Origin of the sequence: Actinopolyspora lacussalsi subsp. righensis, assembly GCF_900116555.1 — a bacterium.
GTDB classification, from domain to species: domain Bacteria; phylum Actinomycetota; class Actinomycetes; order Mycobacteriales; family Pseudonocardiaceae; genus Actinopolyspora; species Actinopolyspora lacussalsi.
On record NZ_FPAT01000010.1, the window covers coordinates 57,672 to 115,342 of the forward strand.

General features: G+C 67.7%; 39 protein-coding genes (2 of these 39 cut by a window edge). 25 read left to right on the forward strand and 14 right to left on the reverse strand.

Annotation, left to right across the window (positions count from 1 at the left end):
• Nucleotides 1–1,776, forward strand: partial view of a thioredoxin domain-containing protein gene (locus BM394_RS17075; RefSeq protein ID WP_092979644.1) — the 3' portion only. It extends 270 nt beyond the left edge of the window; the window shows 1,776 of its 2,046 coding nt (coding positions 271–2,046); its start codon lies beyond the left edge, outside the window; it ends in the stop codon at nucleotides 1,774–1,776.
• Between the two features lie 109 nt (nucleotides 1,777–1,885).
• Here the strand turns inward: BM394_RS17075 and trhA are convergent, their stop codons facing one another.
• Nucleotides 1,886–2,572, reverse strand: a complete 687-nt coding sequence (gene trhA, locus BM394_RS17080) for a PAQR family membrane homeostasis protein TrhA (RefSeq protein ID WP_092979645.1) — start codon at nucleotides 2,570–2,572, stop codon at nucleotides 1,886–1,888.
• Between the two features lie 174 nt (nucleotides 2,573–2,746).
• On the opposite strand from trhA, the gene BM394_RS17085 reads away from it, so the two are divergent.
• Complete coding sequence (locus BM394_RS17085) at nucleotides 2,747–3,523, forward strand: isoprenyl transferase (protein ID WP_092979811.1); 777 nt, start codon at nucleotides 2,747–2,749, stop codon at nucleotides 3,521–3,523.
• 167 nt (nucleotides 3,524–3,690) lie between these two features.
• Here the strand turns inward: BM394_RS17085 and BM394_RS17090 are convergent, their stop codons facing one another.
• Together BM394_RS17090 and BM394_RS17095 are read right to left on the reverse strand one after the other, a co-directional pair.
• On the reverse strand, nucleotides 3,691–3,951 hold the full coding sequence (locus tag BM394_RS17090) for a hypothetical protein (protein WP_092922503.1): 261 nt from the start codon (nucleotides 3,949–3,951) through the stop codon (nucleotides 3,691–3,693).
• Between the two features lie 297 nt (nucleotides 3,952–4,248).
• Entirely contained in the window at nucleotides 4,249–4,500 is a 252-nt protein-coding gene (locus BM394_RS17095; RefSeq protein WP_175530145.1) for a hypothetical protein, read from the reverse strand.
• A gap of 316 nt (nucleotides 4,501–4,816) precedes the next feature.
• Here BM394_RS17095 and BM394_RS17100 point away from each other — a divergent pair, with 316 nt between their 5' ends.
• From BM394_RS17100 to phoH2, 3 genes are all read left to right on the forward strand, one after another.
• The gene (locus BM394_RS17100) at nucleotides 4,817–6,007 is read left to right on the forward strand and encodes a DUF2268 domain-containing putative Zn-dependent protease (protein ID WP_092979646.1); all 1,191 of its coding nucleotides are present in this window, start codon (nucleotides 4,817–4,819) and stop codon (nucleotides 6,005–6,007) included.
• 46 nt (nucleotides 6,008–6,053) lie between these two features.
• Nucleotides 6,054–6,932 (forward strand): PfkB family carbohydrate kinase, encoded by an 879-nt coding sequence (locus tag BM394_RS17105; protein WP_092979647.1) that lies wholly within the window; start codon nucleotides 6,054–6,056, stop codon nucleotides 6,930–6,932.
• A 364-nt stretch (nucleotides 6,933–7,296) separates the two neighbouring features.
• A complete protein-coding gene (gene phoH2, locus BM394_RS17110) occupies nucleotides 7,297–8,688 on the forward strand; it encodes an RNA 5'-3' helicase PhoH2 (RefSeq protein WP_092979816.1) in 1,392 nt (463 codons plus the stop codon).
• Between the two features lie 122 nt (nucleotides 8,689–8,810).
• Here phoH2 and BM394_RS17115 read toward each other — a convergent pair whose 3' ends face one another.
• Both BM394_RS17115 and BM394_RS17120 read right to left on the reverse strand, forming a co-directional pair.
• Entirely contained in the window at nucleotides 8,811–9,020 is a 210-nt protein-coding gene (locus BM394_RS17115; protein ID WP_092979648.1) for a DUF397 domain-containing protein, read from the reverse strand.
• A 4-nt stretch (nucleotides 9,021–9,024) separates the two neighbouring features.
• Complete coding sequence (locus BM394_RS17120) at nucleotides 9,025–9,888, reverse strand: helix-turn-helix domain-containing protein (RefSeq protein ID WP_092979649.1); 864 nt, start codon at nucleotides 9,886–9,888, stop codon at nucleotides 9,025–9,027.
• A 149-nt stretch (nucleotides 9,889–10,037) separates the two neighbouring features.
• On the opposite strand from BM394_RS17120, the gene BM394_RS17125 reads away from it, so the two are divergent.
• Nucleotides 10,038–10,271: a hypothetical protein gene (locus BM394_RS17125; RefSeq protein ID WP_092922489.1), complete on the forward strand. Its 234-nt coding sequence runs from the start codon at nucleotides 10,038–10,040 to the stop codon at nucleotides 10,269–10,271.
• 126 nt (nucleotides 10,272–10,397) lie between these two features.
• Here BM394_RS17125 and BM394_RS17130 read toward each other — a convergent pair whose 3' ends face one another.
• The 4 genes from BM394_RS17130 to kdgD form a co-directional block, all read right to left on the reverse strand.
• Nucleotides 10,398–10,877: a MarR family winged helix-turn-helix transcriptional regulator gene (locus BM394_RS17130; protein WP_092979822.1), complete on the reverse strand. Its 480-nt coding sequence runs from the start codon at nucleotides 10,875–10,877 to the stop codon at nucleotides 10,398–10,400.
• Nucleotides 10,878–11,291: 414 nt separating this feature from the next.
• Nucleotides 11,292–12,584, reverse strand: a complete 1,293-nt coding sequence (locus BM394_RS17135; RefSeq protein ID WP_092979826.1) for an Nramp family divalent metal transporter — start codon at nucleotides 12,582–12,584, stop codon at nucleotides 11,292–11,294.
• Between the two features lie 222 nt (nucleotides 12,585–12,806).
• On the reverse strand, nucleotides 12,807–14,390 hold the full coding sequence (locus tag BM394_RS17140) for an aldehyde dehydrogenase (NADP(+)) (protein WP_092979650.1): 1,584 nt from the start codon (nucleotides 14,388–14,390) through the stop codon (nucleotides 12,807–12,809).
• Between the two features lie 5 nt (nucleotides 14,391–14,395).
• Nucleotides 14,396–15,316: a 5-dehydro-4-deoxyglucarate dehydratase gene (kdgD, locus tag BM394_RS17145; RefSeq protein ID WP_092979651.1), complete on the reverse strand. Its 921-nt coding sequence runs from the start codon at nucleotides 15,314–15,316 to the stop codon at nucleotides 14,396–14,398.
• A gap of 108 nt (nucleotides 15,317–15,424) precedes the next feature.
• On the opposite strand from kdgD, the gene BM394_RS17150 reads away from it, so the two are divergent.
• The 5 genes from BM394_RS17150 to BM394_RS17170 all read left to right on the forward strand — a co-directional run bounded on the left by BM394_RS17150 (nucleotide 15,425) and on the right by BM394_RS17170 (nucleotide 21,913).
• Nucleotides 15,425–16,297 carry a LysR substrate-binding domain-containing protein gene (locus tag BM394_RS17150; RefSeq protein ID WP_092979652.1) on the forward strand — a complete coding sequence of 291 codons (873 nt, stop codon included), beginning with the start codon at nucleotides 15,425–15,427 and terminating at the stop codon, nucleotides 16,295–16,297.
• Nucleotides 16,298–16,676: 379 nt separating this feature from the next.
• Nucleotides 16,677–17,723: a beta-ketoacyl synthase N-terminal-like domain-containing protein gene (locus BM394_RS17155; RefSeq protein ID WP_139235251.1), complete on the forward strand. Its 1,047-nt coding sequence runs from the start codon at nucleotides 16,677–16,679 to the stop codon at nucleotides 17,721–17,723.
• Between the two features lie 52 nt (nucleotides 17,724–17,775).
• Nucleotides 17,776–19,389, forward strand: a complete 1,614-nt coding sequence (locus BM394_RS17160) for an HAL/PAL/TAL family ammonia-lyase (protein WP_092979654.1) — start codon at nucleotides 17,776–17,778, stop codon at nucleotides 19,387–19,389.
• A complete protein-coding gene (locus BM394_RS17165; RefSeq protein ID WP_092979655.1) occupies nucleotides 19,389–21,203 on the forward strand; it encodes an AMP-binding protein in 1,815 nt (604 codons plus the stop codon). Before BM394_RS17160 ends, BM394_RS17165 begins: the two co-directional genes overlap by 1 nt.
• Before the next feature lie 8 nt (nucleotides 21,204–21,211).
• Complete coding sequence (locus BM394_RS17170) at nucleotides 21,212–21,913, forward strand: 2-hydroxychromene-2-carboxylate isomerase (RefSeq protein WP_092979656.1); 702 nt, start codon at nucleotides 21,212–21,214, stop codon at nucleotides 21,911–21,913.
• A gap of 88 nt (nucleotides 21,914–22,001) precedes the next feature.
• Here the strand turns inward: BM394_RS17170 and BM394_RS17175 are convergent, their stop codons facing one another.
• Nucleotides 22,002–22,250, reverse strand: a complete 249-nt coding sequence (locus BM394_RS17175; protein ID WP_043571568.1) for an acyl carrier protein — start codon at nucleotides 22,248–22,250, stop codon at nucleotides 22,002–22,004.
• A 483-nt stretch (nucleotides 22,251–22,733) separates the two neighbouring features.
• Between BM394_RS17175 and BM394_RS17180 the strand changes: the two genes are divergently transcribed.
• The 12 genes from BM394_RS17180 to BM394_RS17235 all read left to right on the forward strand — a co-directional run bounded on the left by BM394_RS17180 (nucleotide 22,734) and on the right by BM394_RS17235 (nucleotide 36,502).
• Nucleotides 22,734–23,888, forward strand: coding sequence for a beta-ketoacyl synthase N-terminal-like domain-containing protein (locus tag BM394_RS17180; RefSeq protein ID WP_092979657.1), 1,155 nt, complete (start codon nucleotides 22,734–22,736; stop codon nucleotides 23,886–23,888).
• Nucleotides 23,885–24,823 carry a beta-ketoacyl synthase N-terminal-like domain-containing protein gene (locus tag BM394_RS17185; protein ID WP_092979658.1) on the forward strand — a complete coding sequence of 313 codons (939 nt, stop codon included), beginning with the start codon at nucleotides 23,885–23,887 and terminating at the stop codon, nucleotides 24,821–24,823. The genes BM394_RS17180 and BM394_RS17185 overlap by 4 nt, the downstream gene beginning before the upstream one ends.
• Entirely contained in the window at nucleotides 24,820–25,734 is a 915-nt protein-coding gene (locus tag BM394_RS17190; RefSeq protein WP_092979659.1) for an alpha/beta fold hydrolase, read from the forward strand. The genes BM394_RS17185 and BM394_RS17190 overlap by 4 nt, the downstream gene beginning before the upstream one ends.
• Nucleotides 25,731–26,795, forward strand: coding sequence for a thioesterase family protein (locus BM394_RS17195; RefSeq protein ID WP_217643562.1), 1,065 nt, complete (start codon nucleotides 25,731–25,733; stop codon nucleotides 26,793–26,795). The genes BM394_RS17190 and BM394_RS17195 overlap by 4 nt, the downstream gene beginning before the upstream one ends.
• Nucleotides 26,796–26,838: 43 nt before the next feature.
• Entirely contained in the window at nucleotides 26,839–27,240 is a 402-nt protein-coding gene (locus BM394_RS17200; RefSeq protein ID WP_092979660.1) for a 3-hydroxyacyl-ACP dehydratase FabZ family protein, read from the forward strand.
• A 2-nt stretch (nucleotides 27,241–27,242) separates the two neighbouring features.
• On the forward strand, nucleotides 27,243–27,704 hold the full coding sequence (locus tag BM394_RS17205) for a 3-hydroxyacyl-ACP dehydratase FabZ family protein (RefSeq protein ID WP_217643563.1): 462 nt from the start codon (nucleotides 27,243–27,245) through the stop codon (nucleotides 27,702–27,704).
• A gap of 29 nt (nucleotides 27,705–27,733) precedes the next feature.
• Nucleotides 27,734–28,348 carry a 2-hydroxychromene-2-carboxylate isomerase gene (locus BM394_RS17210; RefSeq protein ID WP_175530146.1) on the forward strand — a complete coding sequence of 205 codons (615 nt, stop codon included), beginning with the start codon at nucleotides 27,734–27,736 and terminating at the stop codon, nucleotides 28,346–28,348.
• 188 nt (nucleotides 28,349–28,536) lie between these two features.
• Entirely contained in the window at nucleotides 28,537–29,778 is a 1,242-nt protein-coding gene (locus BM394_RS17215) for a beta-ketoacyl-[acyl-carrier-protein] synthase family protein (protein ID WP_092979662.1), read from the forward strand.
• Nucleotides 29,775–30,911 carry a beta-ketoacyl synthase N-terminal-like domain-containing protein gene (locus BM394_RS17220; RefSeq protein WP_092979663.1) on the forward strand — a complete coding sequence of 379 codons (1,137 nt, stop codon included), beginning with the start codon at nucleotides 29,775–29,777 and terminating at the stop codon, nucleotides 30,909–30,911. Before BM394_RS17215 ends, BM394_RS17220 begins: the two co-directional genes overlap by 4 nt.
• Complete coding sequence (locus BM394_RS17225; RefSeq protein ID WP_092979664.1) at nucleotides 30,908–32,167, forward strand: beta-ketoacyl-[acyl-carrier-protein] synthase family protein; 1,260 nt, start codon at nucleotides 30,908–30,910, stop codon at nucleotides 32,165–32,167. The genes BM394_RS17220 and BM394_RS17225 overlap by 4 nt, the downstream gene beginning before the upstream one ends.
• Nucleotides 32,168–32,415: 248 nt before the next feature.
• On the forward strand, nucleotides 32,416–35,025 hold the full coding sequence (locus BM394_RS17230; protein WP_092979665.1) for a helix-turn-helix transcriptional regulator: 2,610 nt from the start codon (nucleotides 32,416–32,418) through the stop codon (nucleotides 35,023–35,025).
• Nucleotides 35,026–35,500: 475 nt separating this feature from the next.
• The gene (locus BM394_RS17235) at nucleotides 35,501–36,502 is read left to right on the forward strand and encodes a helix-turn-helix transcriptional regulator (RefSeq protein ID WP_139235252.1); all 1,002 of its coding nucleotides are present in this window, start codon (nucleotides 35,501–35,503) and stop codon (nucleotides 36,500–36,502) included.
• Between the two features lie 65 nt (nucleotides 36,503–36,567).
• Here the strand turns inward: BM394_RS17235 and sbnB are convergent, their stop codons facing one another.
• The 4 genes from sbnB to BM394_RS17255 form a co-directional block, all read right to left on the reverse strand.
• Entirely contained in the window at nucleotides 36,568–37,584 is a 1,017-nt protein-coding gene (gene sbnB / locus BM394_RS17240) for a 2,3-diaminopropionate biosynthesis protein SbnB (RefSeq protein ID WP_092979672.1), read from the reverse strand.
• Between the two features lie 22 nt (nucleotides 37,585–37,606).
• Nucleotides 37,607–38,620, reverse strand: coding sequence for a 2,3-diaminopropionate biosynthesis protein SbnA (sbnA, locus tag BM394_RS17245; RefSeq protein ID WP_092979673.1), 1,014 nt, complete (start codon nucleotides 38,618–38,620; stop codon nucleotides 37,607–37,609).
• Between the two features lie 154 nt (nucleotides 38,621–38,774).
• Nucleotides 38,775–39,566: an ABC transporter permease gene (locus tag BM394_RS17250; RefSeq protein ID WP_092979675.1), complete on the reverse strand. Its 792-nt coding sequence runs from the start codon at nucleotides 39,564–39,566 to the stop codon at nucleotides 38,775–38,777.
• Entirely contained in the window at nucleotides 39,563–40,537 is a 975-nt protein-coding gene (locus tag BM394_RS17255) for an ATP-binding cassette domain-containing protein (protein WP_217643564.1), read from the reverse strand. Before BM394_RS17255 ends, BM394_RS17250 begins: the two co-directional genes overlap by 4 nt.
• 229 nt (nucleotides 40,538–40,766) lie before the next feature.
• On the opposite strand from BM394_RS17255, the gene BM394_RS17260 reads away from it, so the two are divergent.
• Entirely contained in the window at nucleotides 40,767–49,943 is a 9,177-nt protein-coding gene (locus tag BM394_RS17260) for a non-ribosomal peptide synthetase (RefSeq protein ID WP_092979679.1), read from the forward strand.
• A protein-coding gene (locus tag BM394_RS17265; protein WP_175530147.1) for a non-ribosomal peptide synthetase crosses the window boundary here: on the forward strand, nucleotides 49,940–57,671 show its 5' portion. 7,145 nt of this gene lie beyond the right edge of the window; 7,732 of the gene's 14,877 nt are visible here — the first part of the coding sequence; the start codon lies at nucleotides 49,940–49,942; the stop codon falls past the right edge of the window. Before BM394_RS17260 ends, BM394_RS17265 begins: the two co-directional genes overlap by 4 nt.

Below are 57,671 nucleotides of genomic sequence, written 5' to 3' on the forward strand. Positions count from 1 at the left end.
TACATCCAGGCCACCCAGGCCATGACCGGCCAGGCGGGCTGGCCGCTGACCTGCTTCCTGACACCGGACGGCGAGCCGTTCCACTGCGGCACCTACTACCCGGCCGCGCCGATGCACGGCATGCCGTCCTTCCGGCAGCTGCTCGACGCGGTGATCAGCGCCTGGCAGGAACGCACCGAGGAGGTGCGGCAGAGCGCGAGCAAGATCGTCGAGCAGCTGGCGAGCCAGCGCGCGGCGCTGCCGGAGTCCGCCGTGGACGACGAGGCGCTGACCGCGGCCGTGACCGGGCTGGCCGAGGAGTTCGACGCCGACAACGGCGGATTCGGCAACGCCCCCAAGTTCCCGCCGTCGATGGTGCTGGAGTTCCTGCTGCGCCACCACGAACGCGCGGGCGACACCGGCACCGGCGCGCGGGCGTGGCAGCTCGCCGAGAGCGTGGCCGTGGCTATGGCACGCGGCGGCATCAACGACCAGCTGGCGGGCGGCTTCGCCCGCTACAGTGTGGACGCGTCCTGGATCGTGCCGCACTTCGAGAAGATGCTCTACGACAACGCGTTGCTGCTGCGGGCCTACACCCACCTGGCGCGGCGGCACGCCGCCGGGGTGTCCGGCACTGATCCCGAACTGCTGCGACGGGTCGCGGGGGAGACGGCGGAATTCCTGGTGCGCGATCTCGGCACCCCGGAGGGTGGCTTCGCGGCCTCGCTGGACGCCGACACCGAGCAGGGCGAGGGCGTCACCTACGTGTGGAGCCCGGAACAGCTGCGTCAGGCGCTCGGTGAGGAAGACGGCACGTGGGCCGCGGAGATCTTCGGGGTGACCTCGGAGGGCACCTTCGAGCACGGCACCTCCACACTGCGCCTGCTCCGTGATCCGGACGACCCCGAGCGGTGGCGGGACGTGCGGGAGCGGCTGCTGCGGGAACGCGCGGGACGCCCGCAGCCCGCCAGGGACGACAAGGTGGTCACCGCCTGGAACGGGCTCGCGATCACCGCGCTGACCGAGGCCGCCACCGCGCTGGACCGTCCCGACTGGCTCCAGGCGGCGGAGACGGCCGCGCGGCTGCTGCTGGACACCCAGCTCCGGAACGGCAGGCTGCTGCGCACCTCCCGCGCCGGTGTGCCGGGCACCGCCGAAGGCGTGCTGGAGGACTACGGCTGCCTCGCCGAGGGGCTGCTGAGCCTGCACCAGGCCACCGGTTCGGCGCACTGGCTGGACACGGCGTGCGAGCTGCTGGACACCGCGCTGGAGCTGTTCGCCGACCCCGAGAACCCGGGGGCGTTCCACGACACCGCTTCGGACGCCGAAGCTCTGGTCAACCGCCCCTCGGACCCCACGGACAACTCGAGCCCCTCCGGGGCGTCCTCGGTCACCTCGGCGCTGGTGACGGCGGGGTCGCTCGCGGGCTCCGAGCGATCCGGGCGCTACCGCGAGGCGGCCGAGCTGGCGTTGAACCGCGCTGGGCTGCTCGCTCGGCGCGCCCCGAGATTCGCGGGGCACTGGCTGGCCGCCGCGGAGGCGAGCAGGCACGGGCCGCTGCAGATCGCCGTGGCCGGCCCCGCCGACAGCGGTCGGGCCGAGCTGATCGCCACCGCCCGGCGCCACGCGCCGGGTGGCGCGGTGACCGTGGCGGGGGAGCCCGAGGACGCCGAGGTTCCGCTACTGGCCGACCGGGGACTGCTGGAGGGTTCGGCCGCTGCCTACGTCTGCAGGGGCTACGTGTGTGATCGGCCCGTCGGCAGCGCGGCGGAGCTGCTGGCGACGCTGCGCGGCTGAGCGCGCCCACTCGACGGCCCCCGAGGCGGGAGCGTCCGGGAAGTTCCCGCCCATCTCCGGACGGGGCCGTCGTTCTCTCCCGGACGGGGGCCGACCGGAAGGGCCCGATTCAGGAATACAGCGCCAGCCAGATGGCGATGTGGTGGCAGATCGCGGCCGCCGAGACCGCCGCGTGGAAGAACTCGTGATAGCCGAACACCCTCGGCCACGGGTCGGGGCGGCGCAGCGCGTAGCAGATCGCACCCCCGGTGTAGAGCACGCCGCCGACCACCAGCAGCACCAACGCCGTGACCCCGGCGTTGGCCAGCAGGTCGGGCAGCACGAAGACCGCGACCCACCCGAGGGCGATGTAGACGGGCACCCCGACCCAGCGCGGGCCGTTCGGCCAGGCCAGCTTGAGCACCACGCCGCCGAGTGCGCCGCCCCACACCACCGCCAACACCACCGTCGCCGTGGTCGGCCGCATCGCCAGCATCGCCAGCGGCGTGTAGGTGCCCGCGATGAACAGGAAGATCATGGAGTGGTCGAGGCGTCGCATCGTGGTCCGCGCACCTTCCGTGCGCCACGTTCTGCGGTGGTACAGCGCGCTTACGCCGAACAGGCCCAGCACCGTGGCGACGTAGATGGAGGTCCCCAGCGCGGCACGACCGGACACCGTGGCTCCGGCCAGCGCGATCAGCGCGGCGCCCGAGACCAGCGCCCCGAGCGCGGACCACAGGTGGATCCAGCCCCGCAGCTTGGGTTTGACCGACTGAGCGGCCGAGGGCTCGCGCGTGTTGCGGCTCGCTGTTGGCACGTTTCGAGCTTACGGGAGGGAGGCCGCCCCGCTCCGCTCGACATGATGACGTTCACCCGCCCGATGCGGGACGAGCCACGGATCACCCGCCTCGGTGAGCTGCGCGCGGAGCGGCCGTGTCGATCCTGCGGTCGCTTGCCGTGCTCGTCGAGCCTCCGAGTAGTCTCGTGGAACGTGGCGCTGAGACTTCGGCTACGAGAGCTTGTCTACGATCTCTACGAACGGCGGTTGCGCCGTCAGCTAAAGGGGGCACAACCCCCCAGACACGTCGGTGTGATTCTGGACGGCAATCGCCGCTGGGCGAAGGAGGCCGGGTTCGACGCCGACTACGGTCATCGTGCCGGGGCGCGCAAGATCTCGGACTTTCTCGGCTGGTGTCGGGAGAACCAGGTGGAAGTGGTCACGCTGTGGCTGCTGTCCACCGACAACCTCCGGCGGGCCAGCAGCGAGGTCGACTCGCTGCTGGAGATCATCGCCGGTGTCGTGGAGGAGATCACCCAGCCCGGCACGCCGTGGCGGGTGCGCATCGTGGGTGCGATGGACCTGCTGCCCACCGAGATCGCGGCCAGGATCTCGGCCGCCGCGTTGCGGACCGAGAACCGGGACGGGATGCAGGTCAACGTGGCGGTCGGCTACGGCGGCAGGCAGGAGATCGCCGACGCGGTGCGCAAGATGCTGCAGCGGCACGCCGAGGCGGGAACCACCATCGAGGAGCTCGCCGAGGTGCTCGACGTCGATCACATCGCCGAACACCTCTACACCTCCGGGCAGCCCGATCCGGAGCTGTTGATCCGCACTTCCGGTGAACAGCGATTGTCCGGTTTCATGCTCTGGCAGTCGGCGCACTCGGAGTTCTGGTTCTGCGAGACCTACTGGCCCGCCTTCCGGCGAGTGGACTTCCTGCGCGCACTGCGGAACTTCGCGGCTCGGCACCGCAGATTCGGGAACTGACGCGTTCTCGGCAGCGCTCTTGGATCGGGTTCCCGAACGGCGGGCGAGAGCGGCGAACCGCCGCGGTGCCGACGATATCCGTGGCACCGAGAAGCGGGGCCGGACCGCGATGTCCGACCCCGCTCGTTTCATCCCGATGATTCGGGACGAAACCGTTCAGCCCGTGCTCAGCTGCCGTTGGTGATCGAGGTGGGGTGGTCCACGACCGGGGCGTTGACGCACTCCGAGGGCTGCGCGTGCAGCAGGTTGACGACCGCGCCGAGCACGGCGACGTTGTTGCCGCACAGCTGGACCGGCAGCACGCTCAGGTTGTTGTCGTTGAGGATGTTGATGCCGTCGTTGTCCTTGGTGTCGGCGCTGGCCATGGGGGCCATGGCCATCATGCCGGCGGCGGCGATACCCACGGCGGCGGCGGTCTTCTTCAGCATGGGGGAGTTCTCCTTCGAATTACACGTCGATTCCGACGTTCTCCGCCTGTTCGCACTCCGAGCGGCGGAGGAGATTTTGTCGTGAGTTGACTCGGAACGAGTCCGTCAGTGCGGAAAATCGCCCTTCAGGGCGGAAATCGGCTGCCGAATCGTGGCACGCGATCGCGCGGAGGAAACGGATCCGTTCTCGTTCCGAGCTCTCCGGGGGTCGTTCGGTTCGCCGCTGAATCCGGAGTGGACGGCTGTTAGGTCAGCTCCGTCCACTCCGGCTCTTCCGGTTCCGCGCGGGATCCGGGCTCAGCTGATCGCCTTGGGGTGGTCCACGACCGGGGCGTTGACGCACTCGGAGGACTGCGAGGTCAGCACGTTGGCGACAACGCCGAGCACGGCGACGTTGTTGCCGCACAGCTGGATCGGGACGGCGCTGATGTTGTTGTCGTTGAGCACGTTGATGCCGTCGTTGTCCTTGGAGTCGGCGCTGGCCATGGGGGCCATGGCGACCATGCCGGCGGCGGCGATACCCATGGTGGCGGCGGTCTTCTTCAGCATTTTCTCGCTCCCTGTCGGTACGGGTGATTCGTGGAACGCGGTTCGCACGACGGAACCCCAGAAAATTCCGCCGTGGGCGCGCACACGAAGGAAACCTATCGACTGCATGATCGCGAGGAAAGCTCGATAACACTATCGTGTAAATATCTAATTTGGTTTCTAAAGGTATCTTTCGGGTGACACACGAAAGGCGACGTTGGTGCTCGGAATGATTCGACGGAAGCTTTCCGGTCGTGCGTCACCCTCGGGGGCGAACACCCCGATCCCCGCGGCGTGAACACGGCACGAAAGCCGCGAACTCCGCTATCCTGCCGACATGCCCGAAGTGCCGGTCGCCGAGTACCTCGTCCTCGGCCTGCGGTTCGGGCGGCTGTCCCTCGGCTTCGTGCAGAGCTACACCGGCGATCGTGCGCTGCGCGGGCAGGTGGACCGCGAGCCCGCACCGCTTCCCGGCTTGCTCGCCTCCCAGGCACGCGGACTGCGTCGAACCGTCCGGCGGGCCGCGCTGGATGCCGACCGTACTGATTTCCTGCTCGGGCAGCTCGCCGCGCTGGACTGCGCCGCCCGTGGGCTCGCCGGGGGTCCCGTGTCGTTCGCGGGCAGGCTGCGCCGCTGCTTCCAGCTCGAGGTGGACCGCACCGACCCCGAGCACTACGCGGCGGTCCACGACGAACTCGCCCACTGGCTGCCCCGGGGTGCCACGCTGGTCGAGCGGGTGGCGAACTTCCGCGAACGCGAACGCGTTTCGGCGGAAGCGCTGCCCGACTGCGTGCGTGCCCTCTCCGAAGCCTTCCGAGTCCGGGCCCGAGCGGCGTTCCGGCTGCCGGTGCACGAGCGGGTGACGTACCGGTTCCGGCACGATCCTTCCTTCGGCGGGCTGCAGCACTACCTCGGCGGTGGCCGCTCCGTCGTCACCGTCAGCACCGCCGTGCCGCACCGCCTCAGCGATCTGCCCAGGCTGCTGGCGCACGAGAGCTATCCCGGCCACCACACCCAGCACTGTCGCGACACGCTTCCCGAACACGACATCGCGCTCACCGACACCCCGCAGTGCACGATCTCGGAGGGACTGGCCGAACGGGCGCTGGACGTGCTGCTCGGTCCGGCCTGGGGAGCCCGGGTTCGTGAGGTGCTCCACGGGATCCTGCCGGTGCCGGCGGCGGAGGACCTCGAACGGATGGACGCCGCGCGGCGCGTGCTCGCCGGGGTACGGCGGGACGCCGCGCTGATGCTGCACGAGCACGGCACCGATCCCCACCGGGTGCGCGAGTACCTGCGGCGCTGGTTGCTGCTGGACGACTCACGTGCCCGGGTGCTGCTGGAACGCCTCTCCGACCCTTCCACCGCCGCGTACGCCGTCGTCTGCCCAACCGCGTACGAGTTGACCGGTGCCTGGTTGGACGCCGAAGGTCCCGAACACCGCCGCGTTCGCTACGAACGGCTGCTGGATCGGCCGCTGCAGCCGCACACCCTGCGGTCCGAGCTCTCCGGCAGAATCGCCGCTTGACTACTCCCCGACGTGAACGCCGGGGTTTCCGCCGATCGGAGGACCGATGAGCCGACGCGCCGTGCTGTGCTCCGGGATGGTCACGCTGGACCTGCTGCAGCGGGTGGCCGAGTTCCCGGGGCCGAACGAGAAGACCACCGCCGAGCGGGCAGAGCTGAGCGCGGGCGGTCCTGCCACCGGGGCCGCCGTCACCGCCGCCGCGCTCGGTTCGGAGGTGAGCCTGCTGACGGCACTGGGAAGTCATCCGATGGCCGGGGTGGTGGCGGACGAACTCGCCGAGCACGGAGTCGAACTGCTCGACGTCACTCCCGACAGCGGGACGCCGCCGGTGGTCTCCGCCGTGACGGTGCACAGCACGACCGGTAGCCGCAGCGTGGTCTCGCGCGCCCCGAAGGATGCCGATCCGGAGCCGGGCGCACTGCTGCGGACCGTCCCCGACGCGGTGCTCGTGGACGGTCATCGTCCCGTGCTCGCGCGAGCGGCCATGTGGCACGCCGGACAGGCCGGTGCTCCCGTGGTGCTCGACGGTGGCAGTTGGAAACCAGTGCTCGCCGAGATCCTCCCCCGAGTGGACCTCGCGGTCTGCTCCGCCGACTTCCGGGTTCCCGGCACCACCGAGCTCGACGAGCAGCCCGCCGCGCTGTTCGAACGCGGAGTGGGGGCCGTGGCGATCACCCGGGGTCCCCGCGACGTGCTCTGGTGGTTGCCGGACGGCGCGAGCGGCAGCGTTCCGGTGCCCGAGGTCGAGGCGGTGGACACGCTCGGCGCGGGCGATGTGTTCCACGGTGCGGTGGTTCACGCGGTCGCCGGTGGTGCCCCGCTGTCCGGCCTGCCCGACACGCTTTCGTTCGCGGCCGGGATCGCCGCCGACCGGGTGCGCCGTCCGGGGCGTGGGGAGTGGTTGCGCGGCATGTCCCCTCGCTGACTCGGGGAGGCGGTGCGAACCGCGGGATCGATTCCGTGCGGCGTGCGGGGGCGAAACACCCCACGGCCCACGGTCGGGTGATGGGTTCACCGTAGGGGCCGTGCGGGTGTGCACACTGTGGCTTCCGGGTGACGATTCGTTTAATCACCTGTGTGGCTGCCTGCCAACGTCCGATCACACGGGTAGCGTCCGCGGTGACGGGTCGTGCAGTTGCGGCCCGTCCGGGGAGGCCCTTCACCCGTGTCGAAGGTCGGATCGGGCTCCACCGGGTGGCTGCCCACGGCCCGACTCCGACGGGGTGCGGGGCGGCCCGGCCCGCCGACGAACGGGCGCGGTCGCTCGTGCCCGTTAGGGAGTAGCCGTGATGACACGACGTTCCCAGCAAGCGGAGCCCCTGTCCGGTTCCGAAAGCGTGAATTCCTCAGCTCCCGCACCGCGTCCGTCGGACGCGGCCGAGGGAAGGGGAGTGCGTAGCTACGTCCTGGACACTTCTGTGCTGTTGTCGGACCCCTGGGCTTTCACCAGGTTCGCCGAGCACAGTGTCGTCCTGCCACTGGTCGTGATCAGCGAGTTGGAAGGCAAGCGCCACCACCCCGAACTGGGATGGTTCGCACGGGAGGCGCTGCGCGGTCTCGACGACCTGCGACTGCGACACGGCAAGTTGGACGAGCCGGTTCCGGTCGGTGAGTCGGGTGGTCGACTGCACGTCGAGTTGAACCACTCCGACCCCGAAGTGCTGCCTCCGGGGTTTCGCAACGAGTCCAACGACGCCCGCATCCTGGCGTGCGCGCTGAACCTGGCCGGTGACGGTCACCTGGTGACCCTGATCAGCAAGGACATGCCGCTGCGGGTCAAGGCCGCCGCGGTGGCGTTGGACGCGGACGAGTACCGGGCGCAGGACGTGATCTCCACCGGTTGGTCCGGCATGACCGATCTGGACGTGCCGCCCAATGAGGTGGACACGCTGTTCAAGTCCGGCTCGGTGGAGTTGGCCGAAGCCGCCGAACTCCCGGTCAACACCGGGTTGCGGCTGCTCGCGGGAACGAAGAACGCGCTGGGCCGGGTGACCCCGGACAAGACGGTGCGGCTGGTGCGCGGTGAGCGCGAGGCGTTCGGGCTGCACGGTCGCTCCGCCGAGCAGCGGATAGCCCTGGATCTGCTGCTGGACCCCGAGGTCGGCATCGTCTCGCTGGGCGGTCGGGCCGGAACCGGCAAGTCCGCGCTGGCGCTGTGCGCCGGGCTGGAATCCGTGATGGAACAGAACAGGCACCGCAAGGTGATGGTCTTCCGGCCGCTCTACGCGGTGGGCGGGCAGCAGCTCGGCTACCTGCCCGGCAGCGAGGACGACAAGATGCAGCCCTGGGGGCAGGCGGTCTACGACACGCTGGGCGCGCTCGCGGGGCAGAACGTCATCGACGAGGTCATCGACCGGGAGATGCTCGAAGTGCTGCCGTTGACCCACATCAGGGGGCGCTCGCTGCACGACTCCTTCGTGATCGTCGACGAGGCGCAGTCGCTGGAGCGCAACGTGCTGCTGACGGTGCTGTCGCGGCTGGGTGCCAATTCGCGGGTGGTGCTCACCCACGACGTGGCGCAGCGCGACAACCTGCGCGTCGGCAGGCACGACGGTGTGGCGGCCGTGATCGAGAAGCTCAAGGGCCACCCGCTGTTCGCGCACGTCACACTGACCCGCTCCGAGCGGTCCCCGGTGGCGGCCCTGGTTACCGAGATGCTGGAGGGTGAGTTCATGAGCTGACGCCCCCGCCAGGGGCGAGCCCTCGAAGGACGGCGTGGCCGGGCGGCGATTTCGCGAGAAATCGACACCCGGCCACGGCCGGTCGTGTCAACTCCGCCCGGTCCGGCGGTGTCCCGGTGCTCTCATCGCCGGTGCTCGTCGAGGGTGGTCGCGGTGTGGAGGAAGGCGTGCCAGGCGTGGTGGGTGAAGGTGTGGACGGGGCCGTCGGGGTTCTTGGAGTCGCGGACGCCCACGGCGGTGTCGGTGAGTCGTACTTCCACGCAGTTGTCACTGGCTACCGCGCTGTAGGAGCTCTTCAGCCATCCACCCTGCTTATTGGTCGTCTGTGCCATGTTCTCAATTCTCCTTCGCGAGGCGCTCGATGAACTCTAGGGAGGTTTCGTGCGGTGCGGTGAGCAGACTGAGTCGTTGTGAGACGGCGCGTAGCACTTCGATGTCTGATCGCTCGTCGAAGTAGGTGGAGGGGCCGTAAACAACCGAGGAGAAACCGACCGGTGCTCCGTCGTTGCCGAAGTCGAACACGGTGAAACCACCACCTCTTGCCGGATTCGGAGCATCGCATCGCAACAGTCGCACGGTCGTGTCCGGTTGTTCGTCTACCAATCGGAGGATGTGCAGTGCCTGCTCGCGCCTTGTCTTGTCCCCTTTCGGGGTGAAACGCAGCGAGTCCTCGGTGACGAAGAAACACAGCTTTTTACCCGGTTCGGAGCGCAGTGTCCTGTTCTGGCGTTCCAACCGGAAGCTAACTCGTCGATCGATTTCGTCATCGTTGCTGTTCCGCCAGGTTCCGGCGGCTTCCTCCATGGCTGCTCTCAAGTACTCGGGTGATTGGAGCAGCCCTGGAACGACGCCGGGCTCGTAGCTGGTGATCTCGGTCGCGCTGGCTTCCAGATCGGCGAACCGTTGGTAAGCCCGGGGCAACACGTCGGTATAGGGCCGCCTCGGCTGTCTTTTTCGTGCTTCTGCGGCAAGGGCCAGCGCGGCATCGCGTTCCTCACCGTTGGTTTCGTAGAGATCCAACAGCTTTTCGAGGTCGCTGGGACTGATGGTGCTTCTGCCCTCTTCCAGCTCCGCGATACGTGAGCGGACCTTGCCCAGCGTTGCGGCGGCCTCTTGGCGTGTTCGTCGGCTTGCTTCCCGAAGCCGCCGCAGCGTCAGGCCCAGTTGTCGACGTTCCAGCGTCTGACGTACGCGGCCCATTTCGAACCTCCTGTGTGCGGGCTGGACGGCTTCTCACTCGATCAGTGTATTTCTAGGTCCGATAGCGGACCTTAAGCTGAGTAAGTCCGATATCGGATCAATTGTTTTGTTGTCGTGTCGAGCTTAGCCAACGTTCGGGAAGGTGGATCATGAGTCTTTACCGGCACACCGGGGTATCGGTGGAGTCCTACGTGGAGATGGCCCGTGGGGTGGCGGTCCGCTGTGAGGTGGACCGGCTCAACGAGCAGGCCAACCTCGCGTTCGGTTCCTCGGAGAGCTTCGTGCTCAGTCTGGATCGCGACGCGCTCGAACAGCTGGTGTCGCTGGGCAGCCGTGCCATCGCCGAACTCGACGTCGAGGGTGAGCCGTTGACTGTCATGTGAGCGCGGTGTCCGCTGTCGCTGTTGTGTGGGTGCTGGCAGGGAGCGGTGCCCACACGAGCGGTCGCTTACGCCGGGCGCGAGTTCCGCCCGTCGCACGGGTGCGCGTCTCTCCGAAGAGCGCCGGACTCAGTCGGCAGCTCGGTCGGCGGCGGGGTTCCGGCCCGAGTCGTCGGTGGCCAGCACGCGCCCCAGCAGCTCGACCAGCGTGTCACGCTCCTCCTCCGTGAGGGGACTGAGCAGTTCTCGCTGCGCGGACCGGGCGACCGCTGCCATCTCCCCGGCGAGTTCCGCCCCGGCCGTGGTCAGCGTGACCCGGTGCCGACGTCGGTCCTCGGGGTCGCGCTCCCGGTGCACCAGTTCCCGTTGCTCCAGCTTGTCGAGGTAGCCGACGAGATGACTGCGGTTGAACCGGAGCCGATCGGCGAGCACGTGCTGCGTCAGCGGCCCGAAGTCCGAGAGCGCCGTGAGCACCGCGAAGTGCGGTAGCCGCAGTCCTCGTTCGGCGAGCGCCCCGTCCAGTTCCCGGTGGCCGATACGCGCGACGTGCCCCGCCAGGTAGGAGGGCAGCGAAAGCAGGCTCGGGGGACGTGTCTCGTGCTCGCTCATGAGTGCGACCCTGTCCACCCGCCAAATTCAGTCATACTGTAACTGTTACATAATGACACTAATATTTGGCGCGGAACGAGCCGTTCCCGAACGCGAGGCGGGTGACGGTCCGTGGATATCGGAGTGGTGCCCACCAGCGGATACCTGGACGAGGAACTCGCGGCGGCCCGCCGGGAGGACGGCGCGCTCGACGCAACCCCCGGAACTCCGGCTGTCCGGGGCCGGGACCACGTGTTCGCCATAGGTGACCTCACCTCGACTCCTGAGCGCCACAGCGGCTACGCGCGACGCGGTGCCCGGCGAGCCTGCCGGGAACCGCCTCCTCGGAACTCCATTCCCCGCGGAACAGGTTCCCCGCGGAACAACCGGGTCCGGCCCAGCGCCGGCCACGAGCACCGGAGTCCGGCGGCGGCACTAGAACCAGCCCATGACCGCTTTGATGCTCACCCAGATCGCCAGGGCGGTGGTCAGGACCAGGACGGTGTTCTCCGCGAGGCTCGCCTTGTGCTCGCCCAGATGGCTCGATTTGTTCACGAGGATCATGAGCCCGATCGCCGTGATCGGCACGACGACGGCCTGCATCCCGGTGACGAAGATCGCCATCTCGACGAACCCGGGCATCCCGGGGATGGACCAGATGATGGGCGAGATCAGAATGAACAGGCTGAACCACTTGAACCACGGGTCGTCGTCGAACTTCCGTCCGAACTTCTCCCGGCGCTCCGGCCTGATCATGTGCAAACAGTCGATGATGATTTTGGGGAAACCGTTCGCGTACCCGATCACGCTGCTGTAGAGGATTCCGAACGCCCCGAGGTAGAAGACGACGGCGCCGAACGTGCCCAGGTGCAGCGACAGTGCCTTGGAGATGTCCTCCAGGCTGTTGACCTCGATGTCGTTCGGGCTGAGGATCTCGGCGCCGACGACCCAGACCGTCAGGTTGATCACGATGGCGGCGCAGATGCCGAACAGGATGTCGTTACGCTGGATCCTCTTGTGGCGCACGCCCTTCCAGCCCTTCTCCTTCACGAAGTAGGGGTACAGGAAGTTGGCCATCGATCCCGCCACCGCTCCGATCAGTGAGAGGGCGACGGCGAAGACCCCGAACGCGCCGGTGTCGCTCGGAATGCCGAATCCCACCGTGCCCTTGACGATCCCACCCACGTCGGGAACCGAGTAGATCGCCAGCCCCAGGAAGGCGGTCGTCATCAACACCAGGAGGAGTTTGAGGAGCTTCTCGATGGTGTTGTAGACATTACGTCCGATGACGAACAGGCTGAGCAGCACCACGGCGCATGACCACAGGAACGGATGGCCGATACTGAATATCCAAGCGAGGGCCTCGCCCGCCCCGGTGATCATGTAGGCATTGAAGAAGTGCCCGCTGACGAGGATGGCGATTCCGATGAACCACGGGTAGTACTTGGAGACATCGTTGTAGCCCTCGACTATCGTCTGCCCCTTCAGATTCAGAATCTGATACCTGCCCATGAGGTTCACGATGACGAACCGAACGATCAGGGAAAGGGCGAGCAGCCACATGAGGTTGTACCCGTAGCTCGAGCCCGACACGGAGGCGGTGACGAGGTCACCGGCTCCCATCATGCTCAGGACGGCCACGATTCCCGGACCGAAGTTCCGGATTCGGACCATGAATGATCTATCCGGGGTGTCCACGGCCGCATTGCCGCCTTCTTTTTGTTCCATCAGCAAAAACCTCGGTAATTCGTGGAATAGTAACTACTCGGTGCTGACGATTCGCGATGCTTTCGGTGATCTCCACCGACGTAGGTGAGATCGGGGTGCGGCAGCCGCGGCCAACCCTGGGTTATGGAGCTACCCGTTCCAAGGGAGTCGTCCCTGCGATAGGCGACATCGCCTCCTGCCGGGTGCGGAAGGATCCGGCGGAAAGTTCTTTCGAACCCCGCTTCAGTGCCGTCCCGGTTCACCGTCGACCCGACGCCACAGCTGTTCGGGGTTGCCCGTAGCGATCGAGCCGGGCAGCAATGCCTCGGGGACGTCCTGGTAGGCCACCGGACGCAGGAACCGCTCCACGGCCAGGGTGCCCACCGAGGTGCCGCGCGAGTCCGAAGTGGCCGGAAACGGCCCACCGTGGACCATCGCGTGACCCACCTGCACGCCGGTCGGCCAGCCGTCGAACAGGACGCGTCCCGCGCACCGTTCCAGCAGCGGCAGCAGCGCGGCGGCCTCGGGGTGGTCGGCCGTCGCGGCGTGCACCGTGGCGGTCAGCTGCCCCTCCAGGTTCCGCGCCACCTCGCGGAGCTGTTCGGCGTCGCGGCACCGGACCACCAGCGAGCACGCGCCGAACACCTCCTGGTGCAGCGACTCGTCGGCGAGGAACTCGCCCGCGTCGGTGGCCAGCAGGGCGGGGCGGCAGGTGTTCGGCCGGTCCGTCGCGGTTCCCCGAGCCAGCTCCTCGACCGAGGGGTGTGCCGCGAGCTCGCCCAGCCGGTCCGCGTAGGCGTGGGCGATGTCGGGGGTGAGCATCGTGCTCGGCTCGCTCGCCGCGACCGAGTCGGCGGCGGCGCTCAGGAACTCCCGCAGCTCCGGACCGTCGACCGCGACGAGCAGCCCCGGATTGGTGCAGAACTGACCGGCTCCCGAGGTCAGCGAGCCGACGAAACCGGTGGCGATGTCCCCGGCCCGCTCGGCGAGCGCGTTCGGCAGCAGGAACACCGGGTTGGTGCTGCTCATCTCCGCGAACACCGGGATCGGGCGCGGCCGGGACTGCGCCGCCGCCAGCAGCGCCAGTCCGCCGGAGCGGGAACCGGTGAAGCCGACCGCCTGGATCCGCGGATCAGTGACCAGTGCGGTGCCCAGCTCCGGCCCGGAGCCGAACAGCATCGAGAAGGTGCCGGCGGGCATGTCGAGCTCGGTGACCGCCCGGGTCACGGCTCGCGCGACCAGCTCGCAGGTGCCGGGGTGGGCGTCGTGCGCCTTGACCACCACCGGGCAACCGGCGGCCAGCGCGGAGGCGGTGTCACCGCCAGCCACGGAGAAGGCCAGCGGGAAGTTGCTCGCGCCGAACACCGCCACCGGTCCCAGCGGAATCCGGCGCTGCCTGATGTCGGGCCGTGAACCGGAGCCGTCGGCGGCGGGGGACGGGTCGACGCGTGGGGCCTCGAGGTCGCCCTGCCGGACCAGCGAGGCGAACATCCGGAGCTGCCCCGTGGTGCGGCCGACCTCGCCGGTCAGCCGTGCCTTCGGCAGACCGCTCTCGGAGTGCGCGCGTTCGACCAGCGTCTCGTCGAGCGCGTCGATGTTGTCGGCGATCCGGTCCAGCAGCGTCGCACGCTCGTTTCGCGGGGCGGTCCGGTAGGTTGGGAACGCCTTCTCGGCGGCGGCGCAGGCGCTGTCGACATCGGCGGGGGTGCCGTGGCCGAACTCCGGCTCCATTTCCTCCCCGGTGGCCGGATCGACGGCGCGGATCCCCGCGCCCTTGCCGAGGACCCCCGTTCCGGCGACGAGCATGTGTCCGGTGGGTCGCGTCATCGTTCTCACTCCTCTGAGATCCGTCGCACGAGGTCGTCGAGCATCGCCTGTTCGGTTTCGTCCAGATCCACCAGCGGCGTCCGCACCGGTCCCGCGGGGCGGCCGATCACCCGCATGCCCGCCTTGACGATGCTGACCGCGTAACCGGCCCGGCGGTCCCTGATCTCGCAGTAGGGCAGTACGAACTCGTTCAGATAGCGGTAGACCGTGTTCCGGTCCCGGCGTTGCACCGCGTCGTAGAACCGCAGGGCGAACTCGGGCACGAAGTTGAACATCGCCGAGGAGTACGTGCTCACACCCATTTCCAGATAGGGCAGTGCGAACGTCTCGGCGGTGGGCAGTCCTCCGATGTAGGTGAGGCGGTCGCCCAGGCGGGAGTAGATGCGCGTCATCCGTTCGATGTCGCCGACGCCGTCCTTGAAACCGATCAGGTTCGGGCAGTCCTCGGCCAGTCGCGCCACCGTGGTGTCGGTGAAGATCGCGTTGGCACGGCTGTAGATGATCACACCGAGGTCGGTGGCGGCGCAGACGCGGCGAACGTGCGCCGCGAGCCCCTCCTGGTCGGCCTCGGTGAGGTAGGGCGGCAGCAACAGCAGTCCGTGCGCTCCCGACCGCTCGGCGGCCCGGGCCATCTCCACCGCCGTGGCCGTGCCGTATCCGGCGGGAGCGATCACCGGCAGGTCCCGTGGCACCTCCTCGACCGCGGCGGTGACCGCCCTCTCGACCTCGGCCGGGGTGAGGGAGAAGAACTCCCCGGTCCCGCCCGCCGCGAACAGCCCGGCGGCGCCGTACCCACCCAGCCATCGGATGTTCTCGCGGTAGGCGGACTCGTCGAGGCTCAGGTCCTGCCGAAAGTGGGTCACCGGGAACGAGAGCAGCCCGGAAGCCAGCCGTCGGGCGACCTCGGATGGTGAGAGGTGGGGCATCGGTTCGTCTTCCTCCGGTTACGAACGTTGGTTGGAGGTGACGCTAGAGTTAACCATCGATGCACGTCTAACTCCGATTAAGCATCCACCAATACCCCGAAAGCATCGATGTTCACACTGACCCAGCTGTCCGGTTTCGTCGCGGTCGCCGAGGAAGGCCACTTCGGGAGGGCCGCGCAGCGGCTGCGCATGACCCAGCCCCCGCTGAGCCGGCAGATCCAGCAACTGGAGAAGGAACTACAGGTCCGGCTGTTCCACCGGGACAGCCGGACGGTGTGGCTCACCCCGGCCGGGCGCGCGTTCCTACCGGACGCGCGGAGGCTGCTCTACGAGGCCGACAGCGCCGCGCTCTCGGCTCGTCGGGTGACCGCGGGCCAGGAAGGGGTGGTGCGGGTGGGATTCACCGCGACCTCGGCCTACGGTGTGCTGGGCGGGATGATCGACACGGCTCGACAGCACCTGCCGCACGTCGAGCTCGTGCTGCGCGAACTGGTCACCAGGGAGCAGCTCGAACGGCTCTCCTCCGGAGCGCTCGACCTCGGGCTGGTGCGACCACCGGGCAGGCAGGACCTGCGGTCCCGACTGCTGCGCCGCGAGCCGCTGCTGGCGGCGCTGCCCGCGAACCACCCGCTGGCCTCGGAACCCGGACCGTTGGAGTTGAGCGCCTTCGACGGCGCCGACGTGGTGACCTACTCGCCCTCCGAGGCGCGCTACTTCCACGAGTTGCTGGTGGGCGTCTTCCGGGATGCCGCGGTGCGGCCGAACTACGTGCAGTACGTGAGCCAGGTGCACACCCTGCTGGCGCTGGTGGAGGTGGGGCTGGGGATCACCCTCGTGCCGTCCATCGCCACCCGGCTCCGGCTGGACGGCGTCGTGTTCCGGGAGGTGCGCCTGCCCGAACCGGAACCGGTGGAGCTGCACCTGGCCTGGCGGGACGGCAACGACAACCCGGCGCTGCACGCGCTGCTGGAGTCGCTGTGATACCTCGCTCGGGTCGAGCCGATCCATCGCCCAGACATGTCGGACGGGATCCGCTCGTCGGTGAGCGACCGCTCTCGGGAACCGGGTGTTGCCGGAAGCTGCAGGGTGAGCTTCGTTCGCTTCCCGCGTCGTGCCGAGCTGGTCTAGCGTTCGTTGCCGAGTCGACGAACAGTAAGTGACTCCGGCGGCTCACCGGCCTTGACCGGGGACGGCATCCGGAACCCGACACCGTTCGACGGCGGGAACCGCCGGGATTCGGGGACGAGAACAGTGTGATGAGCGGAGCGACCCGACACCGGGCGAGCCCGGTCCGCGGCACGGAGGGTGCCGATCGTTTTCGAAGGGCGGGCAGTTATTCGTGATTATCTCCGGGTTTTCCGTGATTTCCTCCTACGGTATCGGCTTCTCCGCATTCGAGTCGGGAATCGGTGACGAACGATGCGCGCTGTCCACAATTGATTCGGATGACGGTGGATCCGTTCCCGGGGTGGGGCGGGTCCCGGAATTCGACGTGCGTTCCGTGCTCGGCGACGACTCCGTCAAAATCGACAGGCTGGGCAGGCCAGCTGCCCTGGCGATGGGAACCGTCGGATTGCTGCTCGACGAGTACGACACCGAAAATACTGTCGCCGAGCGACGTGGCATCGTGCTGGGCGGTGCCATGATGACGGCGGATCGGTCGATGAGCATCATGCGGGAGTCACTGACCGGAGCGGCGCCGTACCACGTGGATCCCAAGCTGCTGCCCGGCAGCGCGATGAACTATCCGAGTTCGCAGTGCGCGATCCGCTACGGCCTCAAGGGACTCAACTCGACCGTGACCACGGGCAGGCTCACCGGGCTCTCCGCTCTCAACTACACGCGGCGGATGCACGCGCGTGGCCGCGCGGACGTCGTCCTGGCAGGCGCGGTCGAGGATCTCAACCAGCAGCGTTGTCGCCTGGTCGGGCAGGCTCACGGGCAGCGTCGCTCACCGCTCGGTGAAGGCGCGTGCGTCTTCCTGACCGAATCCGAGGAGTCCGCCCGGCGACACGGTCGCTCGAACCTGGTCGAGGTTCTCTCGCTCGAGTTCGGGACGGCGACGTCGGTGGAGTCGGTGGGTGAGGTGCTGGCCCACCGGATCACGAGGGCACTGCACCGTTCCGGACTGGTCGCCGAGGACGTGTGGGCCGTCGCCGTGTCCGCCCCGGACGGCCCCGCGCGGATCGAGGAGTTGAACGCCGTCAGCACCACGATCCGTGACCAGCCCAGGGTGTTCGCCGTCGATCACCTGATCGGCGATACCGATGGGGCGTCCAGCTGTTTCCAACTGCTGGGCGGACTCGTCCGGGCGAGACGCGATCCGGTTCCGGGCGGAAACATTCTTCTCGTCACTTCGGTGGATCCCGATGGGCAAGTCGGCTGCGGATTGTTCCGTATCCACTGATGTCCCGGAAAGAAATTCTTCACGGAGAACGAACAGTTACGCAGGGGCGCGCATGACACAATCGCTCGTTCCGTGCCAGCACGTCGGCAGCACGACGCTGGACGGTCACGACGTGGCACTCGAAGACATCGTCCGCCTCGCCCGGGACCCGCGGGCCGGGACAGTGGAACTGTCCGAGTGGGCCAGGCAGCGGATCGCCGGATCCGACGAATTCAAACACCAGCTCATCGACACCGGAGTGCCCATCTACGGAGTGACCTCGGGCTTCGGTGACAGCAACACTCGCCAGATCTCCAAACGGAAGTCCGGTGCGCTGCAGCACAGCCTGGTCCGTTTCCTCTCCTGCGGTACCGGGCCGTACGCGACACACGATGTGATCAGGGCGACCATGATCGTGCGGGCGAACTGCCTGGCGAGGGGATGGTCGGGCGTGCGTCCGGAACTGGTCCAGCTCCTGGTGGACTGCATCAACGAGCGGATCCTCCCGCGGATTCCGGAACGGGGATCCGTGGGTGCCAGCGGCGACCTGGTCCCGTTGGCCTATTTGGCGGGAATGCTGACCGGCGAGTCGACCGTCTGGCATCGCGAGGAGAGCAAACCGGCGTGGCAGGCGCTACGCGAATCCGGGCTGGAGCCGGTGTCGCTGGCGCCGAAGGAAGGGCTGGCGCTGGTCAACGGCACTTCGTTCATGTCCGGCTATGCCGTGTTGGCCGCGCACGACGCCGAACAGCTGGCCTACGCGGCCGAGGTGTGCACCGCGCTCGCTTCCCAGGTGCTGCTCGGAAACCCCGGACACTTCGCCGGTTTCCTGGCCGAGCAGAAGCCGCACCCGGGGGTGATCACCAGTGCCGAGACCGTCCGGAACATGCTGGTCGACGAGGCGGAGTACCTGGCCGGGCAGTCCGAAGCGGCTCCGGACGTGGACTTCCGGGTTCTGGAACGACCCATCCAGGATCGCTACTCGGTCCGTTGCTGTCCGCACGTCGCCGGGGTGCTGCGGGACACGGTCGACTGGGTGAACAAGTGGCTCGCGGTCGAGGTGAACTCCTCCAACGACAATCCGCTTTTCGACGTGCAGCACTCGGTCGTCCGCAACGGGGGCAACTTCTACGGCGGCCACGTCGGACAGGCCATGGACTCACTGAAGACGGCCGTCGCCAGTGTCGCCGACATGCTGGATCGGCAGCTCGAACTGGTCGTCGACGAGAAGTTCAACAACGGTCTTACTCCGAATCTGGTGCCCAGGACGGAAGCCGAGGACTACGAGGCCGGGCTGTGCCACGGGTTCAAGGGAATGCAGCTCACGGCCTCCGCCCTCACCGCCGAGGCGCTCAAGCTGACCAATCCCGCGACTTCGTTCTCGCGCTCCACCGAAGCCCACAACCAGGACAAGGTCAGCATGGGCACCATCGCCGCGCGCGACGCCCGTTCGGTGGTGGAGCTCGCCCAGCAGGTCACCGCGATTCACCTGATCGCGTTGTGCCAGGCCGTGGATCTTCGCGGAACCGAGGTGCTCACCAACGCCACTCGCGCGGTTTACGAACGGGTCCGCGGTGTGTCGGACTTCCTCGAGTGGGACAGGCCGCTGGACAGCGACATCGAGGCAGTGACCTCACTGATCACTTCCGGGCAGCTGCGCACCGCCGCGTTCGAAGGAGGTGCGTGATGACTCTCGCGACCTTCACGCACCACGACGTCCTGGACGAGGAACGGCCGGACGGCACGCGGGTGCTGCGCACCGCGGAACCACTGGCCGCGCACCCGGACTCGCTCGGCGAGGTACTCCGGTACTGGGCGGAGCGCACCCCCGATCGGGTCCTGGCCGCCGAGCGGGACTCCACGGGACAATGGTGTTCGTCGAGCTATGCCGACAGCTCGGCCCGCGCCCTGCGTATCGCCGCCTCGCTGCTCGATCGAGGGCTGGACGGCACACGTCCGGTGATGGTGCTGTCCGGAAACTCGCTCGAACATCTGATGATCACGCTCGCCTGCTACACCGTCGGCATCCCGGTTGTGCCGGTCAGCGTCGCCTACTCGCTGCGCTCCGGTGACCACGAGCGGTTGCGGGCCATTACGGAACTCGTCACGCCCGGGGCGGTGTACGCCGAGGACGGTGAGACCTACCGGCAAGCACTTCGCACGGTGGTATCCGCCACGGCGGGAGGCTGCGTCCCCGTCGTTTCGCGTTCCCCGGGGGAAGGGCAGCTCAGCTACGAGGAACTGTGTGACACCGAACCCGCCGAGGCGGTGTGGCGGGCACGTCGGGCGGTCACTCCGGAGACCGTGGCCAAGATCCTTTTCACATCCGGATCCACCGGTACGCCGAAGGGGGTGCGCAACACTCATCGGATGTTGTGCGCCAACCAGCAGATGCTGCGGCAGATATGGCCGTTCCTGGCGGAGGAACCACCGGTACTCACCGATTGGCTGCCCTGGAGTCACACCTTCGGCGGCAACCACAATCTCCACCTGGCGCTCTACAACGGCGGCAGCATCCACCTGGACGACGGCAAACCGAGCGATGCGGACTTCGAACGCACGATCGAAGCCCTGCGAGACGTTCCTCCGACCATCTGCGTGAACGTGCCCTCCGGTTATGCCATGTTGGCCGATCGCGTGGAACGCGATCCCGCGCTCGGTGAGCGGATCTTCTCCGCGGCGAGGATCCTGCTCTACGCCGGCGCGGACATGCCGGGGGAACTCCGTACCCGGCTGGCGAGGCTCGCGAGCACCACCAGCGGGCGCGACATAGCCGTGGTGTCCTCGTGGGGAGCGACCGAAACGGGACCCGCGGCCACCTCGACCCACGGGCGGGCCGAGTCCGGGATCGGCATTCCGCTTCCCGGCGTCTCGGTCAAGCTCGTACCGCACGGGACCGGGCTGGAAACCCGGGTGCACGGTCCCTCGGTCACTCCTGGCTACCTCGGCGGTCGATCGCTGGACCTCGACGAGGAGGGGTACTACCGCACGGGTGACCTCACTCGGTTCGTCGACGAGAACGTCCCCGGCCGGGGGTTGGTGTTCGAGGGCAGGGCGGCCGAGAACTTCAAGCTGAGCAACGCCACCTGGATATCCACGGCGCGAGTACGCCGCTCCCTGTTGGACGCGACCGCCCTCATCACCGATGTCGTACTGCTCGGTACGAATCGGCCTTACGTCGTGGCACTCGGTTGGATCAGCCTGGATCAGGCGAACGAGTTGCTGGGAACCTCCTCCTCCGACATCGCCGAGCTGCTCGGGCACGAGACGCTGCGAAAGGCGCTGGCCGAGGCCCTGCGAGAGGCCAACGCGGAGTCGGCTCCCTCCGCACGAGTGCGACGGTTCCTGCCGCTGGCCGGTCCGCCTCGGATCGAGGCGGGCGAGATCACCGACAAGGGTTATGTGAACGCGACCGCCGTCGTCGACAACCGGGCAGAACTCGTCGAGGCGCTGTACCGGGACCACGTTGCCCCATCGGTGGTCACCCCGATCGGAGAGTGAGGAACGAAATGCCGGAGGAACCACAGGCGAAGTTCTTCTTCTCGTTGCGCAGTCCGTACTCGTGGCTCTCCTATCTGCGGTTCGTCGAGTGTCACGGGGATCTGGTTCACAAGCTGCGGTGGATCCCCACCTGGGAGCCGGACGGGTCCACCGAGAGTGCGTTGCGCGCCGTGGGCGGTTCGGTCGTCTACACGGAGATGTCCCGTGCGAAGAACCTCTACATCCTGCGCGACGTCACGCGCCGCACCCGGGAATCCGGTACTGCGATGAAGTGGCCGCTGGACAGGCAGCCGGTGTGGGAGGTGCCGCATCTGGCGTACCTGCGTGCCCACGATCACGGGCGCGGAGCCGAGTACGTGGCGGCGGCGTATCGAGCTCGATGGGAACAGGGACGCGACATCTGCGATCGCTCGACGGTGGCCGAGATCGGCGAATCGCTGGGGCTGGATCCGGACGAGCTGGCCACCGCCTCGGACGATCCCGGGTTGCGCGAGCGCGGGGTACGGTGCTTGCTGGAAGTCGGGGCCGAGGAGGTCTTCGGAGTGCCGTTCTTCGTCACCGGTTCCGCCCGCTTCTGGGGAGTGGACCGCTTGGAGGAGTTCGTCGAGGAGGTCCGCTCTCCCCGGGTGTCGTCCGGGAGCACGGCTGACGACGAGTCGGGGCGAGTCACGTGGACCCTGGACTACGGTCACGCCGGGGGGTGTGGCTGAGGCGGAACAGGGGCTCACGACTCCGGTGATCACGACTCCGGTGCCCGCGTCGCCGACGCGGGCACCGGTTCGTCGTGCGGTGAGCGATTCATCCCATCTCGCGGTCCACGACGGTGTAGACGCTTTCCAGGTTCACCAGTCGCGGCAGCTCGGACTGGTCGATGGTTATGCCGAATTCCTTTTCGAGGGAGGCCAGAATCTCTATGGCTCGCAGCGAGTCCGCCTCGTGGTCCTCGATGAACAGGCTGGTGTCGGTTACTTCCCCCTGATCGAGTTCGAGGACCTCGCACACGAGTTCCTTGATCCGAGCGTGGCGCTCGTTCACCGAAGTCGTCATGTTCCTCGGTCTCCTGTTCTGTTCGAACCGCTTGTCGTGTCGGGACGGAATGTGGGATCTCATCGAGAAACCGGAAGGAATTCCTCGTGAATCTTCTGATCCCGTTCGAAGGGCCGGTACGTGATCCCTGTTGTACCGTTCCGGTGACGGAATCCACCACGCCCGTTTTCCTGCCGCTGCCGGAACCTGCAACGCTTTCCCGTCCCTTCCGGTGGTCGGATCGACTCCTGCGGACCGCCCGTCCGATGGATTCGGTCCGTCGAGTGCCGTGGGCAGCGAGGCGACGAAGTTCTCTTAGCACGGTGTCGGGCCGAACACCAACGCTCGTTGCCGCAAACGGAATACGCGCTGGACGCGACGCCCGTTTCGGGTGATTCTCCACTTCGTGCGATACGGCTCCGGAAACGGGTACACGTGCTTTTCCGACTCACGCTCGTCGTGCCTTCCGGGATTTCGGCACGACGGGGTGGAAGGAGTGGCCGAATGACGGTGGGAATAACCGGTCTCGGCGCGGTGGCCGGTGTCGGCACCGATGTCGACACCGTTTTCGAGGAGCTCAGCTCGGGACGGGACGCCCTCGCGGAGATGCGTGGATTCGACCGGACCAGGTACAACGCGCAGCGGTTGTTCGAGATAGACGATCGTCCCGCGCCCGGAGCGGACGTGCCGCGACGTGCGACCGGATTCCTGCTGCGGGTCGTCGAGGAAGCCCTCGCCGATGCCGGGATCGACCTCGACGGTTCGTACCCGGGACCGACCGGGATCCCGGTGCTGGTCGGAACCGGCCTCCGCGAGCTGCGCTCCGCCGAGCTCTGGTGGCGCGGCGAGGCCGAGTTCCGGGCCGAGCACCTGCACTTCGGCACAGCACTCCGCCGACGGCTGGGAGCGGCCGACACGCACACCCTCTCCGGTGCCTGTTCGGCTTCGCTGTACGCGCTCGCGCTGGGCACCGATCTGATCGAACTGGGAGAGGCCGAAACCGTCGTCGTGGCGGGTGCCGATGTGATCACCGAGAGCATGTTCGGCCTCACCGACAGGTTCCAACCGGTGCCGACCGAAGGACTGCGCCCGTTCGATCAGGAACGGAAGGGCGCCATCATGGGGGAGGGCGCCGCCGCGGTGGTGCTGCGCGCATCCGACCCGGTCGGTGCCGGTCCCCGAGCCTCGGTGCGTTCGGTGGGGATCAACTGCGACGCGCACCACGTAACCGCCCCGGATCCGGACGGTGTGGCGGAGAGCATTCGTCAGGCGCACCGGCGAGCGGCAGTAGAACCCTCCGAAGTGGACATGGTGATGCTGCACGCCACCGGCACTCCGATGAACGACAAGGTGGAGGCCGAGTCGCTGCACCGGGTGTTCGGGGGCAGCGTCGGTCGGCCGCTGGTGACCGGCATCAAGTCGATGACCGGGCACACCTCCGGCTCCGCCGGTCTGCTCGGTCTGGTCACGGCGGTGCGCTCGCTGGAAACGGGTGTGGTTCCACCGATCACGGGATTGACCACGCCGACGCCGGAAGCCGAGGGGATCCGGCTGGTGAGCGAGCGGTCGGCCACCGAGTCGATGTCGTTGGCACAGGTGCACGCCTTCGGCTTCGGCGGTGTGAACGCCGTGGCGATCCTGGAGGTGGCGGGCCGATGAACGTGATCACGGGAACGTTTCCGATGCTGCCGGGGGTTTCGGAAGCGGCCGATCTGCTGACCCGGCAGCCGACCGGCGACCGTGTCGATCCGGCCGCCGTCCTCGGAAGGAAGGGACTGCGCTACAAGGACCGTGCGACGACCCTGGGGTTGGCCACCGCGCTGCTGACACTGCGGGACGCCGAGCTGCTCGGTGACGACGGCGAGGTCGATCCGGCCACAGCGGTGGTGATCAGCTCGAACTTCGGGAATCTGGACACCGTCTGTCGGGTGGCTCGGACCATAGCGGACGAGACCACCCGTGGGGTGAGTCCGATGGACACCGCGAACGCGTCCAGCAACGTGATCGCCTCCGAGATCGCGATCAGGTTCGGGCTGCGCGGGCCGAACCTGACGCTGTGCAACGGCCCCACCTCCGGGCTGGACGCCGTGCGGTGGGCGAGTCTGCTGCTGCGGGCCGAACGGGCCGATCGGGTTCTGGTACTCGGAGCGGAACCGGACAACGAGACGGTGCGCTCCCTCACGGGGAGACAACGGTGTCTCGACGGCGCGGCCGGGATGGTCCTGGAACGCGTCGAGGCGGCGCGGGAGCGCGGCGCGCGGACGCGCGCGGGGTTGGTGAGCTGTGTCCGTTCGTCGGGCGTGTCCGAATGCCTCGAACTGCTGGGCGGGAACGCCCGAACTCGGCCCGACCTGTGGTTGGTGCCGGAAACGGACGGTGAATCGCTACCGGAGTGGTTGTTGCCGGGAGTGGCGCGAACCGATCTCTCCACCACCTGGGGGTCGGCCTCGGGCGCGCTCGGGGTGCTGCAGTGCGTGGCCGCCGTGGGCCGGTTCGACTCGGGAACGCACGGATCGGTCCATGCCGTAGCCGGAAGTGACGCGGACGACGCGAGCGCGGGCGTCGTCCTGGAGTCGGCGGGAGAGTACCGGTGAAAGGCGAAGAACCGGAACCGATCGAATCATCGGAGCGGGGAAACGGTGCCGAAGCGGCCGTGCGACTGCATCGGACGGGGGAGACGGAACGTCCGCGTCGCCGCGTGCTGCTGCTGCACGGACTGTCCAACAGCGCGGCGGTGTGGAACGCCGTGTCGCGGGGTTGGCCGGAGGACACCGAGGTTTGGGCGGCCGATCTGCCCTGGCGGGGTGGCTTCGACGCGACGTGGTCGTTGACCGGAGACTCCTCCCGGTGGCTACGTACGGCGATGGGACTCGTTCCCGGTGGGCTCGATCTGGTGGTGGCCCACTCGTTGTCCGCCAGCCTGCTGCTGGACGCGTTGGGCAACGGTTCGCTCGATCCCGCCGAGTACGCCGCATCCGGTCCCGGAGACGTCGAACCGTGCCGGCGGAGACCACCGGGAACCATGTTCGTCTCCCCCTTCTACCGTCCCGATCCCGGCGATTTCGAGTGGGAGTCCATCGCGAGCTCGCTGCACGATTTCGAACGAACGATCCGGGACGGCATCCGACTGCACGCGGGAGGGCGCCTCTCCGACGAGAAGTCGGAGGAGCTCGGACGACTGATGTGCCGCAAGATCGGGCCCTACGGCTGGTTGAGCTTTTTCAACCTGTATCTGAGCACCCCCTGGCTGCTCACCGAGCGGATCACCTCGCCGTGTCGGGTGCTGGTCGGCGATTCCGACGCGGCAGCTCCTCCGGAGGAGGGATTCCGGCTGGCCGAGAACCTGCCGGACGCGAGTGCTCGGTCGCTTTCCGACTGCGGTCACTTCCCGATGATCGAGGCTCCCGAGGAGTTCGTAGCCGTCGCGAGTCGATTCCTGGCCGAACTGGACGACACAGGGGCTCCGCGAGCCGTCCCCGAAACACTGAACGAGGTGAGCGCATGACCGCCGTACCGACTTCGAGTACACCGGAAACCACCGAGCACGACTCCGACGGGCGATGGGACGAAGCCGTCCGGACACTGCTGGAGACCAGCGGCAGTACCCGATCGCGTCCCGGCTACGAGGGGTGCACCGTCAGTACCTCGCTCGGTTTCCGACACATCAACTACCTGGCGGAGGCCGCGGTGCTGGAGCACTTCCGCTCCGCCGGGCTGGCTCCGGGGATGCTCTACGACGAGTTCGGGCTCGGGTTGGACGTCGTCCACATCGACACTCGGTTGCCGAAGAACCTGCACGTGGACGATCTGGCCACACTGTTCGTCAAGCCGGTGCACACTCCGGACGACACGCGGATGCGGTTCGACGTCACCTCCACGGTCTCCCGTGCGGGGCGGTCCGTCACCAATGCCAGGAGCACACTCGAAGTGCTGCTGCGGGTGGAGCCCGGTGTCGACGCGCGGTTAACCGTGCCGGCCGGGCTCAAGCGGTTCGTGACCGAGCGACTGGGCACGGCCGAGCCGGTCGAACTCACCGTGGACCCGGCGCCGCGTCCGGATCTCGGCTCGGGACGCGGCACCACGGTGGGCCGGGACTCCCGGAGGGATCCCGTGCTGGACGAGTTGATCGGTGAGAACAACGCGTTCGGGTGGAAGTGGCGAGTGCCCTACTTCTACTGTCACTTCGGTGATCGGATGCCGATGTCCGGTTTCCTGCGGCAGCTCGAGGAAGTCGTCGATCTGTTCCTCGCGGATCGGGGACTCGACGTCAAACGCGTGTTGGACGAACGGCACTGGATTCCGGTGGTGACCCACTCGCGGCTCGACCTGCTGGACGAAGTGCGGATGGAAGAGGACCTCTACACCGTCTACACCGTGGAGGAGGTGTTCAAGAGCCTGCTCTACACCTCGCGGATGGACTGTTACGTGGTTCGTGACGGGCGGCTGGTGCCCACCGCCACCGGGCGAATCACGCACGGTTACATGACCCAGCGGTCCAACGGAACGTGGGAGCTGGTCACCTTCGACGAACCGACGCTGCGCGCCCTGTCCGGAGAACACCGGTGATCCCGGGAACCACGGAGCCGCACACCGTCCTCGGGAGCTCACGGTGAACAGCACGATCCGGACCTCGGTCTCGCCCGTAACGGCACCGGTGCGGTTGGACGAGCCCGCGGAGCTCGGCCACCCGGTACGCGCGGAGATCGATGTCGCGCCCGAGGAACCGGTCTTCGCCGGCCACTACCCCGGTTTCCCCGTCTTCCCCGGGGTGTGCGTTCTCGACCTCGTGCACCGGACGGCGGTGCGGGCGGGGCCGCCGGGACGGAGCGTAAGGCTGAACGGAGTGCGCAGCGTCAAATTCGGCGCCGCGGTGTACCCCGGTGATCACCTGACGATCGAGCTGCGTTGGACCGAACCGACCGGACGGGAAGAGCCCTGGTCGGTATCCGCCTCGGTCCACCGTGCCGAGCTCGCCGTGGCCAACATGCGGTTGTCGTACCGGGAGGAGTAGTCGTGCTGTCCGTCCAACGGATCCGTGCCCTGCTGCCGCACCGCTATCCGATGCTGCTCGTCGACCGGGTCGTCGAGGCGGTACCGGGCGAGAGGCTCGTGGCGCGCAAGGCGGTCACGATCAACGAGCCTTGCTACGCCGATGTCGCGGACGACACGGACCCGAGGTACCCCGCCTCGTTGCTCGTCGAGTCCTGGGGGCAGTCGGCCGCGCTGCTCGCCGCGCTCGGTGGTGAACGAGCCGGAGGATTCGGTGACAAAGTGTTGCTGTTCGGCTCCATGGCCGGAGCGGAGTTCCACGGCGACGTCCATCCCGGCGACGTGCTGGAGCATCACGTCTCGCTCTCCCGCGAAGCGGGCGACACGTTGTTGTTCGAAGGACACACCGAAGTGAGCGGCAACCGAGTGTTCGAGTTGGAACGCGCCGTGCTGGCCCTGCGCCCCTCGGAAGGGGTGCTCGGCTGACCGGCCGGAATGTGAACTGCGAGGAGAACGTGAACACGAACGGCAACCGAGCTCGCTGGTATTTCTCGTTCCACAACCCGTACTGCCGGTTCGCGTTCGAGGAGCTGAGCGAATCCTTCCCGGAACGGTTCCGAGCGATCGAGTGGTTGCCGGTGTGGGACACCGCGGACACCGCGCGGCGATGCGGGCGGCGAGTCGAGCTGCCCGTGGGTGAGATGTCGGCCGCCAAGGAGCGCTATGTGTGGCAGGACGTGAGTCGGATCGCTCAAAAGCGTGGTTTGACGATGACCCGGCCGAGCGGGGGATCGGGGCGTTGGGAGGTCCCCCACCTGGCCTATCTCGTCGCCGAACGCCACGGTCGTGGTGTGGAGTTCGCCGGCGCGGTTTACCGGGCCCGATGGGAGTGTGGCCGCGATGTGTGCGCCACGGAGGAGATAAGCGGTATCGCCGAGGAGTTCGGCTTCGGTTCGGAGGTGCGACGTGCCGTTTCCGACGATGCCCTCCTGAACGAACGGGCCGGGAGTGTTCTCGAACGGGCGGAACGCGACGGCGTGTTCGGCACCCCCTTCTTCGTCGTCGGTAGGGAGAAGTTCTGGGGTGTGGAATGGCTACGGAGCTTCGCCGCGATGTTGGGTGATGGCTAGCGGGTGGCTCGTCCCGTCGGATCGCCTTCCACACCTCCCGAGGCGGGCTCGGTACCCGTTGCAGGTACCGGCAATTCCGGAGTCGTGGGACGGAGTGCGTACCTAGACTTCGTGCCGACCCCGACGCACGGACCGATCACTCGGTTCGGAGTGGACCGGCGGCACTCCGATCGGCGACTGGAGTTGTGATGACTTTTCCGGCTCGTGACGACACCGGTGAGCGGGTCGTGGTGACAGGTATGGGAGTGGTGTCTCCCACCGCCACCGAGTTGGCCGACTACGTCGCGGCGTTACGAGCCGGACGTACCGGTGCCGCCCCGATCACCGGCTTCGATACCACCGGTTTCGATCACCCGGTCGGCTGCGAGGTGAACGGTTTCCGGCCCGAGCGATGGATTCGGCGCCTACCTGTCGAACGACTCGGCCGAGCGGCGCGTTTCGCGGTGGCCGCTGCTCGGATGGCTGTGCGCGATGCGCGGCCGTCCGAGGACACGCTCCGTGGTGATGGGGTGATCTCGGTAGGTACCACCAACGGTGGCGGGCCGCAGCTCGAACGTCTCGTGGAAACCGAGGCGCTGCCCGGTGGGGGAGCTCGCGATCCACTGCCGACCGGGACGGTTCTCCCGCACAACCTCGCCACTTCGATCTCGCAGGAGTTGGACCTGCCCTCGGCGCTCCCGTCCGTGCTGGGCACGGCGTGTGCGGCTGGTAATCACGCCATCGGTGAGGGCGTCGACGCGGTTCGCTCCGGCGTTGCCGAGTTCGCGCTCTGCGGGGGAGCCGATGCCATGAGCCGCAAACTGTTCAGCGGATTCTCGCGGCTGGGATTACTGGCACCCGACGCGTGCCGCCCGTTCGACAGCAACAGGGCGGGCATCCTCCTCTCGGAAGGGGCGGGGATGCTCCTGCTGGAGAGCAGGCGTGCCGCACTGGCGCGCGGTGCTCCCATCCACGCCGAGGTGCTCGGTTACGGGCTCAACTGCGACGCCCTGCATCCCGTCGCACCCGACCGGGCGAGCGTCGCCTCCTGCACTCGTACGGCCCTGCGGGACGCGGGGATCTCTCCTCGGGACGTCGATCTCATCTCGGCGCACGGCACCGGAACCGGTCGTAACGACGTCACCGAGGCGGGAGCGGTGCTCGACGTGTACGGCGAGACACCGCCGCCGACCGTTTCGGTGAAGTCGATGCTGGGGCACGCCATGGGAGCGGCGAGTGCGCTGGCGGCGATAGCGTGTGTCTCCGCGATCACCCACGGGTTCGCCCCGCCCACCATCAACCACCGGGAGCTCGACCCGGAGTGCCCGATCGACTGCGTACCCAACCGTGCGGTGGAAGCCGATCTACGGATAGTGCAGAGCAACGGGCTGGCCTTTGGTGGCAGCAACGCCGTCGTGATCTTCGGAGAACACGACGGGAGGACACGATGACCCCCGCCGCCGCACCCGGTGGACCTCCCTGTATCAGCGCCTGGTCAGCCCTGTCTCCCGGGGGAATCGGCCGCGCGGCTTTCGTCGACGGCCTGCGCGCCGCTGCCGGTGGTCCCACGAGTATCGAGTGGGAGTGGCCGTTGGACTCCTACGGTCGAGCTCATCTCGTTCCCGGATTCGACATTCCCACGTTGTTGGGACGCAAGGGCGCTCGCTCACTTGATCGACTGACCGGGCTGGCGGCCGCCACCGTGAGTCGACTGCTGGGTGGCGATGCCGGGATGGCCGAGACCGATGGGGTCGGCCTGGTACTGGGCACCACGGCGGGCAGCTCGCAGAGTGCGATGGATTTCACCCGCCAGGGGCTCACCGGACGTAGGCCCCACGAGGTCGATCCGGCGCTGCTGCCGAACGCCATCATGAACCGTGCCGCCGCTGAGTGCGCCATTCGCCACGGTCTCACCGGCCCCAACACGACCGTCGCCGGTGGCCGGGTGGCCGGGCTGCTCGCGCTCGCCCAGGCGAGTCGGTTTCTCGGAGCGGGCAGAGCCGAGCGCGTCCTCGTCGGTGCCGCCGAGGAGTGCTCGCCGGCCAGGGTGTGGTTGTCCCGGCGTGACACGGATGCTGTGGCCCCTCCGGGCGAGGGCTGCGGGCTGCTGGTGCTGGATCGTCCCGACTCGACGGTAGCTCTGGCCGAGGAAGCGGGACGGGCCGAAGTGGTGGCGACGGAGACCAGAACGCGATTGCCGGATGAGATCGGGACCGCGCTGACCGAGTGCGTGCACGCGCTGCTCGCTCGTTCCCGTACCGAACCGGCGGAGGTATGGGCCGCGGTGGGCAGCGGTGCGTCGGGCTCCCTCGGACTCCTGGAGACCCGGGCACTGCGAGGGGTGTTCGGCGACAGCGCGCTGGCCCGAGTGCCGAGCGTGGACCGCTTCGGTGAGCTCGACTCGGTGTCGAGCGTCTTCGCGATCCTGGCCGCACTCGTCTCCGCCGAACGGGAAACGGCGGTGCGGGAGAAAACCGCGGTGATCTGCGCGGTCGACCCCTGCGGTACGGCAGCGGCCACCCTGCTGCGGCTGTCGAACGGTCGGACCTCCGGCCACCCCCACGTGAAGGGAGAGGGAAGATGACCACGTCCACGCCCGTCCCGCTGGACCGTGCGAACTCGACGCGGCGCGTCGTGGTCACCGGTCTGGGAGTTGTATCGAGCATCGGCAGCGGTCGCGAGGCGTATCTGGCTGGGCTGCGCGAGGGCAGGTGCGGTACCGGGCCGATATCGCTGTTCGACACCACGGGATTCCGGCACGGGAACGGCTGTGAGGTAACCGACTTCGATCCCGCGGAGGTGCTGCGTACCGTCCGTGCCGAGGAGTTCGGCAGGGTCGGTCGGTTCTCGGCGGCCGCTGCCAGAATGGCCGCGACGGACGCGGGACTTCCCGAGGGCCCGACGGGATCCGGGCTAGTCGCGGTGGGAACCACGGATGGTGAGTCGCTCGATCTGGACGAGTTGGCGGCATCGTTCTCCGGATACGGTTCGTCCGACGGTGCGGAGTCGACCAGAGCGGGGCGGATTCGGCCGGCCCGCTTGTCCACGGCGGCGGCGCGTGAACTGGGACTGTCCGATGTCGAAGTGGTCACGATGCCCACCGTGTGCGCCGCGGGCAACTACACCCTCGGGTACGGACTGGACGCGCTTCGGGCAGGCGACGTCGACTTCGCGTTGTGTGGCGGGGCCGAGTCCGTCTGCCGCCGAACGTTCGCGTCGTTCTACCGGATGGGAGCGCTCTCTCCGGATCTGTGCAGACCGTTCGACCGGGATCGCGCCGGCGTGGTTTTCGGTGAGGGTGCGGCGGTCCTGGTACTGGAATCGCTCGAATCGGCGTCGGCCCGCGGGGCGCGGGTGTTGGCCGAGGTGCTGGAATACCACCTCAACTGCGACGCGATGCACCCCACCAGACCCGATGAGGACAGCGTGACCGCGTGCGTGGCCGGCGCGGTGCGGAATGCGGGGATCTCCCCGGCGGAAGTCGACCTGGTCCTCGCGCACGGAACGGGAACCCCCATCAACGACTCCCTGGAGTCCAGGGCCTTCGGTCGCGTGTTCGGCTTCGACGGGATACCGCCGGTCTCGGCGCCGAAGTCGATGATCGGTCACACCATGGGAGCCGCCGCCGCGCACAGTTGCACCGCCGCGGTTCTCGCGCTGGAGCACGGTTTTCTGCCGCCCACCGTCAATCACGGCACCACGGATCCGGACTGTCCGGTGGACTGCGTGCCGAACCGCTCCCGTGCCGCCGATCCGCGCACGATTCTGGTGAATTCCCTGGGTTTCGGTGGTGGCAACGCGGCGATGGTGCTACGGCGCTGGGAAGGTGGAGAGCCGTGACACGGCGGTACCCGGCGTCCGGCGTTGCGAGTGCGCTACCGGTTCCCGGACTTCCGGGATTCTCGACCTCGCGGCGAGCTCGGGAGTGCCCGGCTTCCGGGGTGGGACACCGGTCGTCGGACGATCGACGGCGGAGTTTAACAGCGTGAATCCCGTGGGCGAACGGCGCACGGATATCGTCCCGGAAATCCGTGTTCATCTCCGGGATCCGGTTGGCCCGTAACCACGAATGGACTAGAAATGCGATTGTGCTGGATCGTGAACCATTCGTGGGCAGAGAAGCCGAACTCGCCGAGGTGCACGAGGGGCTGACCGATCCCCGGTGTTCGGTGATCGCGATCACCGGTTGCCGGGGCACAGGCAGATCCCGGATGCTCGACGCCACCCTGCGAATGTCGCAGGAGCTCGGTGCGTCGGCGGAACTATCCCGTGCCACCTCCGCCGCGCGGAACATCCCGTTCGGCGCCGTGGCACGGATGCTGCCGCAACAGGTCTCGGGATGGTCGGCACCCACCGAACTGATTCGCACCATGGTCGCGTTGTACGCCGAGCAGTCCTCGCGAACCCGTCAAGTGGTCGCTGTCGACGACGCGCATCTGCTCGACCCCGAGTCGGCGACGTTGCTGCACGCGCTCGCGGCGAGCGGCCACGCGCTCGTCGTACTGACGCTGGACGCCGACGTGGAGTGTCCGGACACGGTGACCGCCTCGTGGAAGGATCTGGGCGGACGGTTGGTCTCCCTGCGCCCGTTACGGATCACCGAGGTCTCCACTTATCTGCACGAGGCCCTCGAAGGACCGGTGAACGGTGCTCTGGTGCGCTCGATCGCGGAGGCGACCGAGGGCAACCTGCTCTGGATGCGGGAGTTGCTGCGCGGTGCGTTGGAAGTCGGCGCCATCGCTCGCAACCAGGACGGTCTTTGGGAGTTGATCGAAGCCCTGCCGTTGTCGGACCGGCTGCAGCAACTGTTGACCGCTCGGTTGCGCCACGCTTCGCCGGAAGCCCTCGAAGTGGCGACGTGGTTGGCGATGGCGGGAGACATGTTGCCGTTATCGGCGTTGGAGAGGGCGTTGCAACACCCCGTTCCGTCCGCGGCCGAGGCGGAGGGGGTCGTTCGGTTGGAGGGGCGTAACTCGGTCCGGCTCACCCATCCCCTCTACGGAGTACTGCTGCGCGAACGCACCCCTCGGCTGGAGCGTCGCAGGCGGCACTCCGCGCTCGTCCGTTCGATGCTCGCCGATACGCCCATCGCCAGCGCGGAACTGGTTCACGTGCTGTGCGACGGCGAGGAGTGCGGTGAGCAGATCGATACGGAGCTCGTGCTGCGGGCCGCGCGCGCCGCGATGGACGCAGGGGATTACGGAATCGGTTGGGAACTCAGCCGCTTCGCGGGAGCGGACTCGCCCGACGCGACTTCCGAGGCACTGGCCATCGCCGGTGAGTGCGGGCTGTGGTTGGGACGCGTGGACGAGGCGGAGAGTTACTTCAGACGGGCCAGATGTCGTACCTCGGACACGAACGTGCGTGCCGACCTCACGTTGGGGCTGGCCGCCAACCTGTTCATGGTCGCGGGCCGTACCAAAGCCGCAGGGGAGCTGGTGAACGAGATCACCGCACAGCTACCGCCCGAGGACTCGCGATATCAGTACGCGGTGGCGCTGCGTGTGGGCATGGCGGCCAACGCGGGACGGATGTACGAGCTCCTCGCGGAGCTCGCGGAAGTCGACGTGCCCTCGCTCCCTGCACTGGCCGCATCCAGGGTCAGCGCGTTGACCTGGACGGGTCGGTTGCACGAGGCGATCGACGCCGTCGGTTCCCTGACACGCGTTTCCGGCCCGGACCAGCGTCCGCCGTCGGATCTCGATCAGATCGTTTCCGTTACCGCGTTCGCCTATGCGGGAGAATTCCAGGAAGCCCGTCGACGTGCTCGTTCCGGCTACTACGAGACGCTGCGCAATCGCAGGCTTCCGGAGCAGGCGATGTGGGCCACGGCGTGGGGTGAAGTGGAGATGCTCACCGGGAATCTACGGACGGCCATGTCGTGTCTGCTGGAGGCCGCGGGCATCATGCGGCGTCGCCCGACGAGTCTCGGCCCCGCCGTGCACGGTTCTTGCCTGGGAAATCTGGCTCAGGTCGCTGCCATGTGCGGGGAGTCGGAGCAGGCGGAACGCGCACTGAGTGAGGGTGAGGAGCTGCCCCTGCGGGAGTGCTTCGTGCCCGAACTCGCCAGTGCCAGGGCATGGATGGAGAGCGGTACCGACCCGAGCAGGGGGCGGCGAGAACTGTGGGACTGCGTCGTCGAGGCCAGGAACTCGGGCGCGTTGCTGTGTGCAGCACGCACGTCGCTCGATTTGGCACGACTCGGCTGGGGGAAGGACGCGTCTCGTGTGCTGTCCGAGATCGAGGACGAGCTGCAGGGCGTGGTCGTGGCGAGTTGGATCCGGTACGCGCGAGCGATCGCAGCCGGGGAGCCGGATGGGCTGGTGCGGATCTCCGAAGAGTTGGAGGCGAACGGGATGCGGCTGCTGGCCGCGGAGGCTCTGCTGTTTGCGGGCGGCGAGTTCCGCGCTCGTGGTCGTACGGTCGCCGCCACGGGAGTGGAGCACTCCGGTGCCGGACTGGCGGAGTCGGTGGGCGCCAGAAGTCTGCTCACTGCCGCCCGATCGGCCGAAGTGCCGCTGACCAAACGGGAGAAGCAGATCGTGCGTCGGGTGCTCGCGGGGTGCCCGTCGGCGGACGTCGCCGGTTCCCTGGGAATATCCACTCGTACGGTCGAGTCGCATCTGCAGAACGCCTATCGCAAACTGGGAGTACATTCCAGGGACGAGCTCGCGCGGATCTACGGCGACTTCCTGTGACGCTCTTCCGGCGGGGCGGTTCCGGGACGTTCGAGGATTTTCGTTCCGGCGCATCCTGCTCGATAAAAAATTTCCATATGGATTTTTTCGTGGTGTCGCTCCGTGTTCGGTGCTACTGTCGGTGTTTTCCGGTCGATCCGTTGAACAGCTGATTCTTTCGTGGTGCTCGGCTCGTTTTCGCGGGGTTAACTTCTTGGGGGGCCGTGTTTCGGTTGTTCGGTTTGACATTAGCGATGGGCCGTGTTTCTCTCTCTGTCGAGAGTGGTTCGGGTTTCTCGGGCCTTCGGCCGCCCGACCGATTCGTCCTCGTGCGGAACGCTTTCCGCGCGAAAGGTTTTTCGGTGGGAAGAATCGCCGATGATGCCCGGCGGGGGAGTTCGAAAAATTCGATGGAACCTGGTTTCCCGCGGTAACCGACAGGACCACCTCGATACCTGTGAGCAATGAGCACACACGAATCATCCGTGGGGGCTACGTGACAGTCTTTACCGAGTCGCCGTTACGTCCGGACCGGCAGGAGCACGTCGATCACGTGCCCCTCGGGCTCTCCCGGTCGAGTGAAACCGTTTACCGGGCCATGCTCGGTTCGCCGCGCTTCCGACTCTCGGAGCTGGCCGAGTGCCTGGGCTACGACGTGGAACGACTGGCGGAGGTCGTCGAGGAGTTGCGGCTGGAAGGAATGGTTGCCGATTCCGCTGATGAGTCGGAAGCCGTCCGGGCCGTCGAACCCTGCCTGGCCCTGCGTGCGCTGGCTGCTCGACGCCTGTGCGCCACCCGCGGGATCGATCCGGTTCCTCGTCCCGAGGCAGTCGAGAGATTGATCAACCTGCGTGAACAACGACGTTCCGAACGTGAGTTCGAGAGTGCCGGACTCGACGAGCTCGCGGCGGTGGTGGAGCGTCTCGTGGCACACGCCGACCGTGAAGTGGTCATGCTGGTGCCGGAGAGCGAGCGGACCTCCTGCGAGTTCTCCCGGCTGATTCCGGAGTGGGCCTCGCGTCGTGGCCTGACCGTGCGGAGTGTCTGGCGGGCCGACGTGATCCGGTCGGCAGCGCGGCGAGCACACGGCGCCTGGCTGGGCCGTCAGGGCTTCGAGGTACGCGTGGTGCGGTCGGTTCCGCTTCGCGCGGTGCTGGTCGACGACGCCGTCGCCGTGCTGGGTGATGACGAGGAAGTGCGCGTGCTTCGCGGCACGCGACAGGTGACCGAGGTCCGCAGGATCGCCGCGGAGCTGTGGAACTCGGCCAGTCCTGTCCGGTCGGGAAGCACTTCCGACCGCGGTGCGGAAGTCGCGGGCTCGCGGCACGCGACGGTGCTGCGGTTGTTGGCGGAGGGGTTGACCGACGACGGCATCGCGCGCCGGACCGGCGTGAGTGTCCGCACCGTTCGCAACGATGTGGCCTCGGCCATGAGCAGACTGGATTCCCGAAGCCGATTCCAGGCGGGTGTCCGGGCGGCTCGGCTGGGACTGTTCTAGCGGTGCTTCGTGGGCTCGGGGGTGGTCGGCCTGACCGACCCCGAGCCCCGCTTCCGCCCTCGACGTCATCCGGCCGCGCCCGTGAAGAAACCCGGGATGGCAGTGCCACCAGCCGCGGCTGTCACACGTTCGTGTACCCACTTGCCCACCGCGAGGTCCAGTGCGCCCAATCCGAAGGGAGAGAAGATCGTGGCTCGGTCCTCGGCACGTTCGATCTTGCCGTTCAGTAGCTCGCCGATCGTGCCGTGGACGAACTCGCGGTGCCCGTCCGCCTGTTCGGTCAGGTGCAACGAGGTCTGCTCCCGCACGGCGTGGGCCACGTCGTCGGTGATGTTGAACGAGTTCCGGATCAGTTCCGGGCCCAGGTCACGCAACGAGACGTGCAGGACGACGGGATTGTGTTCCAGAAGAGCCGGATCGTGCAGGTGCGGTCGTCCCGCCACGGTGGTCAGAACCACCACGTCGGCGCCGAAGGCGTCCTCGGGGGAGTCGACGATCTCCACTTCCTCCGCGCCGTCCTCGGCCAGCAGTCCCGCGAACTTCTCGGCCGCCGTCGGATCGAGGTCGAAGAGTCGGTAGTCACCGACTTCCCAGTCGAGGTCACGGAAGAATCTCCGGACGTGATCCGCGATGAGACCGGTGCCGATGAAGCCGATCGATGTGGTCTCCCTCGAGCCCGACAGCGTTTCCGCGGCCAGTACGGCGGACGCCGCGGTGCGGGTGGCGGAGATGATGGACGCCTCCAGACAACCGAAGGGGTAGCCGTTCGTGCAGTCGTTGAGCAGCAACGCCGCTGAGGCACGCGGTATACCCTGTTCCGTGTTTCCCGGAAAGCTCGCGATCCACTTGATACCCGCTACATCGAACTCGCCTCCCAAGTAGGAGGGCAACGAAATGATCCGGTCCGATTCCCGGTGCGGGAACCGCAGGAAGCCGCTGTGGGGGACCACGCTCTCGAGGTCGTCGTGCGCGAGGTAACCACGCCGCACCATGTCGACGCAGGCCGGTCTGTCGGCGGCCACCTGTGCCAGTACCTCCTCGGCGGAAATGACGCGAAACGGCAGTTCGGAAAGTTCGGGCATGTTCATCTCCCGGGATGACGGATCAGGCTGGCAAGATCTGCGGGTACTGGGCGGAAAGGTCCACGTCCTCACCGAAGTTCGCGGAGACCCACGACGAGTCGTAGACGGTGTCGGCATAGGCGTTGCCACGATCGGCGCACAGGAAAGCCACCACCGGATGATCGTCCGGGCGATTTCCCACGCCTCCGGCGAAGTACCGTGAGATAGCGGCGTACACGCTTCCCGTGGAGCCTCCCGCGTAGAGCCCGTATTCACGGAGCAGGGCGTGACAGCCGCGGACGGCCTCCAGCTCGGGTACCAGCACCACGTCGTCGATCAGTGCCCGTTCGCACAACGGGGGACGGATACTGGAGCCCAGGCCGGGAAGTCGGCGCACTCCCGGTTCACCGCCGAAGATCGCCGATCCCTCCGCATCCACCGCGATCACCCGTACGTCGGGCCAGCGCTCCTTGGCACGTATCGAGAGACCGCTGATGGTTCCGCCCGTGCTCGTGCCGACGAACAGGTAGTCGATGTGACTCAGCTCGTCGCAGATCTCTTCGCCGGTGAGCCGGTAGTGCGCCGACAGCGCGTCGGGGTTGCCGTACTGATTGGGCCAGTAGACCTCCGCCAGTTCGGAGCGCAGCTGTGCGACCCGGGTCAGCCTCGTACTGAGGAAACCGCCCGAATCGTCGCGCTCGGTCACCTTTTCCACGCGGTCGCACAGCATTCGCAGGAAGGTTTCGGTGGAGGCGTTCACGTTGGGGTCGATCACCGGGACGAAACCGATCCCCAGTACGCGGCAGAACGATGCCAGCGACAGCGCGAAATTGCCCGAGGAGGATTCGACCACGGTGGTCCCCTCGGTGATCTCCCCGCGCTCGATCGCGTTTTTCAGGATCCAGAACGCGGAGCGGTCCTTGGAGCTTCCGTTGGGGTTGCAGTACTCCAGCTTGGCCCGCAGATCCAGTCGGCCGTGCGGTAGGTGGGAGATCGGCGTGCGCGGCATCGCACCGCGGAGCCCCGCGAGACGCTGCAGCAGGGGACGAGGGGTCATCGTGTGGTGCTCCGGTGATTGATCGGAATGTCTCCGGCGGGCGGGAATCGTCCGATCCGTTCCCACGGTCGCCCGCTCGCGGGGGAGGCGAGGTCCTTCGTCGGGCGGCTTGGGGTTACCGCACCCCGCGCCCGCTGCATGTGTCCGGCACCGGTCATCCGGTTGCGGCTTTCCGGTAGGCGCGGACAGTCAGCGGCGCCATGATCGCCGAGAGGGCTACCGTGAGCAGCAGTGCGCGGGGTTCCGGGTTCCGGACCACCAGCGCTCCGGCCTCCGAGGTGGCGATGTCGTTGCCGAAGAGCTTCCGGCAGGCGGCGACCACCACGCTCAACGGATTCCACTGGCAGATCGTGCGCAACCAGCTCGGTAACCCGTTCAGCGGTATGAAAGCGTTCGAGAGGAAGGTCAGCGGCATGATCACCATGAAGGTGACCGGGTTGATCACTTCCGGGCTGCGGAGCACCAGACCCAGCCACGCACCCACCCACGACATGCCGATACCGAGCAGCAGGAGGAGGCCGAAACCGCCGAGCACCGACAGTACGCCCGCCTCGGTGCGCCAACCGATGGCGAATCCGACCACGGACATGGCGATGCTGGACAGCACGGTCAACAGCACGTTGGAGGTGGTGCGCGCGATCATCACCGGAGTGCTGGTGATCGGCAGGGAGCGGAATCGGTCCACCAAGCCGTTGTTCAGGTCGTCGGCCACGCCCAGGCCCGTTCCGGAAACGTTCATGAGCATCGTCTGCGCGAAGATCCCGGCCATCAGGTAGTCGTGGTACTCGGCACCGGGCAGGGATATCGCGCTGCCGAACAGCACTCCGAACACCGCGACGTAGGCCACGGGCATGACGGTCATGCTGATCAGCTTCTCCGGCATCCGCACCAGGTGTCGGATGTGCCGTCCCAGCAGTGCCCAGGAATCGTTCATCAGTTCGATCACGTTCGGGCCTCTCCTCGCGCCGACCGATCGGTGACTGTGTTGTCGCCGATCAGTGAAAGGAACACGTCGTCGAGTGAAGGGCGGTACAACCCGAATTCGCCGGGTTCGACGTCGGCCCTGCGAAGCGCCTCGGCCGCCTGGGCGAGCGACTCGACGCCGTTGCGCAACTCGATCGACACTTCGCCGGTCGCGGTGTCCACACCGGGTTCTTCGAGCGCGATCGGAGCCAGTGCGCTCACCGTCCCCGGCAACTCGCTCCGCTCGCGAACCACGACCCGCAGTCGCTCACCGCCGACCCTGGACTTGAGCTCGTTCGGTTTGCCCTCGGCGATCACCGAACCCTCGTCGATCACGACCACCCGCTCGGCCAGCCGGTCGGCCTCCTCCAGGTACTGCGTGGTCAGCAACACGCTCGTACCCGCTTCGACCTGCTCGGTGATGCTGTCCCACAGCACCTGTCGGCTCGCCGGATCCAGCCCGGTTGTCGGCTCGTCCAGAAACAGCACCATCGGCTCGCCGATGAGGCTGGCCGCGAGATCCACCCGCCTGCGCATCCCGCCGGAGTAGGTTCCGACGTACCGGTCGGCGGCGTCGAGCAGATCGAACCGTCGCAACAGTTCGTCGCCGCGGCGCTCTGCCGCGAACCGGTCCAGGTGATGCAGTCGCCCGATCAGCCTGAGGTTCTCGCGTGCGGTCAGTCGGGCGTCGACAGCCGCGTACTGGCCGGTCAGCCCGATCCTTTCCCGTACCTTTCTGGGATGCCGGGCGACGTCGTACCCGGCGACCTCGGCATGTCCACCGTCGATGTCCAACAGCGTCGCCAGCATTCGCACCAGCGTCGTCTTGCCCGCGCCGTTGGGTCCGAGCACACCGAGCACGCTGCCTCCGGGCACCGATAGATCGACCGATCGCACGGCGAGTCGATCACCGTAGTTCTTGCGGAGTCCCTCCGCCTGGATGACGTTGTCCAAACTGGTTACCTCGCCTGCGGTCGTCGAAGCGGGCGCATCCCAGGCAACAGGATCGACACGGCGCGTGAGAAGTGAGCGGACGAAACCTTCCTGTTGCTGCAAGCCAGGTTGTTCGGTGGGCGCGGTCCGGATGGGATGAGATCGACCAACTCGCGCGCAGCTTCGTCCTCCACACGACGGGCCCGTGCGAACCGAGCGGGGAAATTCGGTGAATCGAGGCTGAACGAACATGCCCGAAATCCGACGAACAGTGCCGTTGACGGCGGCACAGCGCGGGATCTTCTTCGCGCAGCGGCTCGATCCGTCGAATCCGATCTACAACGTCGCCGAGTGCGTGCGGATTCCGGGATCGGTCGACGTCACGCTTTTCCGTGAGGCGTTGCGGCGCACCGTCGCGGATGCCGAGGTGCTGCGTTCACGTGTCGTCGTGGACGAGAGTACCGGGGAAACCGCTCTGGAGCTCGTACCGTGGGTCGAACCGCCGTTCGAGCACATCGATCTCTCCGGTGAACCCGATCCCGAGACCGCCGCCGCCGAACGGATGCGTTCCGCGCTCGACGAACCGATCGATCCACGCGATCCCGCTCCGTTCTCGTTCACCCTGCTGACGCTCTCCGCTACGGAGACCCGTTGGTTCCAGCGCTACCACCACGTGCTGCTCGACGGGGTCGGCATGTCGCTGATCGAACGGCGAGTGGCCAGCGTGTACTCCGCCCTGGTGGCGGGGGAAACGGTGCCCGAGGCCGAGTTCGAGGAGCTGCAGACGCTCGTCGATGCCGAGACGCTGTACCGCGAGTCCGAGCAGTACCGACGGGACCGGGCTTACTGGAACGAACTCCTGTCCGACACGCCCGCTCCTGCCACGCTCGCCGACCAGCCGCCCCGGATGCCCACCCGCCTCTCGCGCGGTGTGGTGAGTCTCAGCGCTGATCGGATCGAGGCCGTGCACGCACTGGCCCGCCGGTTCGGAATGGGCTGGCCCACGGTGCTGGTCGCGGCGTTCGGGCTGTATCTGAACCGGGCGTCCGGTGGGGAGCAGGTAGTGCTGGGGCTCCCGGTGGCGGCCCGGCGTGGTGCGGCGCGGAACTCGGTGCCCGGGATGATGTCGAACATCGTGCCGCTGCGTTTGGACGTGCGGCAGGAAATCACCCTGCGCGAGTGGGTGAGCGAGGTGTCCGGGGCGCTGCACGAGGCCACACGGCACCAGCGCTACCGCTACGAGGACCTGCGCCACGACCTGAACCTGCTCGCCGAGGACCAGCGGTTGGTCGGCCCGCACGTGAACATCGTGCTCACCGACTACGAGTTGGATTTCGCCGGGATCCCCGGCAGCGCCCGGAACCTGGCGGGCGGTCCGGTGGAGGACTTGTCACTGGTGATCGATCGGAGAGGTGGGGACGGCGGTGCCGACCTCGTCTTCGACGTCAACCCCGAGCTTTACCGGCCCGACGAGTTCGAGCTCATGCGCGAGCGATTCGTCGAACTGATCGGTGACATCACCACCCGCGATCCGGATCGGTTGTTGGCCGAGATCGACATGGCCGGACGCTGGGAACGCCACCAGGTGCTGACCGAGTTCGCGGGAAAGACCCGCCCCGTGGCGGCGACGACGCTCTACGACGCCGTCGCCGAGCAGGCCGCGCGTACACCTTCGGCCACCGCGGTGGTGGCGGACGAGGTGGAGTTGAGCTACGCCCGACTGCTCGGCCGGGCCAACCGATTCGCGCGACTGCTGGCCGAACGGGGAGTCGGCAGCGAGGATCTCGTGGCACTGGCGGTTCCCCGCTCGGCCGAGATGATGGTCGCCCTGCTGGGGATCCTGGGTTCCGGTGCGGGTTACGTTCCGATCGATCCGGAGTATCCGGCCGACCGGGTCGCGGTCATGCTCACCGAGTCCGCTCCCGCGCTGGTAATCACCGCCGCTCCCCGTGAACTGCCCGATACCGAGGTGCCGGTACTCGATTCGCGCAACTTGGCGGGGGAACTGGCACGGTTGTCCGAAGCACCACTGTCCGACGCCGATCGAATTCGTCCACTACGGCCGGACAATCCCGCCTACACCATCTACACCTCGGGTTCGACGGGACGTCCCAAGGGCGTTGTCGTGTCGCACCGCAGTGCCGCCGACCTGGCACGCTGGGCCAGGGAGACGATCGGTCCCGACAAGTTGGCCAGGACCCTGGCCGCCACGTCGCTGAACTTCGACGTCTCGGTATTCGAAATGTTCGGTCCGCTGACCTGCGGCGGTCGTATCGAAGTGGTCCGCGATGTGCTCGCCCTGGCCGAACGATCGGACCGGAGCTTTCACGGAACACTCGTCAGCGCCGTTCCCTCGGCGCTGTCGGCGCTGCTCGCCCACGGTGACGTGGACGTGCGCGCCGACATGGTCGTGCTGGCAGGCGAGCCGCTGTCGGCGCACAACCTGGATTCGATCCGCGCCGCGGTACCGAAAGCAGCGGTGGCCAACATCTACGGTCCTACCGAAGCCACCGTGTACGCGACCGCCTGGTTCGACGGCGGAAACGGTTCCGAGGTGCCCAACATCGGCCACCCGTTGAGCAACACCCGCACGTACGTGCTGGACGCGGCGTTGCGACCGGTCCCCGTCGGTTTCTCCGGTGAGCTGTACCTGGCGGGGGTGGGGCTGGCCAGAGGATACCTGCACCGCCCGGAACTCACCGCGCACCGGTTCGTCGCCGATCCGTTGGGCGGACCGGGAGAGCGCATGTACCGCACCGGAGACATCGTCCGTTGGAACGCCCTGGGCGAGCTCGAGTACCTGGGCCGTGCGGACGATCAGGTCAAGGTACGCGGTTTCCGGGTTGAACTCGGGGAGATCGAGAACGCGCTGCTCACGCACGAGGACGTGTCGCGGGCCGCCGCGGTGGTGCGGACGGACGGCTCGGGCGGCAAGCAACTCGTCGCCTATGTGGTTCGTGCGGCCGACAGCGATCCGGAACCGGATCGGCTGCGCGGTCATCTCGCCGCGCGGCTGCCCGACTACATGGTTCCGGCCGCGGTGGTGGTGCTCGAGTCCTTCCCGCTGAATCCCAGCGGAAAGCTCGATCGTGCCGCACTACCCGCGCCCGACTACTCGGCCGTGGTCTCCGACCGTCTCCCGCGCACCAGTGGCGAAGAAGTGTTGTGCCGGTTGGTGAGCGAGGTGCTCGATCTGCGTTCGGTCTCACCGGAGCAGAACTTCTTCGACCTCGGTGGCGACAGTATCGTCGCCATCCAGCTCGTCAGCCGTGCTCGTTCGGTCGGGCTGTCCATCACGCCGCGCGACGTGTTCGACCACAAGACCGTGGAACGGTTGGCCATCGCGGCCCAGTACGAGAGAGCTCCGGTCGAGTACTCGGAGGCCGCCACCGGCGAAGTCCCCCCACCGCCCATCGTGCACTGGCTGCGCGAGCGCGGCGACGCCGTGGACGGTTTCAATCAGTCCGTGCTGTTGGAGGCCCCCTCCGCGCTGGATCGCGAGAATCTGGTCACCCTGCTCGGCAGGCTGGTGGACCAGCATCACGTACTGCGAATGCGGCTGACGGTCGCGGAGGACTCCACCTGGGGTCTGTTCGTGGAAGAGCCGGGGTCGGTCCACGTCGACGACCAGGTCCGGGTGGTGGATGCTTCCGGGATTCCGCGCTCCGAGGTGGCTGAACTGGTCGAATCTGAGGCCGAGTCCGCGCGTGGGAGGCTGCGGCCACGCGCGGCCGGGATGGTGCAAGCGGTCCTGTTCGAGGGGTGCGGTGACGACGGGAACGGCAAACAGCTGCTGCTCGTGGCACATCACCTCGTGGTCGACGGTGTGTCCTGGCGCATCCTGTTCGACGACCTGGAGGAAGGCTGGTCGGCCCTGGCCGACGGCAGGCGACCGCGTTACGAGCACGGCGGGATGTCCTACCGGCACTGGGCACTCCGCCTGCCCGAACTGGCACGACAGCCCGAAGTGGTCGCCGAGCTCGATCACTGGCGGGAAGTGTTGTCCGCGCCGGTGGCGGAACCTCCCGTGTCGGCCCGGCAGGGTTCCGGTGAGGTACACGCTCGCATGGTGTCGTTACCGGACGTCCTGTCCGAGGCACTGCTCAACGAGATGCCCGCTGAGACGCACGCGGGTGTGGACGAACTGCTGCTGACGGGGCTGGCACGCGCGATGCGGGATGCCGGGATCGACACCGCCGGGCGGCCGCTGCTGGTCGACGTGGAACGCCACGGTCGCGAGGAGGTCGCTCCGGGAGAGGCCCCTTACCGCACGCTCGGTTGGTTCACCAGCATCCACCCGATTCGACTGGACCTCACCGGATCCGAGGGCGACGGGGTGCTCGGTGCACTACGTCGCGTCAAGGAACGTGTTCGCGCCGTCCCCGGTAACGGCATCGGTTTCGGTCTGCTGCGTTACCTCAACACCGACACGGCTCCGGAGCTGGCCGAGGCGAAACACCCCTGGCTCGGCTTCAACTACCTCGGAAGGCTCGTCCACTCCGGGGCGGGGTGGACGCTACGACGCGCGGGAGCGACGGTCTCCTCCGACGACGAGCTCTCTCCCGCGCACGCCCTGGAAATCGACGTGTTGGCAGAGGGCGGTACGGACGAGCCGCGTCTTACCGCTCGGCTCACCTATCTCGACACCGTCCTCGACGAAACCGGAATCGACGGAATCGTGACCGCTTGGCTGCGCGAACTCGAGGAGCTGCGTCGATGGTGCGGGACCCGTTCCGGGCGTACCGGTGGGGCGCTCACGCCCAGTGATTTCGACCTGGTCGATCTCGATCGCGACGAGGTCGCCGCGATCGAGACGGGTGTCGGTGACGTCCGGGACCTGTTCCGCCCCGCACCGCTCGCGGAGGGACTGCTGTTCCACGCGCTCTACGATGACGGCGACGTGGATGTCTACACCGTGCAGGTGTGCTTCGATCTGAGCGGTCCGGTCGAATCCGAGCTGCTGCAGCGCTGTGCACGACAGCTGTTGCGTCGTCACCCCGCCCTGCGTGGTGCGTTCCGGCACGAGGACCTCCGCCGACCACTGCAATACGTGCTCGCCGAGGTCGATGTTCCGTGGGAGGAGCACGACTTCGCGGAACTCCCCGACGCGGCCGCGGAGCTGCGCGCGCTGCGTCAGGAACACCGAGTGCGCCGCTTCGACCTGTCCACCCCACCGCTGTTGCGGTTCGCCCTGGTACGTACCGCACGGCAGCGCCACACGCTCGTGCTCACCTGCCACCACATCCTGTTGGACGGGTGGTCGCTGCCCGTGCTCGCCTCGGAGCTGTTTCGGCTCTACGCCGCCGACGGCGACGAGTCGGTGCTGCCCACGGCCCCGGACCACCGCGGTTACCAGCGCTGGTTGGCCGCCAGAGACCGGGAATCAGCGGAACTGGCCTGGGCGAACTATCTGGCCGGGGCGATCCCGACCCTGGTCAGCGAGGGAAACCCGCACGACCGGCTACCGGAGGCCAACACGCTCGAGCTCCCCGAAGCGGTGACCATCCAGCTCACCACCACCGCACGCAGGAACGGACTGACACTGAACACGGTGTTGCGCGGTGCCTGGGCGGTGTTGTTGGCGTTCGTGACCGGTAGGGACGACGTAGTCTTCGGCGCCACGGTCTCCGGACGTCCCGCGGAACTGCCGGACGTCGAGTGGATGGTCGGGTTGTTCATCAACACCGTCCCGGTACGGGCGCTGATGGATCCGGAACGCCCGCTGCACGAAGTGCTGCACGAACTGCAGCGCGATCACAGCGAGCTGATGGAACACCAGCACCTCGGACCCGCAGACGTTCAGCGTGCCGCCGGATTCGACGAGCTGTTCGACACCCTCGTGGTCTTCGAGAACTATCCGCTCAGCGACGGCACTTTCACCCCGGAGCACGCGTCCATCGAAGTGACCGACGTGCACGGCACCGACTCCACCCACTACCCGTTGACGTTGAACATCACGCCGGGGGAACGGTTGAGGCTGCGGTTGGACCACCGGCCGGGCGCGGTGGGAGCCACTACCGCGCGACGGATGCTGGACGGGCTTCGGCGGGTCCTCAACGTGTTCACGCAGGCCCCGGACACGCTGGTCGGACGGATCGATCCGCTCGAACCGGAGGAGAGACACCGGCTGCAGACCGAGCTAAACCGAACCGAGCGGGACGTGCCCGCGGCCACCCTTCCCGAATTGTTCGAACGGCGGGTACGTCTCGATCCGGCGGCGCGGGCCGTGACCTTCGGTGGTCAAAGCCGCACCTATGAGAGGTTCAACGCCGATGTGAACCGGCTGGCCCGGCTGCTGCTCGCTCGTGGGGTGGGTCGCGGTACGCGAGTGGCGGTCGCCTTACCACGCTCCTTCGAACTGATAACGGCGCTGTACGCGGTGCACAAGACCGGTGCGGCCTATGTGCCTGTGGACCCGGACCACCCTGCCGAGCGGATCGAGTACGTGCTCTCGGACTGCGCTCCCACGCTGTTGCTCGGCACCACCGGCACCGTCGGCGGGATCGAAGTCGAGGTCCCCCGGCTGTGGGTGGACACCGAGTGGTTCCGTGCCGCCGTTTCACGGCAGTCCGCCGACGACATCTCGGACGATGAGCGCGGCACGGCGCTTTCCGGACTCGACCCGGCTTACCTGATCTACACCTCCGGTTCCACCGGACGGCCCAAAGGCGTCGTCGTGCCGCACCGCGGCATCGTCAACCGGTTGCTGTGGATGCGTGACCACTACGGGATCGACGCCACCGATCGCGTGTTGCAGAAGACCCCGTCCGGTTTCGACGTCTCGGTCTGGGAGTTCTTCCTACCGCTGATCTCGGGCGCCTCGGTGGTGCTGGCCGAGCCGGAGGGGCACAGGGACGCCGAGTACCTTTCCGAACTCATCGCCGCCGCGGGGATCACCACCCTGCACTTCGTCCCGTCCATGCTGTGGGCGTTCCTGTCGGAGGCCGATCCGGCTGCCTGCTCGAGTCTGCGGCGGGTGATCTGCAGCGGTGAAGCACTTCCGGAATCGGCGCGCCAACGGTTCCGCGCGACGTTCGACTCGGAGCTGCACAACCTCTACGGACCGACCGAGGCCTCGGTGGACGTGACCGCTTGGGACTGTGTCGAGCAGGCGGGGACAACAGTCCCGATCGGGTATCCGGTGTGGAACACCCGGGTCCACGTGCTCGACGCCGCATTGCGCCCGGTTCCACCGGGAACCCCCGGTGAGCTGTACTTGGCGGGCGAACAGCTGGCGCACGGATACCTGAACCGTCCCGGGCTCACCGCCGAGCGGTTCGTCGCGAACCCGTTCGACACCTCCGGCGGCCGGCTCTATCGGACAGGGGATCTGGTCACGCGGCGCGAGGACGGTGCGCTGGAGTTTCTCGGCAGGGTCGACGAGCAGGTCAAGATCCGCGGGTTCCGCGTCGAGCTCGGCGAGATCGAGTCGGTGCTCACCGGGCATCCGAGCGTGTCGGCGGCGGTGGTGCTGGATCGAGAGGACACCAGCGGCAATCGGCGACTCGTCGGATACGTGGTCGGTGAGCGGTTGGACCCCTCCGAACTGCGGACGTATCTCGCGGGCACGCTCCCCGAGTACATGGTGCCGCGGTTCCTCGTGCCGATCGGGACGCTTCCCGTCACCGCGAACGGCAAACTCGACCGTGCCGCGCTTCCCTCTCCCGAGGTCGGTACCCGGGAGAGTTTGCCCACCCGCCCACGGACGGCCGTGGAGGCGCGGCTGTGCGAACTGTTCGCGAGCGTGCTCGGCCTCGACGAGGTCGGCGTCGACGACGGGTTCTTCGCACTCGGAGGCGACAGCATCATGTCGCTCCAACTCGTTTCCCGAGCACGTGGACACGAGCTGCACTTCAAACCGAAGGACGTCTTCGAGCGCGGCACACCGTCCCTGCTGGCGGGGGTGTGCACGAGCACCGCACGAGTTCGCCCCGAATCCGATGACGCGGGTGTCGGCGACGTAGTGCTCCCGCCGATCGCGCGGCGACTCACCGCACTACCCGGTCCGATCTCCGGTTACCACCAGTCGATGCTCGTCCGGACTCCGTCCGGGACGGACAGGCAGACACTGGTGCGCTCGCTGCGAGCGCTACTGGATCACCACGACATGCTTCGCGCCGCGCTCGTCGACGACGGTCCGCGACCCGTGCTGCGAGTACCACCGCCCGGCGAGATCGACGTCGAAGCCGTGGTCCGGCGGGTGGACGTCTCCGACGTGGCCGATGCCACCGAACGGATCCGTGCCGAGCACCTGGTCGCGCGGCGGGAACTCGATCCGCGTCGAGCGGCGATGGTTCGCGCGGTCTGGTTCGACTTCGGAACCGACGAACCGGGACGACTGCTCCTGTTGATTCACCACCTCGTCGTCGACGGGGTTTCCTGGCGTGTCCTGCTCCCTGATCTGGAGCTCGCCCACCGAGCGCTCGCGGAGGGGACGGAGCCCGAGCTGGAGCCGGTGCCGACGTCCTTCCGGAGCTGGTCCACCCGGCTCGTCGAGCTGGCGCGGTCACCGTCGGTGCGAGAGCAGGAACCGTTCTGGCAACGGGTGCTGCGCGGAGGTGACGAGGCACGTGTGGCGGAGCGGAAACCGGATTCGTCCGACACGGTGGGCACGTTGCGGCGGCACGATTCGGGGCTCTCCGTCGAAGCCACCCGTGAGTTGCTGAGCATCGTGGCCCCCGCGTTCCACGCGGGAATGGACGAGGTGCTGCTCACCGGGTTCGTCGTCGCGGTCGAGGCCTGGCGCGAGCGCCACGGGCGATCGCGCGGGCCCGTCCTCGTCGATCTGGAGGGGCACGGGCGGGAGGAGCTCGTGAGCGGTCTGGACGTTTCACGCACCGTGGGGTGGTTCACCAACATCCATCCCGTCCGGCTCGAAGTGTCCGAGCCGGACGTCGAGGAAGTATTTTCCGCGGGTTCCGCGACCGGCAGGGTTCTGAAGCGGATAAAGGAACAACTGCGTTCGGTCCCGGGAACGGGGGTCGGCTTCGGTCTGCTCGGTTCTCCGGAGACCGAGCCCGCCGATCCGCCGTCCGAGTCACCGGACGTCTGCTTCAACTATCTCGGCAGGCTCCCCGCGAACGAGTCCGGTGACTTCGGCCCAGTGCCGGAGTCACCGGGACCGGACGGCGGAGCCGATGCCGACATGCCGGTCACCCACGCGCTGGACATCACGGCGGCCGTGGCGGAGGGGCCCGCCGGACCCGAGCTGACGCTCACCGCGCTCCGACCGAAGGAGTTGCTGAGCGACTCGGCCGGAGCCGAACTGTTCGCACTGTGGGAGCGGACGTTGCACGCGTTTATCGAGCACGCGAGCCGGACGAACGCGGGCGGACACACACCGTCGGACCTGACTCTCGTCGGGCTCGACCAGGACGAGATCGACTTGTTCGAGGACGAACTGGAAGCGGAGGGCGAACTGTGGTGAAGCGTGCCCGAGTCGAGGATGTTCTGCCGCTGTCCGGGCTGCAGGAGGGGTTTCACTTCCACGCCGTCTACGACGAAGGCGCGGACGACGTCTACACGGTACAGCTCGTGCTCGATCTGGCCGGTGCACTGGACGGTGAACGCCTCCGCGACTCGATGTACCGGGTGCTTTCCAGGCACCCCAACCTGCGGGCGGCCTTCAGACAGCGCAAGAGCGGTGAGACGGTGCAGGTCATCGCCTCCGAGGTCGAACTGCCGTGGCACGAGGTCGATCTGCGGGGCCTGCCGGCTCCGGAGCAGGAGGAGACGGCCACCAGTACCGAGGTCGAGGAGACCGGCCGGTTCCGCCTCGACGTGGCTCCCCTGCTGCGGTGCTCGCTGCTGCGGTTCGACGAACGTCGTTACCGGTTCGTGATCACCGCGCATCACATCCTGCTGGACGGTTGGTCGCTCCCGCTGCTGGTGCGTGAGTTGTTCACGTTCTACGCGGGGGAGTCCGCTTCCGACCCGCTACCCGAGAGCGCTTCCTACCGGGACTACGTACGCTGGCTCGATCAGCGTGACACCGCCGAGGCGACAGCGGTCTGGCGACGAGCGCTGGAGGGAGTGGATCAGCCGACCTTGTTGGCCGATCCGGAGTCGCAACGCTCCCCCGGACGGCCCGAGAGCGTGAAGCTCGAACTCCCCGACGAACTGGTCGATCGGGTGCACGCGTTCGCCCGGGCGGAGGGCATCACTCCCAACACGCTGGTGCAGGCGGCCTGGGGAACGTTGCTGGGAACCCTGACCGGTGAGTGGGACGTGCTGTTCGGCTCGACAGTCTCCGGCAGACCGCCCGAGCTGGCCGGTTCGGAGTCGATGATCGGGCTGTTCATCAACACCGTTCCGGTAAGAGTGCTGCTGGACCCGGCCGAGTCCACCTCCGCGCTGGTGCGCCGCGTGCGGCGAGAGCAGGCGGAGCTGTTGGAGCAGCAGTACACCCCGTTGCGGGAGATCCAGCGCGCCGTGGGGCTCGGGGAGCTGTTCGACACCCTCGTCGTCTTCGAGAACTACCCGTTGGACTCGGAAGCGCTGGCGCTGCCGGGCACGGGGCTGGAGCTGACCGGTGTCCGCGGTGAGGACGCCGCGCACTATCCGCTCACCCTGGTAGTGCTGCCCGGGGAGCGCCTCACGCTCCGGTTGGACCATCGACCCGAGCTGTTCGATCGGGAACAGGCGAGTTCCGCGTTGAACAGGCTGCGTCTCCTGCTGGAGCGGATGCTCGACGCGCCGTGGCGTCCCATCGGGTCGCTGGATCTCCTCGACGAGACGGAACGAGATCTGCTGCGAACGCGCAACGCCACCGAACGCCCGACCGGTGCCCGCACACTGCCCGAACTGTTCCGGCGAGGTGCGCACGGCGGATCCGACGCCTTGGCGGTGGTCGACGAGTCCGCGGCGGTGTCCTACGGGGAGTTGGACGCCGGATCGAACCGGCTCGCCCGACTGCTGATCGATTACGGCGTCGGACCGGAGAGCCGCGTCGCGTTGGCCCTGCGGACCTCGATCGAGTCGGTGAAGGCGAGCCTGGCGGTGGTCAAGGCGGGCGCTGCCTGGCTGCCGATCGATCCGAACCATCCCGAGGAACGGGTGTCGTTCCTGCTCGACGACGCCCGTCCCGAAGTCGTGCTGTCCACCAGTGACTCGGAACTTCCCGCCCACGTGACCGACGTGATGGTCCTCGACGACCCGAACACGCTGGAGGCGCTGGACTCGTACTCCCCCGCGGAGGTGAGCGACAGGGATCGAGTTGCCCCGTTGCGCACGGACAATCCGGCTTATCTCATCTACACCTCGGGTTCGACGGGTCTGCCCAAGGGAGTGGTGGTCACCCACGCGGGACTGCTCGACTTCGCCGAGACCGAAGTGGAACGCTTCGACGTGCGGCACGATTCGAGAGTCCTCCGTTTCTCCGCGCCGAGTTTCGACGCCTCGGTGCTGGAGATGTGCATGGCCTGGTACGCGGGAGCGACCCTGGTCGTGCCTCCCGGTGAGGCAGTAGCCGGGGAGCCGCTGGCCCGGGTCCTCGCGGAAACGGGCGTCACGCACGCCCTGATTCCGCCTGCCGTGCTGGCGACTCTGCCGGAGGCGGAGCTGCCCGACTTCCGCTGCCTGATCGTGGGTGGCGACGCGTGTTCCGCGGAGCTGGTGGACCGGTGGGCACGAGGACGCGAGATGCGCAACGCGTACGGCCCCACGGAGATCACGGTCGCCGCCACCATCAGCGACCGGCTTTCGCCGGGGGAGACACCTCCCATCGGGCGTCCGCTGCCCAACACCCGGTCCCATGTGCTCGATGCGGCCCTGCGACCGGTACCACCCGGCGCGGAGGGCGAACTCTATGTCGCCACGACCGGGTTGGCACGAGGCTATTCGGGACGCCGCGGCCTGACAGCCACCCGGTTCGTCGCCGACCCGTTCGGCACCCCCGGTTCCCGGCTCTACCGAACCGGTGACCTCGTGCGCTGGCGTGCCGACGGGCAACTCGACTTCCTGGGGCGCGCCGACGACCAGGTCAAGATCCGCGGCTTCCGGATAGAACCGGGTGAGATCGAAACCGTGGTCTCGGCTCATCCCGACGTCTCCCGCTGCGCGGTCGTGGCGTGCGAGGACGGTTCCGGCGGGAAGCGACTCGTCGGTTATGTCGTCGGTACCGAGGGGACGAGGCCGCAGAACGACAAACTACGCTCCCACGTCGGGGCGCGGTTGCCCGAGCACATGGTGCCCGCGGTGTTCGTGCCGATGGATACGCTTCCGATGACCGCCAACGGCAGCAAACTGGATCGCAACGCCCTGCCGGCTCCGGTGTTCGAATCCACCACGAAGGGAACCGCCCCGCGTACCGACACCGAGCAATCGCTGGCTGAGCTGTTCACCGAGGTCCTCAACCTCTCCGAGGTCGGGGTGCACGACAGCTTCTTCGAGCTGGGCGGCGACAGCATCACCTCGATCCAACTGGTGAGCAGGGCACGGAAGTCCGGGATACACCTCACCCCCAAGGACGTGTTCACGCACCGGACCGTCGCCGAGCTGGCCGCCGTGGCCGGTGCCGCCGTCCCGGCGGGCTCTTCCGGCGGCGGGGAGGAACACGACTCCGGTGTGGGGACAGTGCCGCTCACCCCGATCATGCACTGGCTGCGCGAACGCGGCGGCCCCATCGGGGAGTTCTGTCAGTCCGTACTGCTCAACGCCCCGGAGGGACTGTCCGAAGCGGATCTGCTGACCGCGGTGCGGGCGGTGGTCGACCGGCACGACGCGCTGCGCGCGCGGCTGACCACGACGGGGGGACTGTGGGGGCTGTACGTTCCCGAACCCGGCTCACCGCACGCCCGCGACAGTGTGCGGCGGGTGGACGCGACCGATGGGAGAGACACGGCCACCCACGTCGCCGAGCAGGAAAGGATCGCCGCCTCGGAACTGGACCCCGAAGCGGGCGAGATGATCCGGGTGGTCTGGATCGACACCGGCTCGCGGTCGTCCGGACGGTTGCTCGTCGTCGTCCATCACCTGGTGGTGGACGGTGTGTCCTGGCGCATCCTGGTGCCGGATCTGCGGGCGGCCTGGCAGGACGCCGTGGCGGGGCGGGACCCCTCGCTCGAACCGGTCCCCACCTCACTCCGCCGGTGGTCCGAGAAACTCACGGCGCACGCGCACGATCCGACCGTGCTCGCCGAGCTGGAAACCTGGACGGATGTCCTCTCGTCGGGCGGGGGGCAGCTCGGAGAACGCGCGCTCGATCCGGAACGGGACACCGTTTCCTCGTTGTGTGGCACCACGCTACGGCTTCCCGGTGAGCTGGCCGAACCACTGCTGACCACCGTACCCGCCGCGTACCACGCGGGGGTGGACGAGGTGCTGCTCACCGGGTTCGCGATGGCGATGGCACGGTGGCTGGCGAGCCGGGGACGCGAGGGTACGTCCCTGTTGCTGGACCTGGAGGGGCACGGCCGAGCCGGCGAGGTGTCCGATACGGACCTGTCACGGACGGTGGGTTGGCTCACCACCATGTATCCGGCAAGGCTCGACGTCTCCGGCGTCGATCTGGGCGAGGCGTTCTCGGGGGGAACGGCCGCAGCACGAGCCGTGAAACAGGTCAAGGAGCAGCTCAGGGCGCTTCCCGACGGGATCGGCTACGGCCTGCTGCGTTACCTGAATCCGCAGGCCGCTGTCACGTTGGCGGGCAGAGCCGCTCCCCAGGTCGGATTCAACTACCTCGGCCGGTTCGGCGCGGGAGGTAATGACGCGGCTTTCGAACCGGCCGCCGAAAGCGGCGCGATCGGTGGGCGGATGGACGAGAGCGCGGCGGTTCCGCACGCTCTGGACGTCACCACTACGGCCTACGACGGTGCGGACGGATCGACGCTGGTCGCCGAGCTTTCCTGGCCACGGGAGCTTTTCGGGGCAGCGCAGGTCGAGCGACTGACCGTTCTGTGGCGGGAGGCGCTGTCGGCGATCGTCGACAGCACGAATCGCTCGGACACGACAGGCCACACACCCTCGGACTTCCCCCTCGTCGAACTCGAGCAGTACGAACTCGACGCCCTGCAGCGGGCGGTTCCCTCGCTCGTCGATGTGCTGCCGCTGTCCCCCCTCGCAGCGGGACTGCACTTCCACGCCGCCTACGGCGACAGCGGATCGGACGCCTACACGGTGCAGCTCGCCCTGGAGCTGAGCGGGCCGCTGGATGTGGATTCACTGCGGAAGTCCGCGCGTGCGCTGCTGGCCCGGCATCCCAACCTCCGTGGCGGGTTCCGGCACGAGGAACTGCGTGCCCCCGTGCAGTTCGTCCCGGACGACGTCGACGTCGATTGCACGGAGATCGACCTCCGCGACAGCGACCGGACAGAGCTCACTCGGCTGCTGGACGAGGATCGTGCACGCGGGTTCGACGTGACCGATCCGCCGCTGCTTCGGCTGACGGTTTTCCGGCTGGACTCCGAGATCAGCCGTGTCGTGCTTACGCACCATCACATCCTGCTGGACGGCTGGTCGGCTCCGCTGCTGTTCCGCGAACTGTTCGACATCTACGCGGCCGAGGGCGACGCGTCCGCCCTGCCCGAACCCGCTCCCTACCGTGAGTACCTCGGATGGCTGGCCACCCGTCCCCGTGACGAGTCGGAACGGGCCTGGCGCTCGGCACTGTCCGGAGTGGACGAACCCACCCTGTTGGCGGGAACCCGGACGACCACGGAGGAATCGGCCCTACCGGAGCGGGTCACCCTGCGGCTGTCGGAGACCACCACCGCCCGCATCAACGAGTTGGCCGGTTCGTCGGGGCTGACCGGCAACACCGTGGTTCAGGCGCTGTGGGCGCTGTTGCTCGGGAGGATGACCGGACGCCAGGACGTCGTCTTCGGGGCCACCGTATCCGCACGTCCCCCCGAACTTCCCGACGCGGAGTCCATGATCGGCCTGTTCATCAACACCATCCCGGTGCGCGTACGACTGGCTCCCGACGAGTCGCTGCGCCAGCTGCTGGAGCGGTTGCAGTCCGAGCAGGCCGATCTGATGGCACACCACTACACCGGACTCACCGAGATCCAGCGGTTCACCGGTACCGGCGAGCTGTTCGACACGCTCACCGTCTACGAGAACTATCCGTTGGGCCCGGAGACGTTGCGACTGCCGGGAACCGGGCTGCGGGTCACCGGAGTACACGGTCGCGACGCGACGCACTATCCGCTGACCCTGGTCGCCTTGCCGGGAAACGCTCTGGAGCTGCGGCTCAACTACCGCCCGGACGTGCTCGACGAATCGTTCGTGAACGCGATCGCACAACGGTTGCGAGGACTCGTCGAGCTGCTGCTCGACGACCCCGAGGTCCCACTCGCGGCGGTGGACGCGCTGACCGATCGGGACAACGAGCTGCTCGCGCGTTACTCCGAGGGCACATCGGCGGACGTCGGTACGACGACGGTGCACGGCCGGTTCGTCGAGCGGGTGCGACGTTCTCCCGAGACCACCGCTCTGCTCGCGGGGGAGGAGCGGATCACCTACCGCGAGCTCGATCGGCGAGCGAACGCCCTGGCGAACCGGCTGCTCCGCCTCGGAGTGAGTAGTGAGCAGCCGGTGGCGATTCTGCAGCAGCGTTCCGTGGAACTGGTCGTCTCGACACTGGCCGTGCTCAAGGCGGGCGGTGCCTACGTGCCCCTCGACTCCCGGAGTCCGGCCGAACGGCTGGAACGGATCCTCTCGCGCACGAGTGCGGCGATCCTGTTGACCGATCCGGCGTTGTGCGAACTGCCGTTGACCCACGAGGCGGAGATCGTCGTCCTCGGGCGTGCGGAGCTCTCCGACGAGTCCGAGACCGACCCCCGAGTCCCCGTTCACCCGGAACAACTGGCCTACGTGATGTTCACCTCGGGGTCCACCGGCGAGCCGAAGGGAGTCGCGGTTAGCCACCGGGACGTCGTGAGCCTCGCGGGCGACGGCAGTTGGGAAACCGAGCGACAACAGCGGGTTCTGCTGCACTCGCCGCACGCTTTCGACGCCTCCACCTACGAACTGTGGGTCCCGCTGCTGTCGGGACGCGAACTGGTCGTGGCACCCGCTGGTGAGCTGGACATCGCCGAACTGGCCGCCACGATCACCGACAGCGGGATCACCGCCCTGTGGCTGACGGCAGGCCTGTTCCGGCTGCTGGCCGAGGAATGCCCGGAATGCTTCGCGGGCGTCCGGGAGGTGTGGACGGGTGGTGACGTGGTGCCCGCCGCGATGGTGCGCAGGGTGTTGGAGGTCAACCCGTCCCTGGTCGTCGGAGACGGCTACGGCCCCACCGAGACCACCACCTTCGCGACCCGGTACCTGATGGATTCCTCGACGAGCGTTCCGAACAACGTGCCGATCGGTTCCCCGCTGGACAACATGCGCGTTTCCGTCCTGGACACCAACCTGCTTCCGGCTCCGCCGGGCGTACCCGGCGAGCTCTTCATCGCGGGGGAAGGGGTGGCACGCGGTTATCTGGACAATCCGCGACTGACCGCGAGTTGGTTCGTCGCAGACCCGTTCGGGATGCCGGGCACCCGGATGTACCGAACCGGCGACATCGTGCGGTGGAACTCCGAGGGAGCGCTGGAGTTCGTCGGACGCGTCGATGAGCAGGTCAAGGTGCGCGGCTTCCGGATCGAGCTCGGCGAGATCGAGACCGCCCTCGCCGAACGACCCGAGGTGGCGCAGGTGGCGGTGCTCGCCCGTGAGGACGTGCCGGGGGACAAACGCCTGGTCGCCTACGTGGTCCCCACCGACGAGGGAATCGACACCGGTCTGCTGCGTTCCGTGGCCGAAACCGCGCTGCCCGAGTACATGGTGCCCTCGGCCTTCGTGGAACTGGAGTCGCTGCCGATCACCGCCAACGGCAAGCTGGACCGCGCCGAGCTGCCCGCTCCCACCCTCACCGCGGGCGGCGGAAGGCGTCCGCGCACTTCGGAGGAGGAGGTTCTGTGCGGTCTGTTCGCCGACGTCCTCGGCGCGCCCTCGGTGGGCATCGACGACAACTTCTTCGCGCTGGGCGGGCACTCCCTGCTCGCCACTCGGCTCATCAGCCGCGTACGTTCCACCTTCGGCGTGGAACTGGCCGTGCGAAACCTCTTCGAAACCCCCACGGTGGCCGGAATCGCCCAGGCGATGACCGGAGCGGCCGCTGCCCGCACCCCGTTGCGGGCGATGCCCCGTGGCGAACTGGTACCGGCCT

Coding starts and splice junctions, on each gene's coding strand:
- BM394_RS17225 (WP_092979664.1), top strand. CDS start 30,908: ATGACCACGTCCACGCCCGTCCCGCTGGACCGTGCGAACTCGACGCGG.
- BM394_RS17215 (WP_092979662.1), top strand. CDS start 28,537: ATGACTTTTCCGGCTCGTGACGACACCGGTGAGCGGGTCGTGGTGACA.
- BM394_RS17100 (WP_092979646.1), top strand. CDS start 4,817: ATGCCCGAAGTGCCGGTCGCCGAGTACCTCGTCCTCGGCCTGCGGTTC.
- BM394_RS17220 (WP_092979663.1), top strand. CDS start 29,775: ATGACCCCCGCCGCCGCACCCGGTGGACCTCCCTGTATCAGCGCCTGG.
- BM394_RS17130 (WP_092979822.1), bottom strand. CDS start 10,877: ATGAGCGAGCACGAGACACGTCCCCCGAGCCTGCTTTCGCTGCCCTCC.
- phoH2 (WP_092979816.1), top strand. CDS start 7,297: ATGACACGACGTTCCCAGCAAGCGGAGCCCCTGTCCGGTTCCGAAAGC.
- BM394_RS17195 (WP_217643562.1), top strand. CDS start 25,731: ATGACCGCCGTACCGACTTCGAGTACACCGGAAACCACCGAGCACGAC.
- BM394_RS17160 (WP_092979654.1), top strand. CDS start 17,776: ATGACACAATCGCTCGTTCCGTGCCAGCACGTCGGCAGCACGACGCTG.
- BM394_RS17120 (WP_092979649.1), bottom strand. CDS start 9,888: ATGGGCCGCGTACGTCAGACGCTGGAACGTCGACAACTGGGCCTGACG.
- BM394_RS17165 (WP_092979655.1), top strand. CDS start 19,389: ATGACTCTCGCGACCTTCACGCACCACGACGTCCTGGACGAGGAACGG.
- BM394_RS17170 (WP_092979656.1), top strand. CDS start 21,212: ATGCCGGAGGAACCACAGGCGAAGTTCTTCTTCTCGTTGCGCAGTCCG.
- BM394_RS17135 (WP_092979826.1), bottom strand. CDS start 12,584: ATGGAACAAAAAGAAGGCGGCAATGCGGCCGTGGACACCCCGGATAGA.
- sbnB (WP_092979672.1), bottom strand. CDS start 37,584: ATGCCCGAACTTTCCGAACTGCCGTTTCGCGTCATTTCCGCCGAGGAG.
- BM394_RS17180 (WP_092979657.1), top strand. CDS start 22,734: ATGACGGTGGGAATAACCGGTCTCGGCGCGGTGGCCGGTGTCGGCACC.
- BM394_RS17105 (WP_092979647.1), top strand. CDS start 6,054: ATGAGCCGACGCGCCGTGCTGTGCTCCGGGATGGTCACGCTGGACCTG.
- BM394_RS17090 (WP_092922503.1), bottom strand. CDS start 3,951: ATGCTGAAGAAGACCGCCGCCGCCGTGGGTATCGCCGCCGCCGGCATG.
- BM394_RS17175 (WP_043571568.1), bottom strand. CDS start 22,250: ATGACGACTTCGGTGAACGAGCGCCACGCTCGGATCAAGGAACTCGTG.
- BM394_RS17185 (WP_092979658.1), top strand. CDS start 23,885: ATGAACGTGATCACGGGAACGTTTCCGATGCTGCCGGGGGTTTCGGAA.
- BM394_RS17140 (WP_092979650.1), bottom strand. CDS start 14,390: ATGACGCGACCCACCGGACACATGCTCGTCGCCGGAACGGGGGTCCTC.
- sbnA (WP_092979673.1), bottom strand. CDS start 38,620: ATGACCCCTCGTCCCCTGCTGCAGCGTCTCGCGGGGCTCCGCGGTGCG.
- BM394_RS17115 (WP_092979648.1), bottom strand. CDS start 9,020: ATGGCACAGACGACCAATAAGCAGGGTGGATGGCTGAAGAGCTCCTAC.
- BM394_RS17125 (WP_092922489.1), top strand. CDS start 10,038: ATGAGTCTTTACCGGCACACCGGGGTATCGGTGGAGTCCTACGTGGAG.
- BM394_RS17095 (WP_175530145.1), bottom strand. CDS start 4,500: ATGCTGAAGAAGACCGCCGCCACCATGGGTATCGCCGCCGCCGGCATG.
- BM394_RS17150 (WP_092979652.1), top strand. CDS start 15,425: ATGTTCACACTGACCCAGCTGTCCGGTTTCGTCGCGGTCGCCGAGGAA.
- BM394_RS17260 (WP_092979679.1), top strand. CDS start 40,767: ATGCCCGAAATCCGACGAACAGTGCCGTTGACGGCGGCACAGCGCGGG.
- kdgD (WP_092979651.1), bottom strand. CDS start 15,316: ATGCCCCACCTCTCACCATCCGAGGTCGCCCGACGGCTGGCTTCCGGG.